This window comes from Chitinophaga alhagiae, from assembly GCF_003568665.1.
GTDB lineage: Bacteria > Bacteroidota > Bacteroidia > Chitinophagales > Chitinophagaceae > Chitinophaga > Chitinophaga alhagiae.
In genome coordinates this window covers 634,128-691,798 of the sequence record NZ_QXMH01000003.1, presented here as the reverse complement: position 1 = coordinate 691,798, position 57,671 = coordinate 634,128, and the positions used below count along the sequence as shown (strand labels likewise).

Sequence of the window (57,671 nt, the reverse complement as noted above, 5' to 3'; positions counted from 1 at the left end):
CAACGCCCGTTTTGCCGGTTCCGTGTACGCTCCCCTGCAAAAGCCCTTCAGAAAAACAGCGCAGGCGGAAAATGTAAAAGCGGCCGTGAAGCTCCTGGCAGCCTGCCAGGATGACCAGACCACTTACGACGGAGATAAAAACGGCGTGTTCACCGAAGCGTTCATGACGCTGTTCAAAAAGCCCGCCTTCAAAAATGCCACCGCGGAAACGTTCATAGACGAGATCAGGGAACAGTACTATTTCCCGCGCCCCAATTTTTTCCAGTACGGCGCCATCATCCCGTCTTTTGACCGGTCTTTCCCCTTCGCTATCAACATCCCGGATGCCGCCATGGTAGAAGGTTACCGGCTTCCTGACCTGAAGCCGCAGCCCCTGCGGCGTTCCCTTACGCCGGAAGAGGAATGGGACGAAGGGAAGGTGAAGCGCAACGCGCAACTGCTGGTAGAGCTGGAAACCCCGGCAGACAGCCCGTTTACCGCCGGGAAAGACATTGCCATCCTTGAGCACGAAGGCAATACCTGGCTGCTGGAACTGAAGAACACCCCGCATGAGCACGCCTGGAGCGCCGCCCATGCCCTGCGGCAGCAGTTGGCCGCCAACGGCATTACAGCCGCTGTGGAACCGGTGCTCAGCGTGAGCCCCGCGCAAGACAGGCGCTCCACGCGGGAAGCGGACATCAACAACCCGGACTACATTCCGGAATGGCCTCCCGCCAAAAATGAAGGCCACATAGGCTGGCACCTGGACGATGCGCATTCCCAGCTGCTGAAAGCACAGGAGGCCCTGCTGCAACGGCCGGATGCACACGTGCGCATTGCCCACCTGGATACCGGCTACATAGCCGGGCATGTAGCCCTGCCCCTCAAGCTGGACTATGCCAGCCAGCGCAGCTTTGTAAAAAAAGATGACAGCTCGCAGGCGGTAGACAAGCCGGATTCCGGGCAGGACGGGCATGGCCTGGGCACCCTGGTGTTGCTGGCCGGCAACAAGGTGGGCAAGGCAGATACATATGATGAGTACGAAGGTTTTATTGGGGGCATGCCCTTCGCGGAAGTAATACCCATGCGCATTTCGGAATCTGTAGTGATCATGAATGATAAAAATTTTGCCGCCGCGCTGGACTATGCCATAGAAAAAGGCTGCGAAGTAGTGTCAATGTCCATGGCCGGCAAGCCCAGCAACCGGATGGCCACGGCGGTGAACCGGGCTTATGAGGCCGGTATTGTAATTGTGTCTGCCGCCAGCAATTGCTGGTACAAGGGCACCGGCGCCCTGCTGCCCAAGTGCGTGATGTTCCCCGCGGCATTTGAAAGGGTAATAGCCGCCACCGGCGCCATGCATGACCATCGGCCCTATGATGTGAAGTACCTGCGCGGCGGGCAGCGCGCCATCACCACCCAATACATGCAAGGCTCCTGGGGCCCGCCCTCCCGCATGACGCGCGCCCTGGCCGCCTATACGCCCAATACGCCCTGGGCCTCTACGCAGCATGCTTTTTTGCGCAGCGGCGGGGGAACTTCTTCCGCCACGCCGCAGGTAGCCGCCGCGGCCGCGCTCTGGATAGCGTACCACCGCGCTGAAATGGAGGCTAAAGGGTACTACCAGCCCGGTCGCCAGTGGCTGAAAGTAGAGGCCGTAAGGCATGCGCTGTACCAATCCGCCTCCCGTGACTTCCCGGAATGGGAAAAGTATTATGGCAATGGTATTTTGCGCGCTTATGACGCACTGGGCGTTGGCGTGGCGGAGGAAGCGGCATTAAGCGCCGCGCCGTCAGCGGAAAGCTCGCTCTTCGGCATTGTGGAAACCATAGGCTCTTTTTTCAAACGGAGAAAACTGTTCCGCAGCAATACGCCCGCGCCTCCCGCAGACGCACTGGCCATGGAACTGCTGCATTTGTTGCAGACAGATCCACAGTTCTTTGACCTGTTCTCCACGCTTGACCTGCAGGATACGGCCGCTATGCAAGAGCTGCTGAACAAACCTGCTTTTCATGAGCAGATAGCCCGTTCGGCATATGCTTCCGGTTACCTGAAAGAAGCCATTTTAGCGGCATAAGCGCCTGGCACTAATGAATATCATTCCCGGCCCTGATAATTATCATAGGCCGGCTGTGCGTAATGGCGCACCTTTGTACTGTTGTTAGTAACAGTAATAGCATTTCAATTTTAGTGTTTCGAATAGGAATGGCAAGCGCCGCAGAGCAGTCTGCGGCGCTTATTTATTTGCAGGAGTTGAATTTATGGTCTGTTTTACAAGGCAGAGGGAAAATAAACGGCTGCGCATCATGCGCAGCCGGATGAATGTCTTTATTTATTATGCGCAATGAACAGCGGGCATTTCAGTTCTTTCAGCAACAGGTCTGCCATGCTGCTGCGGAACCAGCGGGATACCGCGCCGCGCTGGTAAGCGCCCAGCACCACCAGCGTGGTCTCACCCTCCGATTTCAGCTTGTCAAGGATGGCCTGCTCCGGATCGCCCTTCAGCACGGTAAACACAGCATCGGGAGAATGGCGGCGCATAAATTCCTTCATGAGTTTGTTTTCCGGCAGGTGGGTGTCATCTTCAGGGCCTTTTACCGTAATCACTTCCGTGGGCAGCAACCGCGTAATAGACAGTACGCTGGTAAACATCTTGATAGCAAATACGGAAGAAGGTGCGCCATCGTACAGCATCACTACCTTGTCTAGCGGCTGGGCCCTGAGCGGGCTGATCAGCACCGGGCATTGCACATCGGCCAGCAGGTCCCGGATGAAGCGGGTAGGCGGCTCTTCCTTGAAACGGGTAAAGGTCTCATCTGCGGATATTACCAGCAGGTCTGCGTATATGCTTTCCCGTAACAGGTCCTGGATGGCAAAATTTTTGTCCCGGCGAACGGTGTAGTTGAGCTTCTGCGCCTGGCATTGCTCTTCAAACAGCTTCACGGCCGTATCGCGCAGGTGCTGGTCTTTTTCTATCATGGCCTGCATGTTGTTCTGCTGCAGGGCCTGAGCCACGTCAAAGCTGTTGCGCGTAAAATCGTCCAGGAAAACACCTACCAGGTGCGCCTGGTGCTGTTTGCTGAGTTGTATGGCAGTTTGAATGCTGCTATCCGAGAGTTTAAGGCCATCCAGGGCAACAATGATCTTTTTCATGCTTTAAATTTCAGTTATTTACTTTTTGCAGCAGGTGATACCCGTCAGATTGGGGAGTGATGTCCATCAATAACAACCCGCGCCCGGTAAAGTTTATTGCAGCGGCGCCGGGTCTACGCCTTCCGTGGTGATGGCTACCGGTTTAATGAGGCCGTTCCCGTCAAAGTACATGCGGTCTATGCAGGTTTCGCGGGAGTTGGCGTCTGTTTCACCGAGGGGGCGGCGGTGGTACACAATGTACCAGCTGTCTGTTTTTGCATCGTGTATCACGGAGTGGTGGCCGGCGCCCCGGGCAATGGCGGGATTTTGCTGCAGTATTTTGCCGATGCGTTTGAAAGGCCCCAGCGGGGAGTCTGCAATGGCGTAGGCCACACTGTAGTCCGGCCCCGTCCAGCCGCCTTCAGACCACATAAAATAATATTTTCCGTTTTTGCGGAACATGAAAGGGCCTTCCACGTACTTTTCGGGTGTGATTTCCCGGAAGGTAACGCCGTCCTCAAAGGGCACAAAGCCGGTGAAATCCGCGTTCAGGCGCGCTATGTTGCAATGGCGCCAGCCGCCGTATATCAGGTAATGCTGCCCGTCAACGTCCCTGAACACAAACTGGTCTATAGGCTGGGCCTTGTTATGGAACTTGTCTATCAGCGGCTTGCCCAGCAGGTCTTTATAAGGCCCTTCGGGCTTGCTGGCCACCGCCACGCCGATGCCGCCTCTTTCCGCATCGCTCTGGATGTCATTAGCACCGAAAAACAGGTAATACTTTTTGTCTTTCTCTATAACGGAAGGCGCCCACAGGGCACGCCTGGCCCATTTGATGGACGCAGTGTCCAGTATGCGGGCGTGTTTCGTCCACCGCACCAGGTCTGGTGAAGAAAAGGCGTCGAAAAATACCTGCTGGTTGTAGGGGGCGGAAAATGTAGGGAACACCCAATACCGGTTACCATATATGATGCCTTCCGGGTCTGCGTACCAGCCCGGGAAAACAGGGTTGCCGGCTTTTTTCTTTTGTTGCGCCGGCGCAGCGGCTGCCGTGATTATCAGGGCAGTGAACAGGATCAGTTGCTTCATACCGAAATATAGTAAAAACGGCGGGCATTGGCGAAAGGGGTACCCGTTATGGGCATGTGTTCCCGGCAACGGTCATTAATCCGTCCAGTAATTCGGGATAAACGAAAACCCGGAAATGTTGAACTCCCCGTCTCCCTTCGCCACCAGGTACAGATCATGAACGCCCATGGCGTATTTCAACTGGCCGGTGAGCTTCAGGGCAAAAGTGGTATCTGCGGTATGCGGTATTTTCAGCGTGCCGATGACCCGCCCCCTGGGTTTGTCTATCCTGAACTCCAGGCGCGGCGCGGATTTGCCCTTGATATTGCTGGACACAAGCACCTCAAACCCTATTTCGCCCATACTCAGGTTCACCTGGCTGAAGCCGAGGAAAGCGCCGTCTTTCATGACGAACTTTTTGTCTGCCGGCGGGGCAGGGGCGGGCGACTGGCCTCTTGCGGGCAGTACAATGAACAACAAGATAGCTGCCAGCGCAGCTAATGCAAGAGGCTTCATAGGATAGGTCCGTTTCTCGGTTTGCCGCAAGGTGGTGCCGGGTTTGCTGCACGGCCCTGCCGGTTTATTTTACATAAAGATAAATAATAATATTAATTTGACCGCATACCCGGGCCTCATTAAAAAAGGCTAATTCTCTTAAAATGTGGAAATTAATGGGCCATTAGTCCGTTATTAGTTCTCCTGTTAAGTTCCGGGCGTTATTTTGTGCCCCATTAAACGCTCCCAGGTATGAAAATGATACGAAGAGCAGGTGGTACAGCATGGCTGACGTTATGCGTGGCTACCTGTCTGGCACAGACCGGTAACTTTTTACCTTATGTAGACCCCACCGTGGGCAATGTGGGCCATTTGCTGCAGCCAACACGCCCCACCGTACAATTGCCCAACCAGGTCATGCGGATGTTTCCCGTCAGGAAAGACTACCTGGACGACCAGATTGCCAGTTTCCCGCTGCTGGTGGTGAGCCACCGGCTGGGGGAGGCCTTTGCCGTGAAACCGCACAGCGGTACATTGAAGGCGGATACCTGGAAACAGCCTCTCACCTATGATCATGACCTGGAGGTGATACGGCCATGGCTCTACGAAACCTATCTCGTAGACGAAGACATCACCGTAAAATACGCCCCCGGCAAAAAGGCCGGTATTTACCAGTTCCTGTTCCCTGCCGGCCGGCCCGGCCACCTGCTTTTCAACAGTTACAATAAAGGGCTGCAGCGGTGGCAGTTCAACGGGCGGGAGCTGACGGCCATGGAAATATGGCATGATGACGTGAAGATATTCCTGTACGGCGCCTTTTCCGGGAAAGGAGAAGCCAGCGGCCAGCATATCACCTTTCATACGCCGGAGGTAGAGTTCCGCTACGCCGTTTCCTTTATCAGCGCGGAGCAGGCAAAAAAGAACTATGAAACAGAGCTGCCGCCGGCAGTGACCTTTGAAACACTGGCGCGGCAGGGAGAAGCAGCCTGGGCGCAGGTGATCAACCAGGTGCAGGTAAGCGGCGGCACGGAAGCGCAACGCAGAACTTTTTACTCCGCCCTGTACCGTTGTTACGAGCGGATGGTGAATATCAGCGAAGACGGGGCCTACTACAGCGGGTACGATAAAAAGGTACACCGGTCAGACAGGCCGTTTTATGTAGACGACTGGGGGTGGGATACCTACCTGGCCCATCACCCCCTGCGCACCATCCTCCATCCGCAGCAGGAGGAAGACATGCTCCACTCTTACGTGCAGATGTACGCCCAGAGCGGCTGGATGCCTACCTTTCCGGTGCTTTTCGGGGACCATGTATGCATGAACGGTTTCCATTCTTCCATCACTTTCCTGGATGCCTGGCGCAAAGGCCTGAAGAACTTTGACATTCACAAAGCCTATGAAGGCATGCTGAAAAACGCTACGCAAGCCACCATGCTGCCCTGGAAAAACGGCCCCAAAGGCCGGCTGGATGATTTTTATTACGCCAAAGGGTATTACCCCGCGCTGCACAAAGGGGAGAAGGAAAGAGACCCCATGGTACACCCGTTCGAAAAACGGCAGGCAGTGGCCGTAACGCTGGGCGGCAGTTATGACGACTGGGCGGTGGCGGAGCTGGCCGGCGAGCTGGGGCGTAAAACAGAACAGCAACAGTTCCACGCCCGCGCGCTGAATTACAAAAACCTGTGGCACCCGGGTGCGCACATGTTTATGCCGAAAGATGAAAAAGGCGCCTGGATCAGCATAGATCCGAAAATAGACGGGGGCATGGGCGGCCGGGATTATTATGACGAAAACAATGGCTATACCTATCAATGGCAGGTGCAGCATGATATTGAAGGCCTGAAACAGTTATTTGGCGGGGCATCGCAGATGGAGGCCGCGTTGGACAAGCTGTACCGGGAAGGGCTGGGCCGCAGCAAATACGAGTTCTGGGCCGTATTCCCGGACGCTACCGGGCTGGTGGGACAGTATTCAATGGGCAATGAGCCCAGTTTTCATATTCCATATCTCTACAACTACACCGGCAGCCCATGGAAGACCCAGAAGCGCATCCGCTTCCTGCTGGACGTCTGGTTCAAAGACAATGTGTTCGGTATTCCCGGAGACGAAGATGGTGGCGGCATGAGCGCATTTGTGGTATTTTCTTCCATGGGCTTTTACCCGGTAACGCCCGGCAAGCCGGTATACGCCATAGGCAGCCCTGTATTCGAGAAAGTGACCATCAGCCTGCCGGGCAACAAACAGTTTACCGTGTTGGCCCGCCAGTGTTCTGTGGTGAACAAATACATCCAGCGCGCGCGCTTCAACGGCCAGCCGCTGGAAAAACCGGAGTTCACCCACCAGCAATTGATGGCCGGCGGCACGCTGGAACTGGAAATGGGCCCTAAGCCGAACAAGAGCTGGGGCGTACAATAGGCAATGTTAGGTATTTAATTTAAAAACATACTTTCAGTTTTTAAATTAAATTATTAAGTTTGAGGAGTCATAACCACGTCAACAGTCAAACTTAATAATTTTATGAAGCAACCAAACTGGAAGCCGTTCCTCGTTACCTGTGCCGTAGCCGGTATGTGCAGCATGCAGGCCGCCGCGCAGGAACTGCAGCCGGAGCTGCAGCGCGCAATTTTGAAGACACAGCAGGGCGGCATTGTGTTACTGCCCGATTTCCTGACCGAGAAGATCCCTGACCTGCAGTACCAGAAGATCATACTGCCTGGTCCCCAGCACGTCATATCCGACGACCCGGAGTACATCCGGGTGCCGGAAGCCATTGCATTGCAGGAACCGGTGCAGCCTGGGGCGGTACGGCTGTACGTCTATAACGTGAACGGGGTGAAAGAGCCGGCCAAGATAGACAGGAGAATTACCGCGGTGATCCGGAATACGGGACGCGGCGACATGCACATCCGTATGCTCAAATATTCCTCGCAAAAACCGAGCACTAATTATTACCAGATCGGCAAGCAGGGGCTGGCAGATTATTTCGCTTCCGGGCCGCAAAACGTGATCCGCACGGTAAAACCCGGTCAGGCTATCGCCATTGACGAAAAACTGGAAAAATATGTAGCGAAGTATGATGAGCTGGTGCACGGTTTTTATGAATTTACCATAGACCAGCCCGGGGAGATCAGCGTGTTGCAGACAGACCTGCAAACATCCGGCCCGAAGGCACTGGCGCGCATCAAAAAAGTATTGCCGCCGCAGGGCCATAGCGGCGCCGGCCGCGGGGTGTTTGGCGTGAGCAACTACCGCGTGGTAACAGACAGCGTGTATGATACCAAAGACGGGGTGAAGGAAATCATTGTGGCAGACGGGCAACTGGACCCCTGGGTACAGGGCAAGGAAAAAAACACGCCCGGTGTAGCGCACCTGGCCGGTAACTACGGTGTGATCTACAATATAGAGATGAAGTGGAAAAGTACAGACGGTAAAGGGCTGGCCCTGGTAACCTGGAACTCCCGCAGCGATAATAACCAGTGGTGCGGTGGTATGGCCAATACCATGGTAGTAAGCGGTGGAAAGTTCAAAGAGGGCATCATACAGTTGCCCAGTGACCGGCTTATTACCAAAAAAGCGCCGGAAGCTATTTTGGTACAGGTGTTCAAGCCTGCGGCCAATGGAGAAGAGCAGACCATCCGCATAACGTATTCCCCGCCGGGAGCGTCTTGCCTGCCCACACCATTGATCTTTGTACCTGTTGATCTTCAATAAAAAAATCCCGCTTCCGTTACGAAGCGGGATTTTTTTTATGCTCCATCGGCGTTGCCTCCCCTGATCTCTTCCCGCAACTGGCGTATTTCAGAAGCCAGCGCCTGTATGCTGGCCGCCGGAGATAGAACGTCCTGCTCGCTGAAATCAAGGATCACGGCGGCAGGGGTACCCAGCACCGTAGCGATCTGCTGCAGGCGTTCCAGGCTGATGCCTGTTTTATTCCTTTCTATTCTGCTGTAAGCGGCTATTGAAATGTTGAGCTGCTGCGCTACATAACTTTGTGTGAGGTCTTTCAGCTCGCGCACTTTGCGGATGTTGTGTCCGATTTGCATAGTTAACAGATTAAACAATGGTGAATTAAAATTAAGTACTGACGCTATCATTATTTCAATCAATTTAAAATTATTTGGATTGAAAAAGAAAATAAGTTTGCTGTACTGTTTGCGCAAACAAAAGCAGGCAGCAAAAAACGATACGCATGCAAGCATTGAAAGAGCATGACATGCGCATGATCTGCGGTGGGAAAACTACGCCATCCGGAGCAGACCGCAGACAGCACAACAGGCTGTCCGGCCCCTGCCGGCTCCGTGCTAACCGGTTGATATTTTTCATCTTACATTTGTGGCTTATAATAAAACACATGAACGAGCGATTTTTTCCCGCGGACCAGTTTGCCCGCAAATTCACAGAAGAAGTACTGCTGGCGGCGGATATCTATAAACGCATGCTGGACAGTGGTTTTGAGGAGTACGCTTACGCGGTGCTGGATGCTTATTTCATTTCCGGCCAACAGGAAAAAATTAAAAAGCTGGGAGACTTTTTTACGCAGTACTACCAGGCAAAGGTGACGGCCGTGGCGGAGAAAGGGGATGGCTGGGAATTGACAGTAGCATTCCCGCAGTTCCCCCTCAATGAGGACAACCTGCTGTGCTGGGCCATAGACCTGTTATTGAAAGGGTATGAGCATGATTGTATGCTGGATGGTTACGGTACTGATGCCGGCACCGGTAACTATGAATTTTCGGACGAAGACAATAGCCGCCTGCCCTGGTATTTTGACGAAGCGCTGAAGGCGTATCATCACCGCAATTTCAGTGCGGCCATCATTTACTTCAGTTCCGCCATCCGTATTTTCCCGGAAAATCCCAATGCATGGTACTCCCGGGGTATTGCACGGGACGCGATCTTTCTGCGGGCCAAAGCGCTGGAAGACTACAACAGGGCCATTGAGCTGGCACCGTCATTTGTTGAAGCGTACATTAACAGGGGCGTGAATAAAAATTTGTCCGCCAGCTATGCGGCCGCGCTGGAAGATTTCAGGAAAGCCGTTGATCTGGATGGCAATAACGCCACAGCTTATTTTAACATGGGCAATACGCATCACAGCATGGGCAACCTGGCCGATGCCTGCGCCGCCTGGAAAAAGGCGCAGGAGCTGGGGGCGGAATATGCTGCGGAGCAACTGGCACTGCATTGCAAATAAGCGAAATGCTGCTTATTTTACAAGAAGCTATGAAAACGCATGCTGATATCAGGAAGATTGCCGGGCGGTATAACATGCTCCCCAATATATTGTGGACGGTAGTGAACCTGGCGCCAGTATATATTTTTTGCTGCCGGCACGTACAACCGTTGCATTTCGGGATCATACTCTCCATGAAAAAGCGGATACTGCCCGTATTGTTGTTAGCCGTGTGTACGTCTTTTAATACCACCCGGCCACCAAAATTCCGGGTGCTGGTGCTGGCGGAGGCCGGCGGGCATCATATCCGGTTCACGGAGGCTGCCACCGTCTGGCTGAACAAACTGGCGGCAGACAGTGGTTTTACGGTTGACTATATTCAGCATACCACACCCATCCATACAAATTTCCTGCGGCAATACCGGCTTTTTATCCAGCTGGATTACCCGCCGTACGGGTGGACAAAGGCGGCTGCGGAGGCCTTTGAAGCCTATATAACAACAGGGAAGGGCGGCTGGATAGGTTTCCATCATGCCACGCTGCTGGGAGAATTTGACGGGTACCCCATGTGGCCATGGTTTTCCCGGTTTATGGGGAATATCCGGTTTAAAGACTACATAGCGGAGTTTGCCAGCGGTAGAGTAGTGGTGGAAGATCAGCAGCATCCCGTAATGCGGGGGCTTCCGGGCACTTTTGTAATAGAAAAAGAAGAGTGGTATACGTATAACCGCAGCCCGCGGCCAGACGTGCAGGTGATTGCCAGTGTAGACGAGTCTTCTTACAGGCCGGACTCGCACAAGAAAATGGGAGACCATCCGGTGATCTGGTCAAACCCGCACGTAAAGGCCAGGAACGTTTATATTTTTATGGGGCATTCTCCCGGGTTGTTTGACAACGTACATTATAAAATGCTTTTCCGCAACGCCGTTGCCTGGGCGGCGGGGGAAGATAATGCGCCCTGACAGCGGGACGCAACACGCTTGCGTTTGGGTGAAAAGAGGCCTGTTGAAGCAAATGAAAATAATACAGCAGCCCGGAAAAAGAAGACCGGGCGCCAGGGCCCGGTCTTTGCTTTTTGGGATTAGAACATCCTGGATGTAAGATGATGTTTGGGATTGCATCAGTGGTTTGCAGGCTCAAAATTAGGTGTCCGGTGGAGAATGAACGTACCCGCCGGAATCAAGTGTAGAATTTAAAGGTTGAACGGTAGTTTTTGTATATAATTTGAGTGCAGTGCGGAAAATCATAACTAGATAAACATAAAAAAGTGTTGATGAATACTCCCCAAATAGCGGCGCGCCTGGTGGAACTGTGCCGTAACGGCCAGTTTGAGACGGCCCAGCAGGAATTGTTTGCAGACGATGTGATCAGCATTGAACCCTACGTAATGCCGGGTTTTGAAAAAGAGACCAAAGGCCTGGAGGCTAATATGGCCAAAGCCCGAAAGTTTGACAGTATGCTGGAGGCTACCCACAGCATCAAAGTATCAGAACCGCTGGTGACCGGCCATGTGATCGCTTTTACGCTGGAAATGGATGTGACCATGAAAGGGCAGGAGCGGTCATCGTTTAACGAACTTTGCGTGTATCACGTGAAGGACGGAAAGGTTATTTCCGAGCAGTTTTTTATGTGAACGGGCGGGCCTCACCATTTCAATACCTGCAATAATAACTTCCAGCCTGTACTAGTATGTGCCCATACACGCAGGTAATTCTCCCGTTTGCCGGTGTGGTGAGTGTTGCCGTATACGTAGGCAAGGTCACAGCTTTGCGCCATGATGCCGGCTATTGGAGCGAGGCTATAAATGATATTATGAATTAAGAACAAACGTTTGCAGTATAAACGCCCGCATCCGGGAATCTTTCTCTTTAAATGTAAAAAATACGCCCCATACTTTTTTTGAAAATGGGTAAATAGTGTTATTTTGCGTCAAGATGGTTTTATAACAATCGATTGTAATTCCATGTAAAATGCGGGTCCAACAACAGTAAAACTGGTCATGAACAAACCAGGGGAAAAACCTCCCGTCAGAAAAACGTAAAAGTAGCCATATGAAGAACCGGAAGAGAGAAAGAATGGCCGGAAAGCCAGATCAGACAAAGATCTGTAGCTGCTCCTGCGCAAGAACAAAATCGAAAATTGAGACGGACACCATTTTCTTTAATTGAGACTCATTCGTAACGGATAATTCCACCACGGCTTTTTATTGCGCGTCTCAGAAAAAACCGATTTTCTAACTGAAACTAAATCACGATTTATTTTTTTTCCACGCATGCTTGTGTAATCATCAGTAGACAGAAAGCAGCCCATTAAGTGCAAACGTTTGCATTCCACAAGGGATGTTATCGATTTATATGCCGTGCTCAACACGGCGCGGAAACTTTTTTTCTTGCCTTACTTAAAATCAAACGTTATGTTCAATTGTTTACCGATTTCAATATCCCCCCGCCGGTTGAGCGTCAGGTGGATATTCATGGCATGTATCCCGCTGGCCGGCGTGCTGCAGGGAACTGCCGTCAAAGCCTCTCCAGGGCTTTATTTCCAACAGGAAAGAGTGGTCAAGGGCCGCGTAACGGACGAAGCGCAGGCGCCGCTGCCCGGCGTAACCGTTGCGCTGAAGGGCACGTCTTCAGGCACCGTTACAGACGCTAACGGCAGCTTTTCCCTGAAGGTAACAGCCGCAGAAGGCGTGCTGGAATTTTCTTTCATAGGTTACGCCAGGCAGGAAGTGGCGTTTTCCGGCAATGCGCCGGTAACGGTGCAGCTCAAAACAGACCAGAAAGCGCTGGGTGAGGTAGTGGTGGTAGGGTACGGCACACAGAAAAAAGTGAACCTGGTGGGGGCCGTATCTGCCGTAAAGGTAGATGAGGCCATCACCAACCGTTCCCTGCCCAACGCTTCTTCCGCGCTCTCGGGGCTGGTGCCGGGCCTGGCCGTTACGCAATCCAGCGGCATGGCCGGCCGCAATGGCGCCAACCTCATTGTCCGCGGCCTGGGTACGGTCAACAATGCCAACCCGCTCGTAGTGGTAGACGGCATGCCTGATGTAGACATCAACCGGGTAAACGTCAATGATATTGAGAGCATATCCGTGCTGAAAGATGCTACTTCCGCATCTGTATACGGTTCCCGCGCGGCCAACGGTGTTATTCTCATCACCACCAAGTCTGGCAAAGGCCAGAAAAAAACACAGCTGAATTTCAACGGCACGTACGCGGTGACCCAACCCACCAAGGCCTGGGATTTTATGGCGGATTACCCGCGTGGCCTCACGCTTCACCAGCGCCAGGCCGCCGTTGGGCAACTGCGCTCCAACTGGCTGTTTAAAGACGGTACCATAGATCAGTGGATGGCCCTGGGCATGATAGACGCTGTCCGTTTTCCGAATACGAACTGGTGGGACATCATCAGCCGCAACGGCCAGTTGCAGAACTATAACCTGTCCGCTTCCGGCGGCGGGGATAATTCCAACTTCTTCTTCTCCATTGGCGTCATGGACGAAAAAGGGCTGCAGATCAATAATGATTTCAAGCGCTATAACGCCCGCTTCAATTATGATTACAAGCTGCGCAAGAACATGAACATCGGTGTGCGTTTCAACGGTAACTGGTCCAAATTCGTGTACGCGCTGGAAGACGGGTTTACGGACGATAACAGCACCAATACCGCCGGCTTCGACCTGCAGTACGCCATTGCCGGCATTCTGCCGTACGATCCGAAAACGGGCTACTACGGCGGCGTAATGGCGTATAACGAAGACGCGCAGGCGTACAACCCCTACACGGTATACGTCAACACCCTCAACCGTCAGAACCGCCAGGAAGCGAACACCACCGCATACATAGACTGGACGCCCATTGAAGGGCTTACCGGCCGTATAGACTATTCGCTGAACTATTATAACGACTTTCGCTGGAATGCCAACATGCCCAACCGCGCGTACAATTTCCAGACGGGCGCTTTTGGCAGCCGCGTGTACGTGGGAGACAACGCGGGCGTGAACAATTATACCAACACCGGTTACAAAACCATGCTCAACGGCCGCCTCAGCTATCAGAAAAAGATCGCAAAAAACCATGATCTGAGCGCATTGTTCGTATACAGCGAAGAGTTCTGGTATGACAGGTACCAGGGCAGCGGCCGTAATGACCGGCTGCACCCCACCCTGCATGAAATAGATGCGGCGCTCACGCAGATACAGAGCACGGGCGGCAACTCCGGCACCGAGGGGCTGCGCTCCTACATTGGCCGTATCAACTATACGGCGTTCGATAAATATCTCTTTGAGGCCAACGCCCGCTACGATGGCTCTTCCAAATTCCTGCCGGGCAGCCAGTATGGCTTCTTCCCCTCTGTGGCGGTAGGCTGGCGCTTTACAGAAGAGAGCTTCATCAGCGCTTTCACCAAAAACATACTGAGCCAGGGCAAGCTCCGGTTCTCTTACGGGGGCCTCGGCAACAACAGCGGTGTAGACCGGTATGAGCAGCAGACCACGCTGGATGCCAACCACTATTTTGTAGATAACAATATTGCCAAAGGTGTGGTGTACAAAAAGATGGTGAACAGGTCGCTTTCCTGGGAAACCACTACCGTAATGAACATCGGCCTTGACCTGGGTTTCTTTGACAGCCGCCTCACGGCAGAGCTGGACTACTACAACCGCCTCACCACCGGCATGAACCGGCCCTCCGAAATGTCTATCCTGCTCACCGGCGCGTACGATGCGCCCCGCAGGAACATCGGCAACCTCCGCAACAAAGGGGTGGAGCTGAACCTTACGTGGACAGACAAGGTGGGGCAGTTCAACTACATGATCAATGCCAACGCCTCCTACAATTACACACGGCTGGAAAAATGGAACGAGTTCCTGGCCAAGGGGTATACTTTCCTCGACATGCCCTACCACTTCGTGTACACATATGAAGACATCGGCATTGCCCAAACCTGGGAAGACGTGTATAACGCCGCCCCGCAAGGCGCTTCCCCGGGAGACATTCTGCGGAAAGACCTGAACGGGGACGGCCGGATCACGGCGGAAGATAAAAAGGCCTATCCCAATTTTCAGCGGGATATGCCTACTACTTTCTTTGCGCTGAACGGCAACCTGTCATGGAAGAACTTTGACCTGGGCGTACTGCTGCAGGGCGCTGCCGGCCGCAAAGATTTTGTGACCAATAACTACAACAATACCAACCCCGCCGGCGCGCGCTACGCCTGGACGTGGGACCACTGGTACAACGCCTGGAGCCTGGACAACCGCTCCGGCATCTGGCCCCGCCTGGCCGGCATTGGCGGCAACCGTGAAGAGACCTCTTACTGGCTGGACAATACGGCTTACCTCCGTGTAAAGAACATACAGCTCGGCTACAGCGTTCCCAGCCACATCCTGAAAAGGCTGCACATCAACTCCTTCCGCATTTTCGGCTCTGCTGAAAATATTGCCACCCTCACCAACTTCCGCGGCCTTGACCCGGAGGTGACCGGCAACAGGAGCAATGCATACCCCGTGAATAAATCCTATTCCGCCGGTATTAATGTTGGGCTTTAAAACGAAACACCATGAAAAGATCAATTGCAAAAATATATTTGATAGGCATGCTGGCAGGCTGGGGCATATTTTCTTCCGGCTGTGTGAAGGGCCTGCTTGACCAGGCGCCTACAGTAGACCTGGAGCTTACCAACTTCTGGAAAACGGAGTCAGACGCCACCCTGGGCATTATGGGTACCTACTCCGATATGCGCGCCCTCTTTGACCGGGATTACCTGATGGACGGCCATGGCGAATACGTAAGAGTGCGCGGCAGCGCCGTGAGCAGTACAGACCTCCGCCTGGGCGATGCCTACCAGGGCTCCGGCGGTATTTATGACCCCACCGGTTATGCGGACAAGTGGGACAAGATGTACCGCTACCTCTACGGCGGCATTAACCGTTGCAACTGGGTGATAGATAACGTGAACCTGCTGATGGGGAAAGAAGGTATTTCCACGGAGAACATGGAACGCATTCTTGGGGAGGCCCGCCTGCTGCGGGGCATGTGCTATTTCAAGCTGATCTCCATGTGGGGAGATGTGCCTTACATCAGTAAAACGGTCACCAGCAACGATGAGGTGGCCAACCTGACAAGGATGCCCATCGGCCAGGTGAAAGATTCCATTATGGAAGATTTTGCCTACGCCTTTGAGAAACTGCCCCTTCAATCCCCGGAAATAGGCCGCGCTTCCAAACCGGCCGCACTGGCTTTCCGTGGCAAGCTGCAACTGTATTGGGCCTGCTGGAACAACTTCGGGTGGCCGGAGCTGGAAGGTTTTGTGCCCGATGCCGCCGCCGCTATGGCTGCCTACACGGCTGCCGCGGCAGATTTTCGGAGTGTGATCAATGATTTTGGCCTTACCCTCTTCAGGAATGGTGAGCCGGGAGAAATTGACGAGCTGGGCAAGGCGGAAAAGCTGCCCAACTATTTTTACCTCTTCCTGCCTGTGGCCAACGGCAACCCGGAAATGATCATGTCTTTCCCTCACGGCGGCACGGGTACCAACCAGGGCGAAGAGCTGATGCGCGATGTGGCCGGCCGCTCTCATGAAGGCTCCCAGGGCTGGGTGATGCCCCGCTATGAAATTGCGGACAGGTACCAGAGCACCGTTACCGGAGATTTTGTAACACCGCTCATCCCCATGAACCCTACAGACGTGCCCGGCGCCAGAACGGCCCCCAACTCCGCCGTTAACCCGCAGAGCTACCTGAACAGGGATTACAGGATGAAATCTTCCATTATGTGGGATTATGAAATGAGCATCGGTATGATCAGCCTGAAATCTACCGGCTGGTGCCCCTTCATTTACAAAACCTGGAACGCCGCCGTTACCATAGATGGGGTGAAGTACACCTCCTATAACACAGACGGCAATAACTCCGGTTACGTATTCCGCAAGTTCCTCCGCAACTATGCCGGTCAGGGGCGCAGCGACGGGGATTACGCCTGGCCGGTGATGCGCCTGGCGGATGTGTTCCTGATGTATGCGGAAGCCACCAATGAGGTTAGCGGTCCGCAGGCGGATGCCATTGCGCTGGTGAACAAGGTACGCCACCGCGGTAACCTGCCGCCGTTATCTGCGGCCAAAACGGCTTCCAAAGAAACGTTTTTTGCGACCATTGAGCAGGAGCGTATTGTGGAGCTGCTGGGCGAAGGCCAGCGTGGTTTTGACCTCCGCAGGTGGAGAGCGCTGGAAAGAGTATGGGGCCCTCCCGGCGGTGCAGGCCTTTGGCGCAGGGATACGCACGGCGCCAACCAGCAGCGGTACTATCAGAACACACCGGAAAGAACGTACCAGCAGAACTATATTTTCCGGATACCGCCCGGCGAGCGTGACCGTAACCCGAACCTGACGCAGAACACACCCTGGCTGTAAGCGATTCCTGAACTTCTAAAAAATGAATGAAATGAAAAAATATATTTCCATAGCCGCGCTGACATTGCTGGTTGCATTTGCCTGGAGCAGCTGCACCAAAGACAAACCGGTGGATGAAGATGGGCTGTTGATCACTTCCCGCGCGGAATGTTATGTGAGCAACTTTGAACTGCTGGGAGCGGATTTCCAGACGGTGAGAACAAAGAACGCGGTGATAGATACTACGGCCTGCACCATTAACGTAGAAGTGTTTTACGGTACAGACCTGAAAAACCTCTGGCCGCAGTTCTCCCTGGTAACAGATGCCAAGCTGGACCCGAAAGTGACCGGCAAGGTAGACTTCTCTGACCTGGCCAATCCCAAACAGTACACGGTAGTGTCTGGCAACCGCCAGGTGAGAAAAACGTACAGCATTTTTATTACCGTCAAGCAATAAAAAGTAATACCATGTCAATAAAATATTATCAATATACGGCTGTGCTTTTGGCTTTACTGCTGTCTGCGGCGGCGTGTAAAGACAAGGAATATGCCATACCGGAGCCTAACGGCGGGCTGGCCAACGATGTGATCAAACGCTCCCTGGGGCCCAACCTGGTAGGCCAGAAAGTAGAATTTGCCTATGCTATGGCGTTGCCTGCGGACAAGGGCAAGCTGGAATCTGCTACCGTAGAGGCCTCCATTGCCGGGGCGCCCGCCACTTACCTGGAGCACCGCTCTTTTTACACCAATTCCAGCGGGGATGATGTAGGCGTGGAAGTAGGAGCGCCTTCGGTAAATAAAGACAATACTACGTCCGTTAGCTTCACTAAAGACACCATGGCCGCCACCCTCCGCTATTTTTATGTAGTGCCGGAAGAAGCGCGCGGTAAAACGGTCAACTTCAAGTTCACCGCCAAAGCCACCAACGGGCAAACGGTGTCTTATTCCATGGGGCCGTACAACATTTCCACCATGGACATGAAGCTGGACCTGCAGCTGGTAGACAATGCGGCTTGTTATATTTCCATTGGGGACATGGCCGTGTATACCGCGGCGGAGGCTGCCGCCAACCCGGAAAAGATAGACCTGGTATACGTGTTCCGCTCGCCGGCCAACTACCTGCATGCTATTTTGTCGCCAGGGTCAGACCCGCAATACCTGCCGGGCGTTACGCTGCCCGCCGGCGTAAACAAGGTGACCAAACTGTTGCGCGCCTGGAACCTGCGGGACCAGCAACTGGCGCGCCTGCAGTTCGGGGTGTTCATAGATGACCTCGATTTCCAGCAGCAGGGTTTTGAAGACGCGGCCAACCTGGCCCTCAACCTCAAGGAAGATGCGGGGCTGTGGGTAGAAACGGCAGACGGGAAGTACAAGGCCTATGTGTTCATCAATTCGGTGAGCAATAGCGGCAAGAGCGCCACCGTCAGCATCAAGAGATATACAGTGAAATAGGCCGGGGGAGAGGCTGCATCAAAAGTAGGATGCAGCCTCTTTTTATTTGGGCTGGGACAGATGCCGTTCAAGCGGTTCCCCGGCCCTTCATTTGTTTTTGATGTATCCTCTTCTTGCATGTGCAAACTTCCGCCCTAACTGATATTTTATGCCTCCGGCGCCTGCCGTTATGCGAAATCAGTTGAATATCCTTTATCCGGCATATGAAAACTGCGCAACGAACGCTATATTGTACCAGAATAAATTACCACGTTATGAAATATCTTTTAAAAGTCTTTCTATTGGCGGCTTTGTGGCAACCGCTATGGGCGGCAGACAGCCCGCCCGCTACCTTTCTCCTGAAACCGGCCGCCCTGCAACAGGCGCAGCAACGGCTGCAGCAGGGAGACACCGCGCTGCAGCGTGCGCTGGGGGCCTTGCTGCGGAATGCGGACAAGGCGCTGCAGAACGGCCCCTATTCTGTAGTGTTCAAAAGCAAAACGCCTCCCGGCGGCACCAAACATGACTACATGAGCGTAGGCCCTTACTGGTGGCCGGACTCTACCAAACCAGACGGGTTGCCCTACATCCGGAAAGACGGCCAGGTGAACCCGGAGCGTTTTTCCATCCGCGATGCGGAATACCACAACGCCCTTTGCAAGGATGTGCTGACGCTGGGCCTGGCCTGGTATTATACCGGCAAAGCGGCATATGCCAATAAAGCCGCGGCCCTGCTCCGCACCTGGTTCATTGATGAGGCCACACGCATGAACCCCCATCTCAATTACGGCCAGGCTATTCCCGGCAGAACAAAGGGCAGGGGCATTGGCCTGATAGATACGCATAACCTCGCCAAGCTGATAGACGGCATCCAGCTCCTGAAAAACTCCACGGCCCTGCGCGCGGAAGATTACAAAGCCATACAGGCATGGTACACCGCCTTCCTCAACTGGATGCGCAACAGCCCCATCGGCAAAGATGAGGCAGACGAGCACAACAACCACGGTACCTGGTACGATGTACAAACCGTATCTATAGCCCTGTTTACCGGGCAGCCACAACTGGCCCGGCAGATGTTGCAGGAGCGGACCATGTCCCGCATAGAAAGCCAGTTGAAGGAAGACGGGAGCCAGCCGCATGAGCTGGCGCGCACGCTTTCATGGAGCTATTCTTCCATGAACCTGAAAGGCTTTTTTGAATTGGCGCTGCTGGCGGAGAATGTGAGCATAGACCTCTGGCATTATGAAACGCCCGGCCATAAAAGCATTCAGAAAGCCTTTACCTGGATGTTGCCCTTTGCCGCCGGTAAAAAGCCGTGGGAGCATCAACAGATCAAACCGGCAGACTATTCTACCTACCTGGAACTGGCGGCCGTAGCGCGGCAGCAGTACCCGGGTGTAGACCTGGCGCCGCTGTGGCAGCAGCGCGGGCAGGTAAAAGATGCGTATATGCTCCAGCTCACGGGCTGGACGTTCTGACTTTTTCAAACCCAATTAAAGATCCTGATATCATGAAAACAATATGGATGTTCCTGCTGCTCATCACCGGCAGCCTGCTGGCTGCCGCACAGGAAAAAGACCTGTTGAGCGGAAAATACGATGTAACGAAACTGGGGCAGCTGCTGACCCCGCAAGCCAAATGGGAACCCTTTCCCCGCCTGCAGAACAGGGCCGCCTGGGCTAAAGCTGATCAGGCCTCGGGAAAGGCCCTCATTGCCAAAGCGGAAGAGTATATGAATTATGAATGGCCTGGCATCCCCGCCACCAAATCGTTGCTCATAGCGCGCACCGGCAACCGCAGCGAGTATGAGGCCGTCAGTTTTAAAAAACGTGAAGTGCTGGGCACGCTGCTGTTTGCGGAAATATTCGAGAACAAGGGCCGCTTTATAGACCCCATCGTTAACGGTGTATGGTCTGTTTGTGAAGAGTCTTTCTGGGGCGTGAGCGCACACGTGCCGCGCGGCCCGCAGCATATGGGGCTGGTAGATGTATCTGCCCCCTTTGTAGACCTGTTTGCGGCAGAGACCGCTACCTTCCTGGCCTGGGTGGATTATTACCTGGGAGAGCAGCTGGATAAGGTGTCTCCCCAGATCAGGAAACGCATTTACTATGAAACCAACCGCCGCATTTTTGTGCCGCTCATGACCAATCACCATGGCTGGATGGGGAGCAAGACCGGCGGCAGGCGCCCCAACAACTGGAACCCCTGGATCTGCTCCAACTGGCTGAATGCCGTGCTGCTGCTGGAAAAGGACAATACTAAAAGAACGGCGGCCGTGCATAAGCTGCTGGGCGTGCTGGACAATTTCCTGAACCCGTACCCCGCAGACGGCGGTTGTGATGAAGGCCCTGGCTACTGGGGCGCGGCCGCGGCGTCTCTGTACGACAATGTGTCTATGCTCAACCTTGCCACCAACAACGCTTTTGACTACATGTACAGCAGCCCCAAATTCCGCAACATGGGGCAGTTCATTTACAAGGCGCAGATCAGTGAAAAATACTTCCTCAATTTTGCCGATGCCGTGCCTAAACCCGGCATGTCTGCCAGCATGATATACCGTTATGGTAAAGACATCAAAGACCCTGACATGATGAAATTCGGGGCGTACTACATGCAGGAGGGCGTGAAGGGCAGCATTGGCCGCTTTCATTTCTTCCGCAACTTCTTTTCACTTTTCATGCAGGATGAATTTGACCGTGCTGCCAAAGGATTGCCGCTGCCGGCAGATGTTTGGTGGCCAGACCTGGAAGTAATGGCCGCGCGTGACCATGCCGGGCGTACAGACGGTTTTTTTGTAGCCGCCAAAGGCGGGAATAACGATGAAAGCCATAACCACAACGATATAGGGAATTACGTGGTGTATTACAACGGTAACCCCGTGCTGATAGACATCGGCAGCGGTACCTATACCGCCCGTACCTTCAGCGGCCAGCGGTACGATATATGGTTCAACCGTTCGGACTACCACAACGTGCCCACCATCAACGGAAGGCCGCAGCAGGCCGGTGCAAAGTTCAAGGCCACGGGCGTAGCGTATAAGAACAGCAAAAGCTACAGCGAAATAAGCATGGACATTGCGGCTTCCTACCCGGAGCAGGCCGGCGTGCGCCAGTGGAAACGCAGCGTAAGGCTGAACAAAGGAAAGAACGTAGAAGTAAAAGATGTATACAAGATAGATAACATGCAAGGCTATACGCAGCACCTGATGACCTGCTTCCCCGTAGAGGTGGTACAACCCGGTACGCTGGTGGTGCATGCGGACAGGGACTTCTACGTACGGTATCCCGCCGCAAAATTCACGGTAAAAGTGGACCAGGTGGCTATGGATAATGAGGAAGACCAGGGTGTTAAACGCCAGTGGGGAGAGCATATTTACCGTATTAGCCTGGAGGCGGTCAACCCGGCCGCGGCGGGAGAGGTGAAGTTCACCATCGCCCCTGCTAAGCCGTAAAAGTTTATTTTTACGGAAATAAACTCCCATGCAGTCAGATCTCGAAAAAGAAAATGCTGCGCAGGCAGCGGTAGAGCTGGTAGTACCGGGCATGATCATTGGCCTGGGCACGGGCTCCACTGCTGCCTGCGCTGTTCATGCCATCGGCCGCCGGGTAAAGGAAGGGCTGTGCGTCCAGGCGGTGCCCACCTCCGCGCAAACGGCCGCCCTGGCGGAACAATATGGTATCCCGTTGTTGAGCATCGGTGCGGCGGGCACCATTGACCTTACCATAGACGGGGCAGACGAGTTTACCGAAAGTCTCCACCTGGTCAAGGGCGGCGGCGGGGCTTTGCTGAAAGAAAAGATCGTAGCTGTCAAATCCCGCCGCGTGGTCATTATTACCGATGCTTCCAAACGCGTAGCCGCATTGGGCAAGTTCTGGGTGCCGGTAGAAGTGGTGCCGGATGCCGCCGCATACGTGATGCGGCAACTGGCCGTACCGGGCGCGCTCCGGCAGAAAGACGGGCAACCGTTCGTAACGGAACAAGGCAATCACATTATTGACGCGGATTTTGGCCTGATCCAGGATGCCCCGGAACTGGACCGGTGGTTGAACAACATTGTAGGCGTGGTGGAGCATGGCCTTTTTGTAGGCATCGCTTCCAGCGTCATCATGGGAGAGGGCAGCGGGGTGAGGATTTTTGAAAGCTGAATAGTATTTTTACAAACATGAAACCAGACATCACCATATCATATTGCCCCAAATGCGGTTGGCTGCTGCGGGCGGCCTACATGGCGCAGGAACTGCTCACCACTTTTGAAGAAGACCTGGGAGGGGTTACCCTGCGGCCTTCTGAAATAGCCGGCAGCTACCAGGTATCGCTGAATAATGAAGTGATCTTTGACCGCAAGCGGGACGGGCATTTTCCTGACGTAAAGGAGCTGAAACAGCAGGTACGTGACCGCGTAAACCCCGGCAAGAGCCTGGGCCATGCAGACCGCAAGCCGGAAGGCTCACCGCCCGCCCAATAAGAACAGGCGGCCATCAGGATGCCGGTCACCGCGTCACGTCATCCGCAGGTTTTCTGTGCCCGGCGCCCAGCCATAACAGCGCATCCCTGATCATTTTTGCCTGCGTAGCGTTCCGGAACGTATAAGAAAGCGTGGCATTGGTCTTGTGCTCGTAGTCAATATCGTTATGCCCCATATTCACGTATAACATCCGGTATTTTTTGTTGCTCCACACCACAGGGTAATAACCGCTGTGCCATATCTCATGCTGTTTGGGGCCGGTACCCAGCGGAAAGCTGGCGGGGTGTATGGAGAGCAGTATCTCAATGTCAGGGTTCTGGCGGAGGTCGTTACTCCAGCGGTACCATTCATTGGGCGCGGAGCGGAACGTATCCGGCAGGTGGCGGGTAGCAGGGTGTTGTTTGTTCTCAACCTGCAGCACGGCGGCAGTGGGCCGCCAGGTATTGCTGCCGTATGAGCCGGCGCCGAGGAAGGTTTCGTGGTACCAGTCCCAGTTCTGCGGGTACTGAGAAGGGGTAAGGGCGAAGGCGGAAAAATGAAAGCCCAGCCATGCCCCGCCGTGCTGCATATACCGCTCAAAAGCCGCCCGTTGTGCCGCTCCGTCCGGCCGCGTATCCAGGAAAATGACCACCTGGTACCGGGAAAGGAAGGCATCGTTCATATTGTTCCAGTTGCTGGTAGTATCGTACACAAACCCTTCCCGGGCCGCCAGTGCGGCAAACCAGGGGTGGGCTTCCCGGATGAAGCTGATGTGCGCCTGATCGTGCCGGCCGGTAAAAAAGGCCACCGCCCTGAATTTGGGCTGCGCAAAGGCGGCGGTTGCGGAAAGTATGAAAAGAAGGAACGTGGATAACTGCTGTTTCATGTTCGTAAATTAATGCAATGTACAAAGCGGCCGTCAAAAAACTGCAGGCTGTGTACTCGTTTGTGGGTTGCCGCTTTGTTATGCATGGCTGTTCTCCAGCCAGCTTTTAAAATCCGCCACCCGCTCCCGGCTAATGATCACGTCTTCCTCAATAGCCGGGTGCAACTGCAGGATCAATCGGCTGTTGTAATACGCCGTGATCTTTTTAATAGCGTCTATGTGTATGATGAACTGGCGGTTGATGCGGAAGAACACATGCTTGTCCAGCAGCTTCTCCACCTGGTCTAGCGAATAGTCAAGCGGCATGCGCTGCCCGGAGAAGGTGGTGGCCCAGGTGGCGCCTTTGGTGAATTGCAGGTAAGCTATTTCTTTGGCCTTTACATAAATGAGCTGGTTGTTGAGCCGGCCAATGAAACGCGTATGGTCCCGCCGCATAAAGGCTTCTGCTATCTGTGAAATATCCAGGTTGTACTGCGGCGCGGGTTTGAACTGCTCGTATTTTTTCAGTGCTTTACTGAGGTCTTTGAAGTCTATCGGTTTCATCAGGTAGTCAATGCTGTTCACTTTGAAGGCCTGCAGGGCAAAACCGTCGTACGCCGTGGTGAAAATAATGGGCGTATGCACTTCCTGCTGGCTGAACAGCTCAAAGCAGTTGCCATCGGAAAGCTGTATGTCCATCAGCATCAGGTCTACCGGCTGGTGCTGCTCCATCCATGCCAGCCCCTGTGCCACAGACTCAATAATGGCCGTTACCGTAATGCCCGGGTCATACTTGTGCAGCAGCTGTATCAGCCGCTCGGCATTATGCATTTCGTCTTCAAAAATTACCACTTTCATAGCGTATAAATCACTGGTACTTTAACAATAAATGAATCGTTGCTCTGCTCTACGGCTATGCTTTTTCCCATGGTCAGCTCATACCGTTTGCGGATGTTCTCCAGCCCGATGCCGGAAGATGCGCTCTCCGGCAATATGCGGGCATTGATACGGTTGCTGAGGGTGAGGGAATTGTCTTCACTTTTCAGCGTGATCAGCAGCGGATCGTTCACAGAGAACCGGTTGTGCTTGATGGCATTTTCCACCAGCAGTTGCAGGGTGGCGGGCGGGATCATGCCTTTCTGCACCACTTTTTCATCCAGCTCCATGGTGAAACGGATACTGTCACGGTGGCGGATGCGGATCAGGAACAGGTAAGATTCCAGGAAGTCTAGCTCCACTTGTATGGGCACCAGGTTCTCAAATTTTTTGTCGAGAATATAACGGTACGTTTTGGCCAGCTGCGTGATGTAGTCCGCCGCAATATCCGGACTTTTGTACACCAGGTTGGTGAGCACGCTCAGCGAGTTGAAAAAGAAGTGCGGGTCTATCTGGTTGCGCAGCGCGTCATACTTGGCCTGTATGTTCTCGCGCATCAGCCTTTCGGTTTGCAACTGGTATTCCTGCCAGCCCCTGTAATAATAGATGATGCCGTTAAAGGTAAGCAGCAACAGGTAAAACATGAAGGTGCCGAAGTTGAGGTCATAGCTGAAGGCGGAGGCGCTTTCCCAGGCCTCGTAACGGTCAAACAGCAGGATGTCTGACCAGGCGTATATGAAACTGTAGAGGAAAGATACCAGCAGGCCGTACAGCAGCAGCGCTATGCCCATGATCATTACCCTGCCCGAAGGCTTGCGGCCGGCCGCTTTTTTTTCTACCACCCGGGCCAGCAGCACGGCGCCTTCCCAGGCCAGCAGGCCGTATATCACATAAAACAGGCTGAACACCTGGCCGCGCAGGTTAAAAACGCCAATGGCTTCCGTAAAGCTGAGGTCAAAAGATTTGAAGATGGTGCTGAAAATGTAAAGGATGACTATCCGCACCAGGTATTTGAACACGCCGCTTGAGAATAACCTTTCATTCTTTTGAAAATCCATTTTGCGCTGTTGATTCATATTAAATGTAGGCATTTTCCTCGAACCAGTTGAGCGCTTCGGCAATGGCCGTGTCTATAGGAGCGTATTGTAATTTCAGCTCCCGTTCGGATTTCTGGCCGCTGTAGTAGTTTTGCAGGCACAGCAGAAAAGCGGCGCTGTAGTTGAGCTTTTGCGTGGTGCCGGTAATTTTTCCAGCAAGGCTGCCGATGAGGCCGCCCAGCTTCAGCAGCAGCGGCGGTATCCTCACCATGAGCGCGGGTTTTCGCGTGTGGGCGTACAGCAGGTCAAAGAACTCGCGGTAGCTCAGGTTGGCGCCGGCCAGCAGGTAACATTCTCCCTGCTTGCCCAGTTGAATGGCATTGAGGATGCCCTTGCATACGTCATGGATGTGTACAAAGTTTTTGCCGCCCGGCGGGTAGAACAGTATTTTTTTATGCAGGCCGTACAACAGCAGTTTACCGGAACTGGGCTTGCTGTCATTCGGCCCTATCATGAAAGTAGGGTTGACCACCACCGCGTTGAGGCCGCGCCGTTCCACCTGCTCGAGCACGTATTGCTGCGCCAGGTATTTGCTGTTGATGTAGCCGGAGTTGGCATTGAACAGCGTGAAGCCGTTCAGCTCGTTGCCGGGCCGTTCCCTGGGACCGGGGCCAATGGTGTTGGCAGTGCTGACGTACACCAGTTTATCTACCTTGCTGCGCAGGCAGGCCTCTACCACATACTGCGTGCCGGTGAAATTGATGCGCTCGTATTCTTCAAAGCTGATGGCCCATTGCTCCGTAATGCAGGCGGTATGCACCACAATGCTGCAGCCTTCCATGGCCTGCAATACATCTTCCACCTTGTCAATACGCCCAAAGAATATTTCGCAGGGAATGTCTGCGATGCCTCTCAGGTCGGCAGACGGGCGTACCATGGCTTTCACCTCGTAGCCCATGCGGTACAGTTCCCGCGTGAGGTTGGCGCCCAGGAAACCATTGGCGCCTGTTACCAGCACTTTATGCATAACGGATCTCCTTTTTTACTTCCCGCGATACAATGCGCAATTTCCATTCCGCGGGCAGCAGGCTCATCAGCAGGTGATTCACCCGGTTCATGAAACCGGGTATGATGATGGGGCTGCCGGCCAGTGTTTTACGTACGGCCAGCTGCGCAATGGCGGTAGCGGTGAGCAAGCCCATTTTACCCTTGAGGCCCTGGCCTATGATGCGGCGGGAGGTCTGCGAATTGGTCATCATGGGGCCGGGATATACCACGCTGACAGACAGGCCCGTACCGACAAACTCCTCTTTCAGCCCCAATGAAAAGGAAGAAATGAAGGCTTTGGACGCAGGGTACACCGTTTTATAGGCAATGGGCGTAAAGGCCGCCATGCTGGAAATATTCATGATATAACTCTTTTGGTTCCGGAGCAGCAGCGGCATCATGAGCCGGGTGATCAGCGCGGTGCTGCGCACGTTCACCTGTATAATGCGGTCTATGCTTTCCACCGCCGTTTCCATCAGGGGAGAGGTACCGCCCACACCGGCGTTGTTGATGAGGAAGTCTACTTCGTACCGTTCGTTGATGTGGTGCAGGTGATGGTGGAGGGCGGGGCTGTCTGTCAGGTCAAACTCGAACACCTGTACGTCTACCCCGTACTGGAGGGCAATACTGCGGGCCAGGGAGGCCGTGTTCCCGCCCGGCAACGCCATCAGTATAATATGGCGGCCCATGGCGGCGCACTCTATGGCAAAGGCTTTACCCAAACCGGAGCTGGCGCCGGTGATCATGGTGTATTTCTTCATGGTACAAAAATGAATGCATTTATACAGGCCACCAGCAAATTTCTAACGAATTGTTGAGTTGCGGGGTTGAATTGTGGGGAAGAGGGGCCGGGCGGGATGTGCATGCCCCGCTTTCCGCGTTCCCGGACAACCCGTGTATCAAAACCGAACAAATTATCATAAAATAACATGTATAATGGACTTACCTGCCGTAGCCTGTATTTCTGGCATTTTGTTGGCGGTCACGGAGGGCATGATCAGGAATTACCTCAAGATTGCCTGGAGAAACCTCCTCAAGAACAAAACCTTCTCGTTCATCAATATAGCGGGGCTGTCTGTAGGCATGGCCGTGGCCCTGCTGATCGGTTTATGGATCAGGGACGAAGTGACGTACAGCCGCAATCACGATCATTACGACCGCATTGTGTCCGTAATGCAGCACCAGACCTTCAACGGCGTAAAAGGCGCGCAAACCGCGGTGCCCTACCTGTTGGGAGAGGAGCTGCGGGAAAAGTACGGCAGCGATTTCAAGTATATTTCCATGAGCTCGTGGACGTACGAGCATGTACTGCGCTTTAAAGACAACTTTATATTCAAAAAAGGCAATTTTTTTGAGCCTGACTTCCCGGAAATGATCACGCTCAACATGCTGAGCGGCACCAGGGCCGGGCTGAAAGACCCGTACTCCGTTATGCTGTCCGCCTCCACCGCTAAAGCGCTGTTCGGCCATGCCGATCCGTTAGACAAGGTGGTGAAGCTGGATAATGATACAGACCTGAAGGTAACGGGCGTATATGAAGACCTGCCCTATAACTCCGCTTTCCGCGATCTGGCTTTTATAGCGCCCTGGGAACTGGTGCTGATAAAAGAAACCTGGATACGGGAAATGGAAAACCCCTGGCGCTCCAACTTTATGCAGGCGTATGCGCAACTGGCAGACCATGCGGACCTTGACAAGGTATCCGCCAAAATAAAAGACCTGCGCCTCAACAAGGTACGGCCGGAAGAGCGGGTGTTCCAGCCGGAGGTGTTCCTGCACCCCATGAGCAAGTGGCACCTGTTCGCCAACTGGGAGAACGGCAAAAACACAGGTGGCCGCATTCAGTTTGTGTGGCTGTTCGGTATTATCGGCATATTTGTGTTGCTGCTGGCCTGTATCAATTTTATGAACCTGAGCACCGCCCGATCCGAAAAACGCGCCCGGGAAGTAGGCATCCGCAAGGCCGTAGGCTCCGTCAGGGGGCAGCTGGTGGCGCAGTTTTACAGTGAATCACTCCTGCTGGCGGCCATCGGCTTTGTGCTGGCGCTGGTGATGGTGCAGGCAGGTTTGCCCATATTTAATGAAGTGGCAGACAAAAAAGTAAGTATTCCTTACCATATGCCCGCCTTCTGGGCGGCCGGGCTGGGTTTTACGTTCTTCACCGGGTTGGTGGCCGGCAGTTACCCCGCGCTGTACTTGTCTTCCTTCCAGCCCATCAAGGTATTGAAAGGCACCTTCCGCGCGGGCCGCTACGCCGCCCTGCCCCGCAAGGCACTGGTAGTAGTGCAGTTTACCGTATCGGTCATACTCATTATAGGTACTATTGTAGTGTTCCGGCAAATCCACTACGCCAAAGACCGTCCCGTGGCCTACAGCCGGGAGGGCCTGCTGGCCGTGCCCATGAGTACGCCCGCCTTGCGTGACAGGTTTGACCTGCTCCGGGACGAGCTGCTGGCCACCGGCGCCGTTACCGCCGCGTCTTATTCGTCTACCGCTACCACGGGCATCAACGCCGTTAACAACGGCTACACCTGGAGAGACATGCAGCCTGGCGCGCAGGGTAACTTTGCGGCGGTAGACGTTTCGCATGACTATGGCAAAAGCGTGGGCTGGCAGATCATTGCCGGGCGTGATTTCTCGAAAGACTTTGCGTCAGACAGCACGGCCATCATCCTCAACGAATCTGCCGTCAGGTTCATGGGCCTTAAAAGCCCGGTAGGGGAAGTGGTGAAAAAAGACGGCAACGCCTTTACCGTAATTGGTGTGGTAAAAGACATGGTGATGCAATCCCCCTACGATCCTGTGTTCAGAACAATATTTGCGCTGGATGACAATAAAAGCATAATAAACGTGCGCATCAACCCCGCCAAACGCACTGCGGAAGCCCTGCCCGCCATAGAAGCGGTATTCAGGAAATTGAACCCCGGCGCTCCTTTCATCTATGAGTTCGCAGACCAGGTCTATGCCAAAAAATTTGATGCCGAGCAGCGCATCGGGCGGCTCTCCAGTTTCTTTGCCATCCTCGCCATTTTCATCAGCAGCCTGGGCCTGTTCGGCATGGCTTCTTTTATGGCGGAGCAGCGGGTAAAAGAAATTGGCGTGCGCAAGGTGCTGGGCGCATCGGTGTTCAACCTCTGGGGCCTGATGTCTAAAGACTTTGTGGCGCTGGTACTGATAGCGCTGGTAATTGCTGTGCCGCTGGGGTATTATTTTATGGACAAATGGCTGCTGCGGTACGAATACCGTACCGGCATTTCCTGGTGGGTCATTGCCGCCACCTGCCTGGGCGCCATTGCCATCACCCTGCTCACCGTCAGCTACCAGAGTATTAAAGCAGCTATGACTAATCCTGTAAAGAGTTTGCGGGCGGAGTAATATTTCGTAGATTTATAACCGTCACACTTTTTTACTGGTAGTAACACAAAGCATGAGCGGACCGGGATTCGGCACACAACTGTTATATACATCGTGGGCAAACAGGGCAGTATGGGCGGCAGTGGCCATTGTAATGGCATTGCGCCTGGTCTTTATCTGGGGCATGGGATTGATGCCGCAAGACGCCTACTATCATTTTTACGGTGAACATCCCGCCCTGTCTTACTTTGATCACCCCTCCGCCATAGCCTGGATGTTGAAGGCCTCCACCGCCATGTTCGGCAAAAAGGTATTTGCGCTGAAACTGGCGGATACGCTGGTCACCTTCGGTACCCTGCTCGTTTTTTACCATTTCTCCCGGCAGTTCCTGAGCCGGCAACGCAGCCTGAATGCCTTGCTGTTGCTGTATTCTACCTTGATGGTCACCATCCTGTCCCTGGTATCTACGCCTGATACGCCGTTGCTTTTGTTCTGGGCGCTGTCATTACTATGCCTGCATCGCGCGGTTTTCCTCCGTAAGCATATCTATTGGGCATGGGCCGGTATAATGATGGGTCTGGCCTTCAACAGCAAATACACCGCGCTGTTCCTCCCGCTGGGCACAGTGTTGTTCCTGCTGTGCAGCAGGCAGCACCGTTCCCTGCTGCTAACAGGCTGGCCCTGGTTGTGCATGCTGGTCTTTGCGCTGGCAAGCCTGCCGGTGGTGATATGGAACGTCAACAACGGTTTTGCTTCTTTCCGTTTCCAGTCTTCCGCCCGCGTGAGCAGCGGCCTGCAGCTCAATCCGCTGGACGTGCTGGGCGTAATAGGCCACCAGGCCGCCATCCTGATGCCCGTACTGCTGTTTGCGCTCGTGTATTTCCTGTACCGCTTGTTGCGCAAGTACGGCTTGCGTATTGGCCGCATCCCTCCCCGCCAGCTTTTCCTGCTGTGTTTTTTTGTGCCGGTGTTTGTGGGCTTTTTTGTGATATCTCCCGTTTATTGGGTGAAACTGAACTGGATGATGCCGGCCTACATCAGCGGCATCACCTGGGCGGCCACCTGGTTCCGCGGCAAATACCTCCGCTGGCAGTGGATGTGTTCCCTGGTGGTGCATCTGGCGCTGGCGGTAGAGATCCTCTTTTACCCGGTGCCGGTCAATTCTGATGACGTATGGGTGGGCTGGACGGGGCTGGCCCGCCAGGCAAAAGCATTGGAAAAACAATACCCTGCGGATTTCATCTTCTCCGCAGACGATTATAAGACCAGCGCTGTGCTCACTTTTTACCTGGATAGCCTGGTGTATTCCCGTAATGTACTGGGCATGCCCGCACTGCAATTCGACTACATCAAGGCAGATGTGGCCGCGCTGGCCGGGCGCAACGGTATTTTTATCAATTCCGTGCCGGACAATGTGCATGCCGCGGATGAAAAGGAGTTCACAAACGTGCTGCAGCAGTATTTTGACGCCGTTACCCCGTTGCAACCTGTTATCATCAGGAGGGGCAACCGCGTGATACGGACTTTCCTGGTGTACCGCTGCCTCAACTATCACCCGCCGCAGGGAAAATAAGAGGATGCCCCGCGCCAACCTGCACACTGTCTATCTTGCGGAGCACCCTCTGCCAACACCTAAGATCTTATAACCAGCTAACGGCACTTGAGTTTGCCGGGATGGTGAACTGCCGGCATCGGACTTTATCAAACCGAGGTAACATGCATATTGTTACGCAGCCTTTCTCCGGTACGCATAATAAAAGAACTGCGGCAGCACCAGCAAGCTCAGTATCATGCAGATGAGCAGGCCGCCCACTATCATGATGGCCAGCGGCTTCTGTATTTCAGACCCCATGCCTGCGGACAAGGCCGCGGGCAGCAGCCCCAGCGAGCCCATCACCGCTATCATGAACACCGGCCTGATGCGGTTGTACACCCCGTCTGCAATGGCCGGTTGCAGGGCCATGCCCCGCTGCAGGTTGCTTTTCATCACGGAGATGAGAATAATGCCGTCTATAGTGCCTACGCCGAACAATATAATGAACCCGATGCCTGCGGATATGCCGAAGATGGTACCGGTTACCCAGAGCGACAGGAAACCGCCCATAAACGCAAAGGGCAGGGTGGAAAGGGAAATGAGCGTGTCTTTCATATTGCCGAAGTTGATGTACAGCAAAAAGAAAATGAGCAGCAGCGAGAGGGGAACGATCACCATCAGGCGCTGCGTGGCCCGCTGCTGGTTCTCGAACTCTCCCGCCCATTCTATGCCGTAGGAGGGCGGCAGCTGTACATGTTTGCGCACCAGCGTTTGTGCTTCAGACACGGTGCCGCCCAGGTCCCGCCCGCGGATGGAGAAACCCACGGCAATATAGCGGCTGTTGCCTTGCCGGTAAATAAAAGCAGGGCCGGTGAAGAAGCCGATGTCCGCAATTTCGTAGAGGGGCACCTTGGTATCTCCCAGGGCGGGCACCAGGATGTTGGCGATCTCTTTTTCAGATTCGCGGTAAGGTTTGTCGTACCGGATACGGATATCGAACATGCGGTCGTTCTCATAAAAAGTAGAGGCCGCCTTGCCGCCAATGGCCATTTCCACCACGGCCTGCGCGTCTTGCATGCTTACGCCGTAGCGGGCCATGCGGCTTTCGCTGAGGCGGATGCGCAGCTCTGGCAGGCCAATGTTGCGGTAAATATTGAGGTCTGCAATGCCCCGTACGCTGCGCAATACATTGGCGACACTGTCTGCCGTCTGCTCCAGCTGATACAGGTCATCTCCGAATACTTTGACCACCAGTGAGCTTTTTACGCCGGCTACATATTCCGCCACGTTGTCCATGATGGGCTGGCTGAAGCTGAACACAATGCCGGGGTATACCTGCAGCACATCTTCCATTTCATGCAGCAGCACGTCTTTGCTGATCTTCCGGTTCCAGACGGAGGCGGGCTGCAACTGCACATGGAACTCGATGTTGAAAAACCCGGTAGGGTCTGTACCGTCATTGGGGCGCCCGGTTTGGGTGAGCACAAATTTCACTTCCTCAAATTCCTGCAACTGTTTTTTCATTTCCCGGGTGAGGCGTACAGACTCGTCCAGGTTCACGCTGTTGGGCAGTGTGGCCCTGATGTAAAGGGCGCCTTCGTTGAGCTGTGGGATAAATTCCGTGCCCAGCCGGCTGAAACCCAGCACGCAGGCGCCTAACAATACCACAAAGGCCGCAATGGTGGTCTTCCGGTGGCGGGACGCGAGGGAGAAGAGACGGAAAATGCCATTGCGGAAAAAATTGGTTACGGGGTTTTCCCGGTCTACCACGTTCTTGCGCAGCAGCACCTTGCACATGGCGGGTACATAGGTGAGGCTCAGGAGCAGCGCGCCCAGCAATGCATAACCCAGCGTAAAGGCAAGGGGGGAGAACATCTTGCCCTCTACTTTCTGGAAGGTGAAGATGGGCATCAGCGCTACTATCAGGATGATCTGCGCAAACAGGATGGATTTAGCCACGGAACGGGCATTGCGTTTAATGATACCCAGTTTGGATATGCCGTTAAAACGCTCCATGCCCAGCTGCCGCGCCTTTTTATCAAGCCCTACGAACACGTGCTCCACAATCACCATGGTGCCTTCCAGCAGCAGGCCAAAGTCTACCGCGCCAATGGAGATCAGGTTGGCGGACACGCCCTGTATGCGCAGCATCGTGAGCGCAAACAGGAAAGCCAGCGGTATGACGGAAGCTACTATCAGCGTGGTGCGCCAGTTGAACAGGAAGATGAACACTACTACAGACACCAGTATGATGCCTTCCAGCAGGTTGTGGGTAACGGTTTTTACGGTTTTGTCCACCAGTTCGGTACGGTCATGGAAGGCCTCTATTTTCACATCTTGCGGAAGGATGCGGTGGTTGAGGTCAGTGATCCTTTCCTTCAGCCGCTCCACTACCTGGCTGGGGTTTTCTCCGCGCAGCATCACCACAATGCCTTCCACCAGGTCATCCTCATCATCCAGCCCTACCTGGCCCAGCCGGGGTTTGGAAGAGGCTACCACTTCCGCCACGTTTTTCACCAGCACGGGCGTGCCTTTGATGTTCTTGATAAGGATGGCCTCAATGTCCGGTATCTTGTCCAGCAGCCCGATGCCGCGCACCACATAGGCCTGCGAGCTTTTCTGTATCACGTCTCCGCCTACGTTGATGTTGCTTTTGCTCACGGCTTCGTACACGTCCAGCGCGGTGAGGTCGTAGTTGGCCAGTTCCACGGGGTTCACCCGTATCTCGTAGATCTTTTCTTCCCCGCCAAAGCTCACCACGTCCGCCACGCCGGGCACGGCCACCAGCTCCCTTTCTATTACCCACTGCTGCAGGGCGAACAGCTCGCGGATGGGGCGTGGTTTGCTTTTGATCACGTACCGGAATATTTCGCCCGTGGCGCCGTAGGGCGGCTCTATTTCGGCGCTGGCGCCTTCCGGCAGCTCCACGCTGCGCATGCGGTTGGCGGCGTATTGCTGGGCATAGAAATCAGTGATATCGTCGTTGAAGTTCACCGTTACCACAGAAAGCCCGAAGAGGGAAATGGAGCGCACGTCTACCTTGCCGGGAATGGTGCTCATCTCTTTGGTCACTGGCAGTGTCACGAATTTTTCCATTTCTTCCGCGCTGCGCCCGGGCCATTGCGTAATAATGCGGGCGCGGGTGTTGGTAACGTCAGGATAGGCTTCTACCGGTGTGTTGAGATAGCTGATAATGCCGCCCATGGCCAGCAGGAAGGTGAAGAAAAATACCAGCACATGATTCTTCAACGAAAAGGTGACTATTTTTTCTACAAATTTTGTCATGGACTCATTTTACGGTTTGCGATTCCTTCAGCCGGTTGTAGATCAATAGCTGGTTGCGGGTAATGATGGTATCTCCTGCGCTGATGCCGTGTTTGACGAAGTAATGCTCCTTTGTCTGGAAAACCGGTTCCAGCGGCACGGCCTGCACATCACAGTCCCCATGGTATACCAGGGCGTAGTGCCGGTTGTTGTCAAACAGTACGGCCCGGGCGGGAACGGCCACAGCGGAGTCTTGCGCGGGCTGGTGTACGTTCACGTTCACCATCATGTCCGGCTTCAGCAGCAGGCCCTGGTTGTCTATTTTGATGATGGCCTTCAGCACTCTTTCTTCCGGGTCAAATACGTTAGACAGGCGGCTGATGCGCCCCTTAAAGGTTTTGCCGGGGTAGGCGGTGGTGGTAATATCTACCTGCTGACCAGCTCCCACGTTCTCTAACTGTCCCGCGTACACGCTGGCCTTCACCCACACCTGCTGCAGGCCGGAAAGCACAAAGAGGGGCTGCTGGCCGGCTTCCACCTGCCCGCCCGCTATCACGTTTTTCTCCACTACATACCCGTTCATGGCGGCATGTACCAGCAGCGCCCCTTTTTCCAGGCTGCCGCCGTAAAGGGCCAGCGTTTCGGTAATGCGGCGTATCTGCGTGCGCGCGGCGGCTACTTCCGTATTGACTTCCAGCAGGTCTTTATCTGCCGCCACACCGGTGGTGTGCAATGCCTCCGTAGCGGAGAACTTTCTTTCCGCCAGTTGCAGCCGTGCCTGCCCGTCTTGCAGCTCCGCGTGCAGGTTGCTCAGTTCCGCGCTTTTGACCTCCATCAGCAGCTGACCTTTTTTTACATAGTCCCCAAGGGTAAAATGCACCTGCTGCACCACGCCGCTCAGCAGGGGCACAAAGCGGTATACCTGGTCTTCATCATACCCCACCTTGCCGTTCAGCAGCAGGTTGGCATGCCATGGCTGCAGGGTAGCGGGCTCCAGGCTGATGCTTTTTTTCAGCTCCTGGCTAATGCAGGGCGGGGTAGCCGTATCCTGTTCTTCCTGTTGCCCTCCGCCACAGCCCGGCAGGGTGAGGGATAAGAGCAGAACGGCCGCTGCGGGCCATTTTATTGATGGTGTCATAGATCTGATCCGGTTAAGTAATTCAGTGATTCTTTAAGTGTGGCCACGCTGCGCACGGCCTGGTAGTACAATTGTTTGTTTTCGCGGAAGGAGGTGAAGAAGTCCAGGAACTCCAGCAGGCTGATGTTGCGCTGCATAAAGTTTAGAGTAAGCCCCTGCATGAGCACGTCCAGCCGGTGCAGGTAGGCCGTATCTATAGCGGTGGCGGCCTGCAGGGCATTTTGCAGGTCTGCAAAGGTCTTTGCCACGCTGTTGCCTGTTTCGCTGCTTTTATGGCGGTACGCCAGCTCGCTTTGCCGCACCTGCAGGCTGGCGGCCCTGATGTTACCTTTGTTGCGGTCAAAAAAGGGAAGGTCTACCGCTACGCCGAAGCCCACAAAATCAAGCATGGTACTGCCATTGCGGTCGTAAGACATATTGAACCGCAGGTCAGGCACACGTTTGCTGCGCTCCAGCGCATAGGCGGCTTCATTCATTTTAATGGCGGCGAGGGCGGTTTGCAGGGCAGGGTTGTGTTCTTCCGCGCTCCGCAGCAGGGCATGCAATGAAAGCTGCCGCAGCGCGCTGAAGTGCGGCTCACTGTCTTCCAATACCAGGTAACGTTCCGGTTCCAGGGCCATCAGTGTTTTTAATTGCTGCTGCTCTTCGCCCGCGGTGGCCTTCATATCGTTGATCTCCGCCCGCAGGGAGAATTGCAGCGCCCGCAGCCGCACCAGCTCCGCTTCCGGCACATTGCCCAGCGTGTACTGCGCGGTTTGCGCGTCCAGCAGCCGCGTTACCAGGGTTTGCTGCAACGTAAGGTCCTGCAGCAGGTGCTGGTGGTAGATGAGGCCGGCGGCCGTTTGCCTAAATTCAGCGCGCAAGGCGTACAGCAGGTCTGTAAAGCTGCGTTCCGCCAGGGTTTTGCTGCTGGCTTCCAGTTGAATGCTCTTTTGGCGTTTACGGGCTGTTTGCACCAGCTGCTCCAGTTGCATGGCAAACTGCTGGTTCTTTCCCCAGCCGTTCCGGAATGGCGGGCTTACTTCTGCACCGCCGGTCTGGCGGGCGGTGGCCCAGAGGTTCACTTCATCTACTGTAAAAGAAGGGTTGGGCCATGCTTTGGCCTGCAGTATGTGCGCTTCCGCCTGGTCAATATTGAGCTTTTCCGCCAGCAGTAGCAGGTTGTTCTGCAGGAATATTTTTTCAGCTTCCTGCACGCTGTAGCGCAGCGTGTCCGCGGGCGCCTGTGCGGCGGCGGTACTGGCAAGCAGCAGTAAAAGCCCTGTCCATATAATGCGCTTTGTTGGTTGTAGCGGCATGTGCCAAGTGTTGGTCTCCATCAGTCCGCAAAATTAGGTGCGCTACATTAGAGGCATTTTCAGGGGAGATTAGAAAATGATTAGAAAGGGGAAACGCAGGAAGAGGGACTCATTAGCGGCGCGGGTGTACATACGCGGGGGTGGTAAATATATGCTGGCGTGTGCCCGCTACGCCGCGGGGAAGATCACCTGTATGGCCGTGCCTTCTCCAGGTTTGGAGTGAATGTACCTGCTGGCGCGGTGCCGTTCCAGTATTTGCGCGGTAAGGTGCAGGCCAATGCCATGCCCGCTCACGTGGCGCGTTTGGGAGCCGCGGTAAAACAGGTCGAATATGCGGGCCTGGTCTGCTTCCGCTATGCCGGGCCCCTGGTCGCGGATGGTGATGGAGAGCGCGTTGTGCTCTACGGTAAGGCTCACCGCAATGGGGTGGGGACGGGAAAACTTGATGGCATTGTCCAGCAAATTGGAAAGGGCTACGAACAGCAGCTCCCGGTTGCCTTGTACTATCAGCAGGTGCTCATGGTCAGCAATGCCACTGAAGTCCGCGGATATTTCCGCCTGCGGGTAATGCATGCCGGCCTTTTCCAGCACGTTCCATAATATCTCGTCTATCCTCACTGGCTGCATGTCCGTATCTGTGGCTATTTCCAGGCCGGAGAGCATCAACAGGCCTTCCATGATGGATTGCAGGTGAAGGGCATCTTTTTTCAGCAGCAGTAATTGCTGCTCGTATTCCTGCTGCTGCCGCGGTTGTTTGAGGGCCACCTCAATTTCCCCGATAATAGCGGCCAGTGGTGTTTTTAGCTCGTGCGAGGCATTTTTCAGGAAATTGCGCTGGCTTTTTACGCCGGCTTCCAACCGTTCCAGGAAGTAATTGAACGTGGTGATGAGCGCCGTCAGTTCATTGGCTTTGCCGGCGGGTGGCTGCAGGCGCGTGTGCAGGCTGTCTGCCGTAATGGCGTTCACTTTCCTGATGAGGCGGGAAAAAGGGGAGAAGGTACGCCGCGCCAGCCAGCGGGTCATCACGTAGTTGATGGCAATGCCCAGCACAAAAAAAACGGCCAGCATCCACCGCAGCGCGGCCAGCTGCTCGCGGCCGGTGGTGTTGTTGCCGGAGGCCACTACAATAAAATCTCCTTCGTTGTCTTTGTAAAAAATGCCGGAAAAATGCCGCCCGTTCATGCGGAAGTTGTAGCTGCCCTGTTTGGCAATGATGTTCAGTACGTTGTCTGGCAGCGTGATGTTCAGCTTGTCGTCAATGAACAGCGCGCGGTTGCCCGCATGGTAGAGCCGGATGGGCTCCCCGCTGATCTGCTTGTATTTTTCCTCTATTTCGCGGTATTTGGCGCTGTTCAGCTCATCTTTTTCGAGATAGAAAAAAGCGGCGGTGTTGGCGCGGCCCTGCAGTTTTTTATAGTACACTTCGCGGGTGTAATGCTCAAACAGCAGGTAGGCGCCCAGCAGCACAAACCCCAGCGTGCCGGCAAAAATAAGGGCGCTCTGGTTGCCTAGCTTAGCTCTCAGGCTCATGATCTTTCAGTTTCAGCATGTAGCCGCGCCCTTTGACGGTATGGATGAGGGGATGGGGAAAACCTTTGTCCAGCTTGCCACGCAGGTAGTTGATATATACGTCTACAATGTTGGTGTTGGAGCTGAAGTGGATGTCCCATACAGATTGCGCTATCTGCACGCGGGACAGCGCTTTTTCCCGGTTGCGCACCATGAAGGCCAGCAGCTTGAGCTCGCGCGGGGAGAGTTGCAGTTCTTTGCCCTGGCGGGTTGCGCTTTGTTCGGCAATATTGATCTCCACGCCGCCATAGCGCTGAAAGTCAACAATGCCGCGGTTAAATTCCATTCGCCGCAGCTGCGCGTTGATGCGGGCCAGCAACTCTTCAAAGAGGAAGGGTTTGGACAGGTAGTCATCCGCGCCGCATTGCAGGCCCCGCACCTTTTCTTCAGGAGTGTTGAGGGCGCTCAGCATGATCACCGGGGCGGTATTGCCCCGCTTGCGGAGCAGAGAGCATACTTCAAAACCGTCCAGCTCCGGCAGCATAATATCCAGGATGATAATGTCATACTCGTTCAGGGTGGCTTCCTGCAGGGCGTCTTCTCCGTTAGCGGCCACTTTTACCAGGTACATGTTTTCTTCCAGCCCTTTTTTGATGAAAGAGGCTACCCGGCTGTCATCTTCCGTCAGCAGTATCCTGTTCATACGGCAAAGGTCACGAAGATGGGGCAACCGGCAAGTTAAAATCACCTTAAAAAATAATTTATTACATTGAGCGGTAATTCAACCAGCATCCGTATCCGCGTTCCAGGCATGTATGACCGTTCACACACAGACAAAGCATTGTTCAGGCAGATCGCCGAAGGCGATGAAGCGGCCTTCCGCGAGCTGTTCCATGCATACGTACCGCAACTGGAGCCGCTGGTGATGCACCTCACCAAAACCGCTTCCGTTACGGAAGACATCATCCAGGAAACCTTCCTGCGCGTATGGCTCAACCGCGATAAGCTGGCGGATATTGAAAACCCCCGTTCCTGGCTGTTGCGCATCGTTTTTTACCAGTCTTTCTCCTGGTTGCGCAAGCAGGCCGTACACCACAAGGCCATCAACGCGCTGTCTCACAGCCGGGAAGAGGGGGAGGGCCGTAGCAGCACCGAAGAAGCCGTGGCCTTTACCGCCATGCTGCGCGTAGTGGGAGAGGCGGTGCAGCAATTGCCCACACAGGCCAAACGTATTTACCTGCTCAGCCGGGAAAAGGGCCTTCGCATCCCGGAAATTGCGGAGCAGCTGCATTTGTCTCCCAATACCGTCAAAAATTCTCTGGTACGCTCGCTGCAGGCCATCCGGAAACACATGGAGGCCGCGGGGCACTGGCTGCCCCTGCTGGTGCTGTGGATGATGGGCGGGATGTGATGGATTGATCTCCCATAAAATTTTTTTCCTCCCATAGGTCCTAAACTTCCGGTAACGCGTCTGTTACTATGAAAGCACCACGTAAACACAGAAAAACGATACTCAATTGACAACCCGCGAAAGACTGGCATACCTTCTCAAAAGGGCCACAGAGGCCGCTGCCACGGCGGAAGAGCTGGAAGAACTGGCCACGCTTGTGCGCAATGACGCGTCCGGAGCGCTTGCCGCGCAGGTAGAAGCGCAGCTGCGGACGGAGCTGCCTGCAACAGCAGGGCCGGATGCCTCCTCCACCTATTATTACAACAAAGACCGCTGGAACATCATAGCAGACCGTGTGCTGGCCGCAGACCGCCCCGCACCGGTCAGGATCATTCCCTGGCGCCGCCGCGCCTGGGCCGCCGCCGCTGTGCTGCTGCTGGCTTCCGCCGCCGCGTACTGGCTGCTGCGGCAGCCACGGGCCGTACAAGCACCGGTGGCAAAGGAGCAGCCCGCCCAAAAAGACATTGCCCCCGGCGGCAACAAGGCCGTGCTCACGCTGGCGGATGGCTCAGAAATAGTGCTGGACAGTGCGGGCAATGGCCTCCTGGCGCAGCAGGGCGGCGTGCGGGTAGTCAAAGCAGGCAGCGGGCAGCTGCAGTATGATGCGCCCGGCGCTGCCGGTGAAGCGGTGTTCAACAAAATATCCACGCCCCGGGGCGGACAATACCAGGTTGCCTTGCCAGACGGCAGCCGTGTTTGGCTGAATGCGTCCAGCAGCCTGCGCTACCCCTCAGCCTTCACCACTGCGGCTAGGGTGGTGGAGCTGCAGGGCGAAGCGTACTTCGAAGTGGCCAGGGCCGCCGGCAAACCCTTCCGGGTAAAGGTGGGCAATATGGAAGTGAAAGTGCTGGGCACGCACTTCAATATTATGGCGTATGAAGATGAAGAAACGGTAAAGACCACCCTGCTGGAAGGGGCGGTAGAAGTAACCGGCAGCGGTAGTACCAGGAAGCTGAAGCCCGGCCAGGGCGCCAGCCTGCACCGCCGCAGCGGCGTGCTGGAATTGCTGGCGGAAGTGAACACGGAAGAGGCGGTGGCCTGGAAGAACGGCTACATCCAGTTTGAAGGGAACGACATCCGCTCCGCCATGCGGCAGATTGCCCGCTGGTATGATGTGGACGTAGTATACAAAGGCAATGTGCCGGCTCACTTCAGGGGCATTGTGCCCAGGAACGTGCCTGTATCGCGCGTATTAAAAATGATGGAAATGACGGATGAAGTGCATTTCGAGATAGGAGAAAAACAGATTATTGTTTCACCATAAAAACCACGGCAGCAAACAACCAGCATTCTAACGTTATGAGTCCCTGAACCTTATACCATGGCCCAATAAAAAAGCCGGTAGCGTTCGTACCGCTCCCGGCCGGTTTTGGGCTATAAACCACAATCGTTTCGCAATTATTATTTATTTACCCATAACCATACAAATGTATGCATTTAGTGCTTTTTTCCCAAAGCAGGCCCCGGCATGCCCGGTGGCGCGCCAATATTCCGCGATTATCAGCAAAAACGTTACTGATCATGAAACTGATAGTGCTTTTGATGACCACTGCCTTACTGGAGGTACACGCGGCCGGGTTTGCACAAACTGTGTCCCTGAGCCGCCGCAATACCTCGCTGGAAAAGGTGTTTAAAGAGATCAGGAAGCAAACAGGCTATACCTTTTTATATACGGACGAACAGTTGTTCCATGCCCGCGCGGTAACGGTAGAGCTGAACAATGTGCCGCTGCGCGAAGCGCTTGATCACTGTTTTGACAACCAGCCGCTGCTCTATACCATCGCGGACAAGACCATCATCGTAAAGCGCAAGCCCCTGCCCCCGGCCGCGCAGAAAGCCGTGGCAGACATTGTGGTGAAAGGCCGTGTGGTGGACGATAAAGGCCAGCCGTTGCCGGGCGTTACCATACAGGTGAAAGGTACCGCCAGGGGTGTGGTGACCAATGCCAATGGCGAGTACAGTATTGACGCGCCCGGGCCTGACGCCGTGCTGGTGGTGTCCTCAATCGGCTTCAACCGCCGGGAGGTGGCCATCAACGGGCAAACCAGCCTGAACATCACGCTGGAAGTGGCCGCCTCCAAAATGGCGGAGCTGGTGGTGATCGGTTATGGCGAACAGAAAAGAGGTTCCCTCACCAGCGCCATCTCTTCCGTTACCGCCAAAGACTTTGAAGCACAACCGGTAAACCGCCTGGACCAGGTGCTGCAGGGCCGTGTTACCGGCGTGCAGGTCACCAATTCCGCCGGTTCTCCCGGCGGCGCTGTGCGCATCCGCATCAGGGGCGGCAACTCCATCAACGGGGACAACGGGCCGCTGTACGTGGTAGACGGCTTCATTGGCGCGGAGCTTTTCTCCATCAACCCGGATGATATTGAGTCTGTACAGGTGCTGAAAGACGCCGCCGCCACCGCTATTTTCGGCAGCCGCGGTTCTAACGGCGTAGTGTTGATCACTACTAAAAAAGGCAGCAAAGGAGGCTTGAAAGTGAACTTCACCAGCCGCCTCTCTTCTTCGCAGGTGATCAAAAAGCTGGACCTGCTCAGCGCGGAAGAATTTGCCCTCACGGCCAATGACCATGCCGCCGCTGTAGGTACCGCCAAACCGTTTACAGACGAACAAATAGCAGGTTTCCGCCAAAACGGCGGCACCAACTGGCAGGATGAGATCTTCCGCACCGCGCTGGGGCAGGAGTATATGCTGAACCTGGCCGGCGGCAACGAAAAGAGCGGGTACTTTATTTCCGGCAACTACCTCAACCAGGACGGGGTGATCAACAACTCTTCCTTCAAACGTTACACGCTCCGCTCCAATATCAATTCAAGGCTGACCGATAAAATATCCACCTTCCTCAATATCACCGGTTCCTACAGCACCGCGCAGAACGTGGATATTCCGCCGGATGGCCCCAAGAGCCCGCTGGCGCAGGCCATCACCTGGTCTCCCACCGTGCCCGTGCGCAAGGCGGATGGCACCTACACCGTGGCAGACCCTGTAAGCTCCGTGTTCTTTAACCCGGTGGCCCTTACTACAGAGCAATTGACCGCCAGGGACCGCATGCTGGCCAACTTCATCGGCGGCTTCAAGTTTGACGATATTGCCACACGCGGCCTCTCGCTGAACATCCAATACGGCGCCAACTACCTGGAGTACCAGGATAAGAGCTTTGCCGCCCGCGTGGTGAACTCCGGCACGTCTACCGCCGGCCTCCGCACCAACAAAGACATACGGATGCAGAGCACCAATACCCTCAATTACAAAAGAACGTTTAACGATCATAGCCTGGACGTTACCGGCGTGGTGGAATACCAGCAGGGCACGTACAATTACATGTCTTCCGGCGCGTCCAACCTCACGTACGAGAACTTTCTCTGGAACAACCTCACGCAGGGCACGCCCGGCAGCCCCGGCTCCGGCTATTCCAAGTGGGCCATTTTTTCCCTGGTGGGCCGTGTGAACTATGGGTATAAAGACCGCTACCTGCTGTCTGCCGCCATCCGCCGCGATGGTTCTTCCAAGTTCGTAGACAAGAACAAGTTCAGCTATTTCCCTTCTTTCTCTGCCGGATGGATGGTGTCTGAAGAGCCTTTCATGAAAAACCAGCAGTTGTTCAGCAACCTGAAGCTGCGCGGCAGCTGGGGCTTTACAGGCAGCGAAGGTGTAGGGCCGTACAGCACATTCTCGGCTTACAGCAACCGCATTGCTTCCTTCACCAACTCCACTTTCCTGAACGGTATCATACTAGGGAACATCGGCAACCCCGATCTGAAGTGGGAAACCACGGAACAGCAGAACATAGGGCTGGAAGCCGGTTTGCTGAAAGGGAGGATCAACTTCACGGCAGACTACTTCGTGAAAAACACGCGGGACCTGCTGCTGAACGAGAACCTGCCCATTTACCTGGGCGGCAACGTGATCACCCGCAACATTGGCACGGTGCAGAACAAGGGCTGGGAATTTTCTGTAGACGCGGATGTGCTGAACAAAGGCGCGGTTACCTGGAATACGGGCTTCAACATTTCCTTTGTGAAGAACAACGTAGTATCTATTGGTGACAGGTCTGTGATATTTGACCCCAACAACCGCCGTATTGGCGGGGGCATGTCCCCGCAGGCGGAGTTTGTGGTGATGCCCGGTCAGCCGCTGGGCGCCATCTGGGGCCTGCAATACCTCGGCACCTGGAAGCCCGGTGAAGAAACAGAAGCCGCCAAGTTCGGCGCCAAACCCGGCGATGCCAGGTATAAAGACATCAAGGCAGACGGTGTGATAGATGCGGGAGACTATGCAGTGATAGGCACCGGTATTCCCCGGACCACGCTGGGGTGGAACAACACCTTCAATTACAAGACCTTTTCGCTGAATATTTTCTTCCAGGGCATGTACGGCTTTGACAAGCTGAACTATAACAAGGCCGCGGCCCTGTACCACGGCGGTGATGCGCGTGAAGCCACGCACCGCGACATTCTTGACCGCTACGTACCCGGCAAGAACGAGCAGTCTGACATTCCCGCTTTCAGCACCACCAATAAAAACTTCACGCAATCTACCCGCTTCCTGGAAAGCTCGGATTTCCTGCGCCTGAAAAACATCAGCCTTTCCTACACGCTGCCCAAACCGGTGCTGCGGCGTGTAGGCCTGAAGGTATTTGTAAGCGCCACCAACCTGCTCACCTTTACTGACTACACCGGCATAGACCCGGAGGCCAGCTCTTCTTCCGGAGATTTCAGGCAGGGCATAGACTACGGCTCTTACCCCAATGCCAAAACCATTACGGGCGGGCTGACGCTGAATTTTTAATTAACAGATCCAAAACATCATCAAATGAAACGCCCAAAGAGAATTTGACGCATAGCAGGGGGCACCGGGCGTTTCATTTTGACCTTATAAAAAAGACAAAATATCATCAAATGAAAACATATTTCTTTGCATTGATCATATTATTGGCGGGTTGCAGCAAGGCGCTGGAAGAGAAGCCCCGCGGGTTGGTGGTAGGGTCAGAAGGCCTGAGCAGCCAGGCAGGCCTGGAAGCGGCGCTCACCGGTGCTTACGGCAGCCTGATGGTACCCTGGGAAAGCGGTTTTACCACCGTATCACAGATAGCGATGTGTATGGGCGCGGACGATCTTACCACGCACCCCGGTTCCAACAAGGAAGAGTTCAGGGAGTTTGACCGCTTCAACGTATCGTCGCTGAACAGCCGCATGACGCCCATCTGGCGCGGCTGCTATAAAGTGATACAATCTACCAACAACATCATCAACAACTACACCGCTGTAAAAGACGGGGAGGAAGCTACGGTACACGCCATTGTAGGAGAAGCCTACTTCCTGCGCGCCCTCAGCTACTACTGGCTCACACGTTACTGGGGCAAGGTGCCGCTGCTGCTGACCGAGAAATATTCAGCAGAACTGCTCAATGTTCAGAAAAGCGAGCCGGCCGCTATTTACAAGCAGATCGAAGAAGACCTGAAAAAAGCCGAAGAATGGGTGCCCAATACCAAGCGTAACCCCGGCAGGCCCAACAAGGGATCTGTGAAAGCGCTGCTGGCAGACGTATACCTGACGGAAGCCGGATGGCCGCTGAAAGATGCGTCCAAATACGCGCTGGCGGCAGCCAAGGCCAAAGAAGTGATAGACGCCAAAGCCACGTATAACTTTGACCTCTATCAAGACGGTTTCCTGAAAATATTTGCAGGCGGCACGGTAGAAGATGTGTTCACCATCTTCACGCGCGGCCAGTGGTCTACCTACAATTCTTTTTACGGCCTGTCTACCATGCCTGAAAATGAAGGCGGCTGGTCAGACTTTTTTCCCGAGCTGAACTTCTTCCACAACTTCCCCGAAGGCAGCAGGAAAGACGCTACCTTCTCCACCTCCTTTGTGGTGAACGGTGTTACCATTCCCTGGCAGGAGGTTACAACAAAACATCCCTACTACAAAAAGTTCACCATCCAGAGCGGCAACAAGGCCACTTACATGTCTAACAACCCGGTGATTATGATCCGCTATGCGCATGTGCTGCTGATCTATGCGGAAGCGCAGGCCCGGTCTGCCGGCACGCCTTCTCCGGAAGCCTATGCCGCTGTGAACGCGGTACGGCAGCGAGCCGGGCTGGGCAACCTGCCAGATGGCCTGGCCGGCCCCGTGTTTGCCGATGCCGTGCTGAATGAAAGAGCATGGGAGTTTGCCGGTGAATGGAGCCGCTGGTTTGACCTGGTGCGCCTGGAGCTGGTGGAGGCCGCCAATGAAGATAAAGATCCCGGAGACCTGGAGCCCGGCGCCATCACCAAGGAGAAATACTGGATGCCTGTACCCGGCGCAGACGCATTGGTGAACCCGAACCTCTGATCATATCCGCAATAGTACTTTCCACATGAAAAACACCCGTTATGAAAAAACGTTTACTGCTCCTGCTGGGCGGCATGTTGCTGTGCAACGTGCTAAAGGCCCAGTTCCTCCTGCTAGATGACATGGAAGGCAATGGCCCCTGCTCCGGCCGGTGGACGTATTACGCCGGCGCCAATGCCACCGGCAGCGTATTGTTCAATGTGCCCAACCCGGCCCCGTCTGCGGTGAACCCCAGCTCCCACGTAGCCAAATTCACCAAAGACACTACCTGTTTTGAGTACATGAGCGCCAGCTGCGGCCTTTCGTCCACCTTTGACCTGGCCACCAACGCCACGTTCAAAATGCTGGTGTACAGCAACGTGAAGGAAGAGGTGATGTTCAAGCTGCAGCCTGGCAATGACTATACCAAGGCCGTGTTTTTCACCTACGCGGTGAAAAATGTGAACCAGTGGGAAGAAGCTACGTTCAACTTCCAGAGCGTACGCAACAGAACAGACTTTGACCGTATTGCCGTGCAGTTCATAGACGGCAAAAAGGCCAACGGCATCCTGTACTTTGACCTGGTGCAGGCGCCCAACCCCATCGGGTTCACTTTTGACAATGCCCGTGTTCTCATGGGGCAGGAGCATGGCGTAGTGCTCACGGCCCGGCTGAACGGCGCCGTGCTGAACGATACGCTGCACAAACACAACTGGTACGCAGAGAACCTGCCGCCTGGTGTGAGCATAGACAGCGTGCTGCGTGTGAACGATACTACGGTGAACATTGTGCTGGCCGGCAACTCGCCCGCCAACTACTCCCGCACCGTGCTGAAGCTCACCGCGGCAGGGCAGGAAGTAGATGGCGCCAATACCCCGGCATATGCGGTAAAAGGGAACGTGGTGTTTGAAGGGAATCCCAACTGGACCATGATCTATAACGACGAGTTTGATACAGACGGCCTGCCGGACCGCAGCAAATGGACGGTAGACCCCAAACCCAAGGCCTGGATCAACGGGGAGCAGCAGGTATATACAGATACCCTGCATGATAATGCGCGCGTGCGCAACGGCAACCTGGTGATCACCGGCAAAAAAGATTTCCCTACCGGGGTGCCTACAGAGCCATGGTCTTCCGCCCGCCTTATTTCACAGGGCAAAATGGATTTCCTGTACGGCAAGGTGGAGGTGAAGGCCAAATTACCCAAGGCAAGAGGCTCCTGGCCCGCCATCTGGCTCATGCCCTCCGGTAGCGCTTACGGCGCCTGGCCGCGCAGCGGGGAGATAGACATCATGGAGCATGTAGGCAACAACTTCGGCAAGGCCATGTCTACCGTTCACACCCAAAACAGCAACTGGATGAATGGCGGCCACCTTACCGGCCAGCGCAACCTGCCCGATGCGCATACCAATTACCATGTGTACGCGCTGGAATGGAGCCCTGACTCATTGGTGTTCACCTATGACAGCGTGCATGTATATACCTACCGCAACCCGCAAACAGACTGGAAAGACTGGCCGTTTGACCAGAAATTCCACATCATCCTCAACGTGGCCATCGGCGGCGGTATGGGCGGCAATATTGTGGAAGGGGACTGGCCGGACAGTATGAGCGTGGACTATGTGCGGGTATACCAGAAAGGCCTGGGCACGCCTGTGCCGGACACGGTGATCGTTACGCCTGCCAACCAGCTGGTGCTGGCGGGTAAAACCATCCAGTATACCGCTAAGGTGCTGGACCAGAACGGCCACGTGATGGCCCTGGCGCCCCAGTGGAGCGTTACCGGCAACGGTAATACCATCACCACCGGCGGCCTGGCCACGCTTGACACGTCAGGCATTATTACGGCCAGCGCCACGCTGGAAGGAGTAACGGTGTCTGGCAAGGCATACGCGAACGTAAGGATACCGAACTATAAGCCGGTGCCCGCCAGAATAGAGGCGGAGGCGTTTGACAATTCCAACTCCTGCTGTACAGAACCCACGCAGGATACCAGCGGCACGGTCAATGTCAGCTACATTGGCAAAGGCACCTGGTTTGAATACGATATTGATGTACCGGATACCAACAAGTACCGCGTACAGCTCCGTGCCGCCGTCAGCTCCGCGGCCAGCGCGGCTATTATGCTGGATACGGCTACGCTCACCACGGTGCAGCTGCCGGCCACGGGAGGCTGGCAGCGCTGGGTAACTGTGTCTTCCGAAAAGATCAGGCTGAAAAAAGGCAAGCAGACCATCCGTATCTATTGCAACAACTCCGGTTGGAACTTTAACTGGCTGCGCATTGTGGATGCGGACAGCGTAACCCTCACCCGCATAGACGTAACCCCTGATTCCCTGACGCTGGAAGTAGGGGAAACGCAGCAATACAGCGCCAAAGGCTTTGACCAGCACGGCAACATTGTTTCCTTCACACCCAGGTGGAAGGTAGGCGGCACAGACAGCAGCCACACCATTACCGAGCAGGGGCTGTTCACCGCCGGTGATTCACTGGGCTGGTTCAAGGTAAAGGCGAGGGACAGCGGCGTAACCGGTATTGCCATGGTGAAGGTGGTACCGGTACCTGTGCTCACCCGTGCCGTGATACAGCCGGATACGGCTACCGTTCCGGCGGGTGCGTCTCACGCATTCAACATCACCGGGTACGATCAGTTTGACAGCATCATGCCCGTGCCGGACCAAAGCACATGGACGGTGACCGGCGCATCCAACAGCATTAGCAACAAAGGCGTATTTACGGCGGGAGACTCGCTGGGCACCTATCGCGTTACTTTCTCCTCTGGCACTGTAACCGATACGGCCTACGCCACCATAGCCTATACCTGTACGGTGAACGAGCGGTATGAGGCGGAATCCGCTTCCAACGTAGCGCCCGGCCCGGTGCTGCAGCCCTGTACAGACGAGGGCGGCGGGCAGAACTACACCGGCCTGGCAACCGGCCACTGGTTTGCCTACAGCAACCTGAACGTGCCCGTGGCGGGCCGGTACACTATGAGCTTCCGGGTATCTTCTACCGCGCCGGCGCAGATAAAGATTGGCCACAGCGGCATGATCTTCGGCGTGATACAGGTACCCTCCACCGGCGGCGCATGGAAAACCATTAAAGATACCATTACCCTGCCCGCGCTCAACTATACCGGTGTGCATGTGCAGTCAGGCAGCTTCAAGTTCAACTGGTTCAGCATAGACAATTGCGCCACGCCGCCGCCGGTGCTTACCCGGCTGGAGCTGGCGCCCGATACGGTTGAGCTGAGCAGCGGCGGCACGCAGCAGTTCACCGCCCAGGGCTTTGACGAGAACAACCAGCCCATGACGCTGCCCGCCCCGGTGTGGACGGTAACCGGCAGCGGCAATACCATTACGGCTACCGGGCTGCTGACGGCAGGCGCTCCCACCGGGCAATACACCGTAACGGTAACCGCCGGCGCTCTCAGCAAAACCGCGCACCTGAATATTGTGAACTACACCTGCACGGTGAACAATAAATACGAAGCGGAAAGCGCTTCCACCCGCCACCCCGGCCCGTACCTGCAAACCTGTACGGATGTAGGCGGTGGCCAGAACTTCACTGGCCTGGCAACGGGTCACTGGTTTGCCTATAACACCCTGGTGGTGCCCACAGCAGGTGTGTACACCGTTAACGTGCGCATATCTACCACGGCGCCCGCTCAACTGAGCGTTGGGCATGGAGGTGTAACGTTCGGTTACATAGATCTGCCCAACACCAATGGCACATGGCAAACCATAAAAGATACCATGACGCTGCCCGCTCTTTCCTACACGGGCATACACGTGAAGGCCGGCACCTTCAAATTCAACTGGTTCAGCATAGACAATTGCGTGCCGGATACCGCGCAGGCGCCCATGCTGATGGCCATAGCCCCGAAAGCGGAGAAGCCCGGACAGGCAGAAAGCGCCTGGCTGTTTCCCAACCCGGTTACGGCACAGGTGATCATCAACCTGCCGGAAGGGTTCCGCACCGCCACGCTGCTGGACATGCAGGGCCGCGCCATCAGGCAATGGGCCGTTCAGCCCGGAGAAACGCGGCTGGTGAAAGACCTCAGCTTCCTCAAAGCCGGGATGTACCTCATCCAGCTGAAAGGCAAGCGGGAAACGGAGGTGCTGCGGGTGGTGAAACAATAGTGTAAAACGTTGATAATTAAGGAGGATGGGCTGGAAAGCGGCTCATCCTTTTTTTTGTGCCCCGGGGCGGAACGGGTGTGATTATACGCCTTAGTGTGTCAAATTAAGGGTCATTGATGCAAAATTGGCGGGATAAGTAATTGATAAAGAGTATACCTGGATTAGACACAGGCTATACCTGGCCAATACCTATGTTTAACCTAGTTCTACCTATGTTAGACCTATATCCTACCTATATCACACCTATGTTAGACCTATATCCTACCTATATCAGACCTATGTTAGACCTATGTTAGACCTAGGTCTTGTCCTGAAATAGGTTTACACCTGGTTTAGAAAATACTGATATTGGTTTACAATGCTGAAAACTAATCCTGGTTCCGGCTTACAGGGTGTTAGCCCCCCCTGTTTACGGGGAATGCCCACAAACAAATTTGTGAAGATAGGAGATTTAACGCGCGCCGTATGCCGCTTTGCCTTAACTTGCTTCCATAATACGCAGCAGCCCGCGCTTATGAAGCTGAACAATGACGATATAGCTGCCTTACAACAACAACTGGCCACCGAAGGCAACCAGCAGGCGTATAAAACGCTGTACCTGTATTTTCAGCCATGGCTGTACCAGTTTGCCTATTCCTTTATCAAATCTCACGAACTGGCGGAAGAGATTGTATCTGACGTGTTTATCCGCATCTGGCAAAAAAGAACGCAGTTGCGGGAGGTGGAAAATTTGCGCCTGTACCTCTATGTATCCACCAAAAACCACGCGCTCAATTACCTTCAGAAAATACGCCGCAGCCATGTCTTTAACCTTGACGAGCTGAGCGTGGAAGTTACCAGCATACAGGCCAGTCCGGAGCAACTGCTCATTACCAAGGAGATGCATGACCGGGTAACGCTGGCGGTGAACCAGTTGCCCCTCCGCTGCAGAATGATCTTCAAGCTGGTAAAGGAAGACGGCCTCAAATACCGCGAAGTGGCGGAACTGCTGGGCATTTCCGTGAAAACCGTGGAAGCCCAGGTGACGCTGGCCATCAAAAAGCTGGGCAATACCATCCGGTTTGAAGCGGGGCGCTCCACGCCCCTGGGCAATTCAACAGGGGAATAAGCAACATGAAAACTTTTTTTTCTCCGGCTTAGGGGTATTTGCCCTTTGCCATTGTCCTCTATACACAACAATCCGTACACATGTCCAACAAGCAAGATGTGATCTGGGAACTGCTGGCTAAAAAACTGTCAGGCGAGGCCACCGCGGCCGAGCAGACGGAGCTGGAAGCGCTGCTGCGGCAGCACCCGGACATGCATTATGCCGCAGGCCACCTGTCTGACCTCTGGAAGCAGGACGCGCCGGTATCCCTTCACCAGCGGGAGCAGGCCTTTGCAGACCATCTTGACCGGATGAAGCTGGCGGGTGTAGATTGGGACGAGCCGGTGAAAAGCGGCCGCCGGGTTGTGATGAAATGGCTGACCGCCGCCGCGGCCGTGGTATTGCTGGCGGCTGCCGCCTGGTGGCTGATGCCCGCGCGCAACACCGCCGCGCCGGCAGTGGCGGAAGAAGTACATGCGGAAAAAGGCACGCGCTCCCGCGTAACGCTGCCAGACGGGTCTGTGGTATGGCTCAATGCAGACAGCCGCCTTACCTATAAAGATGATTTTAACGGCGCCCTGCGGGAGGTGTACCTGGAAGGCGAAGCGTACTTCGACGTGGTGAAAGACGCGGATAAACCCTTCATCATTCACACGGCCCGCATGCACATCAGGGTATTGGGCACCACCTTCAATGTGCGTGCTTACCCGAACGAGCGTACAGCAGAAACCGCCCTCATCAGGGGAAGCGTGGAAGTAAGCGCCCAGGGAGAAAAGATGCGGCCCGTTATTTTGAGACCGAATGAAAAACTGGTGCTGTACCTGGACGGGCAGCAACCGGACACCATAAACGAACAACCAAAACAGGAATTTGCCATCCGCCCGCTGCATGTGGCGGAGCAGGACGGCCTTCCCCTGGAAACTGCCTGGGTGGAGAATAAACTGGTATTCCGCGATGAGGCGTTCGGCACCCTGGCCGCGCGCCTGGAACGATGGTACGGCGTACAGATCAGCCTGAACGGCCCGGAAGTAAAGGACCTCCGCTTCACAGGCCGGTTTGAAAAAGAAACAATAGAGCAGGTATTGAAAGCACTACAGATCACGGCAGAGTTCAGGTATTCAATGAACGGCAAGAACATTTCTATTTTTCAACAGTAATCATTCAAAGTAAAGGTAACTGACCTGCGCCAGGCGGGTAATTTGCGAAGATTTTTTCGCGGAAAGGGTTTCCTATTTAATCACCATTTCTACGCACGATTATGAAAAAACATCAACATGGATGGAAGCGCCTGTTTACCACCGTTTTGCTGCTGGCGGCATGCCTGCACGTTTCGGCAAACGGCTTTTCACAGGTGAAGATCACGTTGCAGGTGAAGGATGTAGATATACAAACTGCATTCGAACGCATCGAAAAACAATCCGGCTACCGCATCCTGTACAACCAGGCATTGCTGAAAGGCATTGGCAGGGTGTCTGTAAACGCGCGCAACGAGCCGGTGCGCGAAGTGCTCAACAAACTGCTGGAAGACACGCCGCTGGCTTATGAAGTAATGGAGAACGAACTGATAGTGCTGAAAAGAAAAAACGCCAGCCCGCAAGACGTAAAGGTAACCGGTAAGGTCACAGACGCCACAGGCGCGTCGGTACCGGGCGCCACCGTACACGTGAAAGGCACTTCAACGGGTACGGTTACGGATGCGGAAGGCAATTACAGCATTACGGTGCCGGATAACGGGGTGCTGGTGTTCACCTACATCGGCTATGTAACGCAGGAAGTGCCCATTACCGATCAAACTGTTGTGAACATTGTGCTGCAAACCGCCTCGCAAGATCTGGAGCAGGTGGTGGTGGTAGGCTACGGTACGCAACGGAAGCGGGACCTTACCGGCACCATTACCTCCGTAAAAGGGGAAGATATTGCCCGCATGCCCAACACCAACCCCATTTCTTCCCTGCAGGGCAAGGTGGCCGGCCTTACCGTGGTAAACAGCGGGGTGCCGGGCGCCTCTCCTACGGTACGCATCCGCGGGGTGAACAGTACCAACAACTCCAACCCCCTGTATGTGGTAGACGGCGTGTTCCAGCAGAACATAGATTACCTCAACCCGGCGGAAATAGAAAGCATAGAAATACTGCGAGACCCTTCATCGATGGCTATTTTTGGTCTTAGCGGCGGCAACGGCGTTATTGTAGTGACCACCAAAAGGGCCGCAAAGGGGGAAACGCGGGTAACCTTGCAAAGCGCCATCGGCATGCAGAAAGTGAATAACCTGATAGATGTAACAGATGCCACGGGTTTTAGGAAATTGTTTGACGAACAACTGAAAAACATCAACGCTACTCCTTTTGACTATACCAACTACACCGCCAACACCAACTGGCAGGAGCTGGTGTTGCGTACCGCCATGCTGAACAACAACAGTCTCAGCATTTCCAACAGCGGAGAAAAAACAACTACCCTCCTTAACCTGGGGTACAACACGCACGAAGGCGTGTTGCGAAACGGCAAATACCAACGTATTGTGGCCCGGCTGAATGAAGAAATAAGGATCAACAACAACCTGAAAGTGGGCGGAGACATTACCGGCACCCACTGGATATTGAACAGTGCAGGCGCAGACCTCAACAACGCCAAATTTGCGGCGCCTATAGTGCCTGTTCAGTACAATGAGAACACTTACTACAGCATGCCGTCTTTCCAGCGCACGCAGGTGGGCAACCCTGTAGCCCGCCTCAACAATATGGACGGCAACTCCGTGAACAAAGGCTACCGCTTTGTGGGCAGCGTATTCGGGGAACTGAAGTTCCTGCAAAATTTCACCTGGCGCTCTGCTTTCTACACAGACCTGGGCTTTAACAACAACCGCGGCTACAGCCCGTTACCCTTCGCCTTCATCAACCTGGGCGAGGGGAACGTGCCTACAGACACTACCGTTAACACCAACGTGCGTACCGGGGTGAACCAGCGGCAGGAAGAGTTCCGCAAGTTCCAGCAAGACCACACCCTTACCTTCGACAAGACCTTTAACGAAGTACACAAGGTGACAGCGGTAGCCGGTTTCACTACCTACTACGAAGGCAACACCAATCTGAACGCCAACAGAACGGATACCACGCTGAACATTCCCCGTCAGCCGGATTACTGGTATGTGGGCATTGTAGACCCTTCCATGCCGGGCGGTTTTGGCGGCGGCGGTGACGAGTACACGTCTATCGGCATGTTGGCCCGGGTGAATTATGCTTATGCCAATAAATACCTGCTGAACCTTTCTTACCGCAGGGACGGGCTGTCAAAGATCAGTCCCGCCAACCGCTGGGGCAACTTTGGCGGCGTGGGTGCCGGCTGGGTGGTCAGCGAAGAAGAATTTTTCAAACCGGTAGGCGGCATCAACTTCCTGAAGCTGCGCGGCTCATGGGGCACCATTGGCAGCGCACAGGGCATCCGCAACAATATTTTCCGCGCCGGTGTGAAAACTTCTTCTACCGGTGTATTTGGAGACAATATTTATACTTCCGTGGAACCGGATTATATACCTGACCCCAACCTCAAATGGGAAGTGGTACACGGGCTGGACGTAGGGCTAGACGTACGCGCCTTCGCCAACAGGCTGAGCGCTGAAATAACGCTGTACAACCGCAAAACAAAAGATATTATTACCACTGTTACGCTGCCCGGCACTTTAGGGAACCAGTCTTACATCACTAACCTGGGCACTATTTCCAACAAAGGGGTGGAAGTTACGCTCGGCTGGAACGATCATGTAGGGGAGGACTTTTCTTACAGCATATCGCCCAACTTCAGCTATAACCGCAACAGGGTGGAATCTATTGGTGATAATTTCAACTTCCTTCTCATTGGTAACAGCGGCGCCAACAGAACGATCACAGGCGAGTCTATTGGCCATTTTTACGGGTATAAGCAGACCGGCATTTACCAGTCTTCCGCAGACATGGATAAAATGCCCCGCATGTCTAATTCCCTGCCGGGAGACATTGCTTTTGCCGATACTGACGGTGACGGGGCTATTACGCCTAATGACCGTATCAACCTCGGCTCTCCTTTCCCGGACTACAGTTTTGGGGTAAGCGTGAACCTCCGCTACCGGCAGTTTGACCTGGTGCTGGAAGGACAGGGCGTAGCCGGCAATTATGTATACACCCAGCGGCGCACTGGCAACTTTGCCACGCTCAACTATGAAAGCAACCGGCTAAATGCCTGGAGCGGTCCCGGCACCAGCAACGTAGAGCCCATTCTTGACAATACCCGCGCCAATAACTATTTGTTCAGCAATTATTTCCTGGAACCGGGCGATTATTTCCGTTTCCGTACCGTGCAACTGGGTTACAGCTTCAGCAGGGACCTGCTGACAAAAACGGGCCTGCAGGCCGTGCGCCTGTACCTGAGCGGGCAAAACCTGCATACGTTCAGCAGAACAACAGGCTACACCCCGGAAGCGCCCATCAGCACTATCCTGGGAGCAGGGGCAGACAACGGCGTATATCCTTTGCCTGCCACCTACACGTTTGGCCTGAATGTAACCTTTTAACGAACTGATCAAATTCTGATACGATGAAATTATTCAAGAGATACACCGCTTTCCTGTTATGCACAGCAGCAGTGTGCCTGCTTTGGGCAGGATGTAAAAGAGGTTTCCTGGACCGCAGCCCGCAGGGATCATACACTACGGATACCTACCCGTACCCGAAAGGCGCCGGCCCGTATGACCAGTATGTATTTGCCTGTTATGACGTTATGCGTTCATACGATGTAACGGTAATGCCCTTCGTGTCTGCCACCAGCATCCGCAGCGATGATGCGGACAAAGGCAGTACGCCTTCAGACGATGGCGGCAACATCCAGATGGACAATTTAACGCTCACACCCTCTAACGGCCTGTGTAACGCCTTGTGGCTGGGGCATTTCAGCCTGATCAACAGGGCCAACATCGTGCTTGACCAGATCAAGAAAGACCCTGATCCCAACACCTCGCAAGATGCTAAGGTACAGGCGGAAGCCGAGGCCAGGTTCTTCCGCGGGTATGGTTACTTTATGCTGGTACGTTTGTTTGGCCGTGTGCCGCTGATCGATTCGGTGTCTTCCGTGCCTGTGTCACAGGCCAACGTGCCGCAAAGCCCGCCCGCTGCCATTTACGCCCTCATAGAAAGCGACCTGCAGTTTGCCGCGGCCAACCTGCCGCTCAACTGGGACCCGCGTTTTATTGGCCGTGCCTCCAAAGGCGCCGCTAACGGGCTGTTGGCCAAAGTGTACATCACCCAGCAAAAATGGGCACAGGCCATGACGGCCGCGCAGCAGGTGATCGAAAGCGGCCAGTACGATCTTTCCACGCCTTATGCTACCATATTCGGGGAAGACGGCGAGAACAGCAAGGAATCCATTTTTGAAGTACAGGCCACAGCTACGTTGAACGAGAAACGGAGCAACGGTTCCCAGCATGCGAGCATACAGGGCGTAAGAGGCTCCGGTATCTGGAACCTGGGCTGGGGCTTCAACTCGCCCAGCCCTGAACTGGATGCTGCGTACGAAACGGGAGACCCGCGCAGAGTGCGCACCATCCTGTACGCCGGCGGAACGTCTGTATGGGGCGAAGCGGTGCCCGCCGGGCTACCCAATCCCCGTTA

The 57,671-nt window shown here is 54.6% G+C and carries 40 protein-coding genes (2 of these 40 cut by a window edge); 25 read left to right on the top strand and 15 right to left on the bottom strand.

Going from position 1 to position 57,671, the window contains the following annotated elements; translation table 11 throughout:
• On the top strand, positions 1 to 2,056 hold the 3' portion of the coding sequence (locus tag D3A97_RS18965) for a S8 family serine peptidase (protein WP_198674070.1). Its footprint begins 542 nt before the window's first position; 2,056 of the gene's 2,598 nt are visible here — the last part of the coding sequence; its start codon lies off the left edge, out of view; the stop codon is at positions 2,054 to 2,056.
• 251 nt (positions 2,057 to 2,307) lie between these two features.
• On the opposite strand, the gene D3A97_RS18960 is transcribed toward D3A97_RS18965, so the two are convergent.
• The 3 genes from D3A97_RS18960 to D3A97_RS18950 form a co-directional block, all read right to left on the bottom strand.
• Positions 2,308 to 3,132 (bottom strand): universal stress protein, encoded by an 825-nt coding sequence (locus D3A97_RS18960; RefSeq protein WP_119080080.1) that lies wholly within the window; start codon positions 3,130 to 3,132, stop codon positions 2,308 to 2,310.
• A 93-nt stretch (positions 3,133 to 3,225) separates the two neighbouring features.
• Positions 3,226 to 4,200: a glycoside hydrolase family 43 protein gene (locus D3A97_RS18955; protein WP_119080079.1), complete on the bottom strand. Its 975-nt coding sequence runs from the start codon at positions 4,198 to 4,200 to the stop codon at positions 3,226 to 3,228.
• Between the two features lie 75 nt (positions 4,201 to 4,275).
• The gene (locus D3A97_RS18950) at positions 4,276 to 4,695 is read right to left on the bottom strand and encodes a carbohydrate-binding protein (protein WP_119080078.1); all 420 of its coding nucleotides are present in this window, start codon (positions 4,693 to 4,695) and stop codon (positions 4,276 to 4,278) included.
• A 231-nt stretch (positions 4,696 to 4,926) separates the two neighbouring features.
• Here D3A97_RS18950 and D3A97_RS18945 point away from each other — a divergent pair, with 231 nt between their 5' ends.
• Together D3A97_RS18945 and D3A97_RS18940 are read left to right on the top strand one after the other, a co-directional pair.
• A complete protein-coding gene (locus tag D3A97_RS18945; protein WP_119080077.1) occupies positions 4,927 to 7,089 on the top strand; it encodes a GH92 family glycosyl hydrolase in 2,163 nt (720 codons plus the stop codon).
• 102 nt (positions 7,090 to 7,191) lie between these two features.
• Entirely contained in the window at positions 7,192 to 8,385 is a 1,194-nt protein-coding gene (locus D3A97_RS18940) for a copper amine oxidase (protein WP_119080076.1), read from the top strand.
• Between the two features lie 35 nt (positions 8,386 to 8,420).
• Here D3A97_RS18940 and D3A97_RS18935 read toward each other — a convergent pair whose 3' ends face one another.
• Positions 8,421 to 8,717, bottom strand: coding sequence for a helix-turn-helix domain-containing protein (locus tag D3A97_RS18935; RefSeq protein WP_119080075.1), 297 nt, complete (start codon positions 8,715 to 8,717; stop codon positions 8,421 to 8,423).
• Positions 8,718 to 9,025: 308 nt separating this feature from the next.
• On the opposite strand from D3A97_RS18935, the gene D3A97_RS18930 reads away from it, so the two are divergent.
• The 3 genes from D3A97_RS18930 (at position 9,026) to D3A97_RS18920 (ending at position 11,480) form a co-directional block, all read left to right on the top strand.
• On the top strand, positions 9,026 to 9,868 hold the full coding sequence (locus D3A97_RS18930) for a tetratricopeptide repeat protein (RefSeq protein WP_157986626.1): 843 nt from the start codon (positions 9,026 to 9,028) through the stop codon (positions 9,866 to 9,868).
• Between the two features lie 29 nt (positions 9,869 to 9,897).
• Positions 9,898 to 10,809, top strand: a complete 912-nt coding sequence (locus tag D3A97_RS18925) for a ThuA domain-containing protein (protein WP_232826017.1) — start codon at positions 9,898 to 9,900, stop codon at positions 10,807 to 10,809.
• A 311-nt stretch (positions 10,810 to 11,120) separates the two neighbouring features.
• The gene (locus D3A97_RS18920) at positions 11,121 to 11,480 is read left to right on the top strand and encodes a SnoaL-like domain-containing protein (protein WP_119080073.1); all 360 of its coding nucleotides are present in this window, start codon (positions 11,121 to 11,123) and stop codon (positions 11,478 to 11,480) included.
• A gap of 11 nt (positions 11,481 to 11,491) precedes the next feature.
• Here D3A97_RS18920 and D3A97_RS25260 read toward each other — a convergent pair whose 3' ends face one another.
• Positions 11,492 to 11,623 (bottom strand): hypothetical protein, encoded by a 132-nt coding sequence (locus D3A97_RS25260; protein WP_262697057.1) that lies wholly within the window; start codon positions 11,621 to 11,623, stop codon positions 11,492 to 11,494.
• A gap of 697 nt (positions 11,624 to 12,320) precedes the next feature.
• Between D3A97_RS25260 and D3A97_RS18915 the strand changes: the two genes are divergently transcribed.
• From D3A97_RS18915 to D3A97_RS18880, 8 genes are all read left to right on the top strand, one after another.
• Complete coding sequence (locus D3A97_RS18915) at positions 12,321 to 15,395, top strand: SusC/RagA family TonB-linked outer membrane protein (protein ID WP_198674069.1); 3,075 nt, start codon at positions 12,321 to 12,323, stop codon at positions 15,393 to 15,395.
• An 11-nt stretch (positions 15,396 to 15,406) separates the two neighbouring features.
• Positions 15,407 to 17,254: a RagB/SusD family nutrient uptake outer membrane protein gene (locus D3A97_RS18910; protein WP_119080071.1), complete on the top strand. Its 1,848-nt coding sequence runs from the start codon at positions 15,407 to 15,409 to the stop codon at positions 17,252 to 17,254.
• A 31-nt stretch (positions 17,255 to 17,285) separates the two neighbouring features.
• Positions 17,286 to 17,690 (top strand): SGBP N-terminal domain-containing protein, encoded by a 405-nt coding sequence (locus D3A97_RS18905; RefSeq protein WP_119080188.1) that lies wholly within the window; start codon positions 17,286 to 17,288, stop codon positions 17,688 to 17,690.
• 41 nt (positions 17,691 to 17,731) lie between these two features.
• The gene (locus D3A97_RS18900; protein WP_232826016.1) at positions 17,732 to 18,685 is read left to right on the top strand and encodes a DUF4466 family protein; all 954 of its coding nucleotides are present in this window, start codon (positions 17,732 to 17,734) and stop codon (positions 18,683 to 18,685) included.
• Between the two features lie 254 nt (positions 18,686 to 18,939).
• Positions 18,940 to 20,142 carry an alginate lyase family protein gene (locus D3A97_RS18895; protein WP_119080069.1) on the top strand — a complete coding sequence of 401 codons (1,203 nt, stop codon included), beginning with the start codon at positions 18,940 to 18,942 and terminating at the stop codon, positions 20,140 to 20,142.
• A gap of 32 nt (positions 20,143 to 20,174) precedes the next feature.
• Positions 20,175 to 22,115: a heparinase II/III domain-containing protein gene (locus tag D3A97_RS18890; protein ID WP_119080068.1), complete on the top strand. Its 1,941-nt coding sequence runs from the start codon at positions 20,175 to 20,177 to the stop codon at positions 22,113 to 22,115.
• Positions 22,116 to 22,143: 28 nt separating this feature from the next.
• Positions 22,144 to 22,809, top strand: coding sequence for a ribose-5-phosphate isomerase RpiA (rpiA, locus tag D3A97_RS18885; RefSeq protein WP_119080067.1), 666 nt, complete (start codon positions 22,144 to 22,146; stop codon positions 22,807 to 22,809).
• Between the two features lie 17 nt (positions 22,810 to 22,826).
• Entirely contained in the window at positions 22,827 to 23,129 is a 303-nt protein-coding gene (locus D3A97_RS18880) for an Rdx family protein (protein ID WP_119080066.1), read from the top strand.
• 25 nt (positions 23,130 to 23,154) lie between these two features.
• Here D3A97_RS18880 and D3A97_RS18875 read toward each other — a convergent pair whose 3' ends face one another.
• From D3A97_RS18875 to D3A97_RS18855, 5 genes are all read right to left on the bottom strand, one after another.
• The gene (locus tag D3A97_RS18875; RefSeq protein ID WP_119080065.1) at positions 23,155 to 23,994 is read right to left on the bottom strand and encodes a ThuA domain-containing protein; all 840 of its coding nucleotides are present in this window, start codon (positions 23,992 to 23,994) and stop codon (positions 23,155 to 23,157) included.
• Positions 23,995 to 24,072: 78 nt separating this feature from the next.
• Positions 24,073 to 24,831 carry a LytR/AlgR family response regulator transcription factor gene (locus D3A97_RS18870; RefSeq protein ID WP_119080064.1) on the bottom strand — a complete coding sequence of 253 codons (759 nt, stop codon included), beginning with the start codon at positions 24,829 to 24,831 and terminating at the stop codon, positions 24,073 to 24,075.
• Positions 24,828 to 25,907, bottom strand: coding sequence for a sensor histidine kinase (locus D3A97_RS18865; protein WP_198674068.1), 1,080 nt, complete (start codon positions 25,905 to 25,907; stop codon positions 24,828 to 24,830). The genes D3A97_RS18870 and D3A97_RS18865 overlap by 4 nt, the downstream gene beginning before the upstream one ends.
• Before the next feature lie 19 nt (positions 25,908 to 25,926).
• On the bottom strand, positions 25,927 to 26,913 hold the full coding sequence (locus D3A97_RS18860; RefSeq protein ID WP_119080062.1) for an NAD-dependent epimerase/dehydratase family protein: 987 nt from the start codon (positions 26,911 to 26,913) through the stop codon (positions 25,927 to 25,929).
• Positions 26,906 to 27,694: an SDR family NAD(P)-dependent oxidoreductase gene (locus tag D3A97_RS18855; protein WP_119080061.1), complete on the bottom strand. Its 789-nt coding sequence runs from the start codon at positions 27,692 to 27,694 to the stop codon at positions 26,906 to 26,908. The genes D3A97_RS18860 and D3A97_RS18855 overlap by 8 nt, the downstream gene beginning before the upstream one ends.
• 175 nt (positions 27,695 to 27,869) lie before the next feature.
• On the opposite strand from D3A97_RS18855, the gene D3A97_RS18850 reads away from it, so the two are divergent.
• Both D3A97_RS18850 and D3A97_RS18845 read left to right on the top strand, forming a co-directional pair.
• Complete coding sequence (locus D3A97_RS18850; RefSeq protein WP_232826015.1) at positions 27,870 to 30,308, top strand: ABC transporter permease; 2,439 nt, start codon at positions 27,870 to 27,872, stop codon at positions 30,306 to 30,308.
• Positions 30,309 to 30,360: 52 nt separating this feature from the next.
• On the top strand, positions 30,361 to 31,860 hold the full coding sequence (locus D3A97_RS18845; RefSeq protein ID WP_119080059.1) for an ArnT family glycosyltransferase: 1,500 nt from the start codon (positions 30,361 to 30,363) through the stop codon (positions 31,858 to 31,860).
• A 153-nt stretch (positions 31,861 to 32,013) separates the two neighbouring features.
• Here the strand turns inward: D3A97_RS18845 and D3A97_RS18840 are convergent, their stop codons facing one another.
• The 5 genes from D3A97_RS18840 to D3A97_RS18820 all read right to left on the bottom strand — a co-directional run bounded on the left by D3A97_RS18840 (position 32,014) and on the right by D3A97_RS18820 (position 39,733).
• Entirely contained in the window at positions 32,014 to 35,106 is a 3,093-nt protein-coding gene (locus D3A97_RS18840) for an efflux RND transporter permease subunit (RefSeq protein WP_119080058.1), read from the bottom strand.
• 4 nt (positions 35,107 to 35,110) lie between these two features.
• Positions 35,111 to 36,223 carry an efflux RND transporter periplasmic adaptor subunit gene (locus tag D3A97_RS18835; RefSeq protein ID WP_119080057.1) on the bottom strand — a complete coding sequence of 371 codons (1,113 nt, stop codon included), beginning with the start codon at positions 36,221 to 36,223 and terminating at the stop codon, positions 35,111 to 35,113.
• On the bottom strand, positions 36,220 to 37,521 hold the full coding sequence (locus tag D3A97_RS18830; protein WP_198674067.1) for a TolC family protein: 1,302 nt from the start codon (positions 37,519 to 37,521) through the stop codon (positions 36,220 to 36,222). Before D3A97_RS18830 ends, D3A97_RS18835 begins: the two co-directional genes overlap by 4 nt.
• A 168-nt stretch (positions 37,522 to 37,689) precedes the next feature.
• Entirely contained in the window at positions 37,690 to 39,051 is a 1,362-nt protein-coding gene (locus D3A97_RS18825) for a HAMP domain-containing sensor histidine kinase (RefSeq protein WP_198674066.1), read from the bottom strand.
• A complete protein-coding gene (locus tag D3A97_RS18820; RefSeq protein ID WP_119080055.1) occupies positions 39,035 to 39,733 on the bottom strand; it encodes a response regulator transcription factor in 699 nt (232 codons plus the stop codon). The genes D3A97_RS18825 and D3A97_RS18820 overlap by 17 nt, the downstream gene beginning before the upstream one ends.
• 66 nt (positions 39,734 to 39,799) lie before the next feature.
• Between D3A97_RS18820 and D3A97_RS18815 the strand changes: the two genes are divergently transcribed.
• The 9 genes from D3A97_RS18815 to D3A97_RS18775 form a co-directional block, all read left to right on the top strand.
• A complete protein-coding gene (locus D3A97_RS18815) occupies positions 39,800 to 40,441 on the top strand; it encodes an RNA polymerase sigma factor (RefSeq protein WP_119080054.1) in 642 nt (213 codons plus the stop codon).
• A 106-nt stretch (positions 40,442 to 40,547) separates the two neighbouring features.
• Positions 40,548 to 41,744 (top strand): FecR family protein, encoded by a 1,197-nt coding sequence (locus D3A97_RS18810; protein ID WP_119080053.1) that lies wholly within the window; start codon positions 40,548 to 40,550, stop codon positions 41,742 to 41,744.
• A 257-nt stretch (positions 41,745 to 42,001) separates the two neighbouring features.
• Positions 42,002 to 45,274 (top strand): TonB-dependent receptor, encoded by a 3,273-nt coding sequence (locus D3A97_RS18805; RefSeq protein ID WP_198674065.1) that lies wholly within the window; start codon positions 42,002 to 42,004, stop codon positions 45,272 to 45,274.
• A gap of 110 nt (positions 45,275 to 45,384) precedes the next feature.
• Positions 45,385 to 46,824, top strand: coding sequence for a RagB/SusD family nutrient uptake outer membrane protein (locus D3A97_RS18800; protein WP_119080051.1), 1,440 nt, complete (start codon positions 45,385 to 45,387; stop codon positions 46,822 to 46,824).
• 41 nt (positions 46,825 to 46,865) lie between these two features.
• A complete protein-coding gene (locus tag D3A97_RS18795; protein ID WP_119080050.1) occupies positions 46,866 to 50,945 on the top strand; it encodes a carbohydrate-binding protein in 4,080 nt (1,359 codons plus the stop codon).
• A gap of 514 nt (positions 50,946 to 51,459) precedes the next feature.
• Complete coding sequence (locus D3A97_RS18790; protein ID WP_119080186.1) at positions 51,460 to 52,053, top strand: RNA polymerase sigma factor; 594 nt, start codon at positions 51,460 to 51,462, stop codon at positions 52,051 to 52,053.
• 80 nt (positions 52,054 to 52,133) lie between these two features.
• Complete coding sequence (locus tag D3A97_RS18785; RefSeq protein WP_119080049.1) at positions 52,134 to 53,189, top strand: FecR family protein; 1,056 nt, start codon at positions 52,134 to 52,136, stop codon at positions 53,187 to 53,189.
• 101 nt (positions 53,190 to 53,290) lie between these two features.
• The gene (locus tag D3A97_RS18780; RefSeq protein WP_119080048.1) at positions 53,291 to 56,578 is read left to right on the top strand and encodes a SusC/RagA family TonB-linked outer membrane protein; all 3,288 of its coding nucleotides are present in this window, start codon (positions 53,291 to 53,293) and stop codon (positions 56,576 to 56,578) included.
• A gap of 23 nt (positions 56,579 to 56,601) precedes the next feature.
• Positions 56,602 to 57,671, top strand: partial view of a RagB/SusD family nutrient uptake outer membrane protein gene (locus tag D3A97_RS18775; protein ID WP_119080047.1) — the 5' portion only. It continues 442 nt past the right edge of the window; the window shows 1,070 of its 1,512 coding nt (coding positions 1-1,070); its start codon is at positions 56,602 to 56,604; its stop codon lies off the right edge, out of view.

Excerpts from the sequence above, each read along its gene's own strand:
- D3A97_RS18945 (WP_119080077.1), top strand. The coding sequence starts at position 4,927 with ATGAAAATGATACGAAGAGCAGGTGGTACAGCATGGCTGACGTTATGC.
- D3A97_RS18805 (WP_198674065.1), top strand. The coding sequence starts at position 42,002 with ATGAAACTGATAGTGCTTTTGATGACCACTGCCTTACTGGAGGTACAC.
- D3A97_RS18905 (WP_119080188.1), top strand. The coding sequence starts at position 17,286 with ATGAAAAAATATATTTCCATAGCCGCGCTGACATTGCTGGTTGCATTT.
- D3A97_RS18825 (WP_198674066.1), bottom strand. The coding sequence starts at position 39,051 with ATGAGCCTGAGAGCTAAGCTAGGCAACCAGAGCGCCCTTATTTTTGCC.
- D3A97_RS18890 (WP_119080068.1), top strand. The coding sequence starts at position 20,175 with ATGAAAACAATATGGATGTTCCTGCTGCTCATCACCGGCAGCCTGCTG.
- D3A97_RS18910 (WP_119080071.1), top strand. The coding sequence starts at position 15,407 with ATGAAAAGATCAATTGCAAAAATATATTTGATAGGCATGCTGGCAGGC.
- D3A97_RS18940 (WP_119080076.1), top strand. The coding sequence starts at position 7,192 with ATGAAGCAACCAAACTGGAAGCCGTTCCTCGTTACCTGTGCCGTAGCC.
- D3A97_RS18795 (WP_119080050.1), top strand. The coding sequence starts at position 46,866 with ATGAAAAAACGTTTACTGCTCCTGCTGGGCGGCATGTTGCTGTGCAAC.
- D3A97_RS18840 (WP_119080058.1), bottom strand. The coding sequence starts at position 35,106 with ATGACAAAATTTGTAGAAAAAATAGTCACCTTTTCGTTGAAGAATCAT.
- D3A97_RS18850 (WP_232826015.1), top strand. The coding sequence starts at position 27,870 with ATGGACTTACCTGCCGTAGCCTGTATTTCTGGCATTTTGTTGGCGGTC.
- D3A97_RS18865 (WP_198674068.1), bottom strand. The coding sequence starts at position 25,907 with ATGGATTTTCAAAAGAATGAAAGGTTATTCTCAAGCGGCGTGTTCAAA.
- D3A97_RS18915 (WP_198674069.1), top strand. The coding sequence starts at position 12,321 with ATGGCATGTATCCCGCTGGCCGGCGTGCTGCAGGGAACTGCCGTCAAA.
- D3A97_RS18835 (WP_119080057.1), bottom strand. The coding sequence starts at position 36,223 with ATGACACCATCAATAAAATGGCCCGCAGCGGCCGTTCTGCTCTTATCC.
- D3A97_RS18855 (WP_119080061.1), bottom strand. The coding sequence starts at position 27,694 with ATGAAGAAATACACCATGATCACCGGCGCCAGCTCCGGTTTGGGTAAA.
- D3A97_RS18895 (WP_119080069.1), top strand. The coding sequence starts at position 18,940 with ATGAAATATCTTTTAAAAGTCTTTCTATTGGCGGCTTTGTGGCAACCG.
- D3A97_RS18925 (WP_232826017.1), top strand. The coding sequence starts at position 9,898 with ATGAAAACGCATGCTGATATCAGGAAGATTGCCGGGCGGTATAACATG.
- D3A97_RS18785 (WP_119080049.1), top strand. The coding sequence starts at position 52,134 with ATGTCCAACAAGCAAGATGTGATCTGGGAACTGCTGGCTAAAAAACTG.
- D3A97_RS18875 (WP_119080065.1), bottom strand. The coding sequence starts at position 23,994 with ATGAAACAGCAGTTATCCACGTTCCTTCTTTTCATACTTTCCGCAACC.
- D3A97_RS18845 (WP_119080059.1), top strand. The coding sequence starts at position 30,361 with ATGAGCGGACCGGGATTCGGCACACAACTGTTATATACATCGTGGGCA.
- D3A97_RS18780 (WP_119080048.1), top strand. The coding sequence starts at position 53,291 with ATGAAAAAACATCAACATGGATGGAAGCGCCTGTTTACCACCGTTTTG.
- D3A97_RS18870 (WP_119080064.1), bottom strand. The coding sequence starts at position 24,831 with ATGAAAGTGGTAATTTTTGAAGACGAAATGCATAATGCCGAGCGGCTG.
- D3A97_RS18935 (WP_119080075.1), bottom strand. The coding sequence starts at position 8,717 with ATGCAAATCGGACACAACATCCGCAAAGTGCGCGAGCTGAAAGACCTC.
- D3A97_RS18960 (WP_119080080.1), bottom strand. The coding sequence starts at position 3,132 with ATGAAAAAGATCATTGTTGCCCTGGATGGCCTTAAACTCTCGGATAGC.
- D3A97_RS18790 (WP_119080186.1), top strand. The coding sequence starts at position 51,460 with ATGAAGCTGAACAATGACGATATAGCTGCCTTACAACAACAACTGGCC.
- D3A97_RS18820 (WP_119080055.1), bottom strand. The coding sequence starts at position 39,733 with ATGAACAGGATACTGCTGACGGAAGATGACAGCCGGGTAGCCTCTTTC.
- D3A97_RS18930 (WP_157986626.1), top strand. The coding sequence starts at position 9,026 with ATGAACGAGCGATTTTTTCCCGCGGACCAGTTTGCCCGCAAATTCACA.
- D3A97_RS18880 (WP_119080066.1), top strand. The coding sequence starts at position 22,827 with ATGAAACCAGACATCACCATATCATATTGCCCCAAATGCGGTTGGCTG.
- D3A97_RS18830 (WP_198674067.1), bottom strand. The coding sequence starts at position 37,521 with ATGCCGCTACAACCAACAAAGCGCATTATATGGACAGGGCTTTTACTG.
- D3A97_RS18800 (WP_119080051.1), top strand. The coding sequence starts at position 45,385 with ATGAAAACATATTTCTTTGCATTGATCATATTATTGGCGGGTTGCAGC.
- D3A97_RS18955 (WP_119080079.1), bottom strand. The coding sequence starts at position 4,200 with ATGAAGCAACTGATCCTGTTCACTGCCCTGATAATCACGGCAGCCGCT.
- D3A97_RS18950 (WP_119080078.1), bottom strand. The coding sequence starts at position 4,695 with ATGAAGCCTCTTGCATTAGCTGCGCTGGCAGCTATCTTGTTGTTCATT.
- rpiA (WP_119080067.1), top strand. The coding sequence starts at position 22,144 with ATGCAGTCAGATCTCGAAAAAGAAAATGCTGCGCAGGCAGCGGTAGAG.
- D3A97_RS18860 (WP_119080062.1), bottom strand. The coding sequence starts at position 26,913 with ATGCATAAAGTGCTGGTAACAGGCGCCAATGGTTTCCTGGGCGCCAAC.
- D3A97_RS25260 (WP_262697057.1), bottom strand. The coding sequence starts at position 11,623 with ATGGCGCAAAGCTGTGACCTTGCCTACGTATACGGCAACACTCACCAC.
- D3A97_RS18920 (WP_119080073.1), top strand. The coding sequence starts at position 11,121 with ATGAATACTCCCCAAATAGCGGCGCGCCTGGTGGAACTGTGCCGTAAC.